52 protein-coding genes (2 of these 52 only partly in view) are annotated in these 57,671 nt (G+C 38.8%); 19 read left to right on the top strand and 33 right to left on the bottom strand.

Annotation, left to right across the window (positions count from 1 at the left end):
- From PTUN_RS08835 to ggt, 7 genes are all read right to left on the bottom strand, one after another.
- On the bottom strand, positions 1–459 hold the 5' end (the start) of the coding sequence (locus PTUN_RS08835) for a transglutaminase TgpA family protein (protein WP_009839902.1). 1,524 nt of this gene lie to the left of the window's left edge; the window shows 459 of its 1,983 coding nt (coding positions 1–459); it begins with the start codon at positions 457–459; its stop codon lies beyond the left edge, outside the window.
- 2 nt (positions 460–461) lie between these two features.
- Positions 462–1,403, bottom strand: a complete 942-nt coding sequence (locus PTUN_RS08830; RefSeq protein ID WP_009839901.1) for a DUF58 domain-containing protein — start codon at positions 1,401–1,403, stop codon at positions 462–464.
- A 9-nt stretch (positions 1,404–1,412) separates the two neighbouring features.
- A complete protein-coding gene (locus PTUN_RS08825; protein ID WP_009839900.1) occupies positions 1,413–2,312 on the bottom strand; it encodes an AAA family ATPase in 900 nt (299 codons plus the stop codon).
- A gap of 1,276 nt (positions 2,313–3,588) precedes the next feature.
- Entirely contained in the window at positions 3,589–4,368 is a 780-nt protein-coding gene (locus PTUN_RS08820) for a DUF2189 domain-containing protein (protein ID WP_009839898.1), read from the bottom strand.
- Positions 4,369–4,469: 101 nt separating this feature from the next.
- Positions 4,470–4,874 (bottom strand): hypothetical protein, encoded by a 405-nt coding sequence (locus PTUN_RS08815; RefSeq protein WP_009839897.1) that lies wholly within the window; start codon positions 4,872–4,874, stop codon positions 4,470–4,472.
- Between the two features lie 96 nt (positions 4,875–4,970).
- Complete coding sequence (locus PTUN_RS08810) at positions 4,971–6,665, bottom strand: NAD-dependent malic enzyme (RefSeq protein WP_009839896.1); 1,695 nt, start codon at positions 6,663–6,665, stop codon at positions 4,971–4,973.
- 200 nt (positions 6,666–6,865) lie between these two features.
- A complete protein-coding gene (ggt, locus tag PTUN_RS08805; protein ID WP_040644139.1) occupies positions 6,866–8,620 on the bottom strand; it encodes a gamma-glutamyltransferase in 1,755 nt (584 codons plus the stop codon).
- 66 nt (positions 8,621–8,686) lie between these two features.
- Between ggt and rrtA the strand changes: the two genes are divergently transcribed.
- Complete coding sequence (gene rrtA / locus PTUN_RS08800) at positions 8,687–9,289, top strand: rhombosortase (RefSeq protein WP_232285026.1); 603 nt, start codon at positions 8,687–8,689, stop codon at positions 9,287–9,289.
- 37 nt (positions 9,290–9,326) lie between these two features.
- Here the strand turns inward: rrtA and PTUN_RS08795 are convergent, their stop codons facing one another.
- The 6 genes from PTUN_RS08795 to PTUN_RS08770 form a co-directional block, all read right to left on the bottom strand.
- Positions 9,327–11,813 (bottom strand): S9 family peptidase, encoded by a 2,487-nt coding sequence (locus PTUN_RS08795; RefSeq protein ID WP_198138446.1) that lies wholly within the window; start codon positions 11,811–11,813, stop codon positions 9,327–9,329.
- A gap of 220 nt (positions 11,814–12,033) precedes the next feature.
- The gene (locus tag PTUN_RS08790) at positions 12,034–12,540 is read right to left on the bottom strand and encodes a hypothetical protein (RefSeq protein ID WP_009839892.1); all 507 of its coding nucleotides are present in this window, start codon (positions 12,538–12,540) and stop codon (positions 12,034–12,036) included.
- Between the two features lie 13 nt (positions 12,541–12,553).
- Positions 12,554–13,489 (bottom strand): YeiH family protein, encoded by a 936-nt coding sequence (locus PTUN_RS08785; protein WP_009839891.1) that lies wholly within the window; start codon positions 13,487–13,489, stop codon positions 12,554–12,556.
- A 43-nt stretch (positions 13,490–13,532) separates the two neighbouring features.
- Positions 13,533–14,681 carry a 5-(carboxyamino)imidazole ribonucleotide synthase gene (locus PTUN_RS08780; RefSeq protein WP_009839890.1) on the bottom strand — a complete coding sequence of 383 codons (1,149 nt, stop codon included), beginning with the start codon at positions 14,679–14,681 and terminating at the stop codon, positions 13,533–13,535.
- A gap of 1 nt (position 14,682) precedes the next feature.
- Positions 14,683–15,165, bottom strand: a complete 483-nt coding sequence (gene purE / locus PTUN_RS08775) for a 5-(carboxyamino)imidazole ribonucleotide mutase (RefSeq protein ID WP_009839889.1) — start codon at positions 15,163–15,165, stop codon at positions 14,683–14,685.
- Between the two features lie 136 nt (positions 15,166–15,301).
- Entirely contained in the window at positions 15,302–16,888 is a 1,587-nt protein-coding gene (locus PTUN_RS08770; protein ID WP_040644138.1) for an ABC-F family ATPase, read from the bottom strand.
- A 279-nt stretch (positions 16,889–17,167) separates the two neighbouring features.
- Between PTUN_RS08770 and PTUN_RS08765 the strand changes: the two genes are divergently transcribed.
- Entirely contained in the window at positions 17,168–18,259 is a 1,092-nt protein-coding gene (locus PTUN_RS08765; protein WP_040644137.1) for a branched-chain amino acid aminotransferase, read from the top strand.
- A gap of 125 nt (positions 18,260–18,384) precedes the next feature.
- Here PTUN_RS08765 and PTUN_RS08760 read toward each other — a convergent pair whose 3' ends face one another.
- Positions 18,385–18,843 (bottom strand): GNAT family N-acetyltransferase, encoded by a 459-nt coding sequence (locus tag PTUN_RS08760; RefSeq protein WP_269725758.1) that lies wholly within the window; start codon positions 18,841–18,843, stop codon positions 18,385–18,387.
- Positions 18,844–19,000: 157 nt separating this feature from the next.
- On the opposite strand from PTUN_RS08760, the gene PTUN_RS08755 reads away from it, so the two are divergent.
- Positions 19,001–19,207, top strand: coding sequence for a hypothetical protein (locus PTUN_RS08755; protein ID WP_009839884.1), 207 nt, complete (start codon positions 19,001–19,003; stop codon positions 19,205–19,207).
- 147 nt (positions 19,208–19,354) lie between these two features.
- Here the strand turns inward: PTUN_RS08755 and htpX are convergent, their stop codons facing one another.
- The 5 genes from htpX to bioB form a co-directional block, all read right to left on the bottom strand.
- Positions 19,355–20,221: a protease HtpX gene (gene htpX, locus PTUN_RS08750; protein WP_040644136.1), complete on the bottom strand. Its 867-nt coding sequence runs from the start codon at positions 20,219–20,221 to the stop codon at positions 19,355–19,357.
- 273 nt (positions 20,222–20,494) lie between these two features.
- Positions 20,495–21,178 (bottom strand): dethiobiotin synthase, encoded by a 684-nt coding sequence (gene bioD, locus PTUN_RS08745; RefSeq protein WP_009839882.1) that lies wholly within the window; start codon positions 21,176–21,178, stop codon positions 20,495–20,497.
- Positions 21,175–21,951: a methyltransferase domain-containing protein gene (locus tag PTUN_RS08740; RefSeq protein ID WP_009839881.1), complete on the bottom strand. Its 777-nt coding sequence runs from the start codon at positions 21,949–21,951 to the stop codon at positions 21,175–21,177. Before PTUN_RS08740 ends, bioD begins: the two co-directional genes overlap by 4 nt.
- Complete coding sequence (locus PTUN_RS08735; RefSeq protein ID WP_009839880.1) at positions 21,948–23,084, bottom strand: aminotransferase class I/II-fold pyridoxal phosphate-dependent enzyme; 1,137 nt, start codon at positions 23,082–23,084, stop codon at positions 21,948–21,950. Before PTUN_RS08735 ends, PTUN_RS08740 begins: the two co-directional genes overlap by 4 nt.
- Complete coding sequence (bioB, locus tag PTUN_RS08730) at positions 23,084–24,127, bottom strand: biotin synthase BioB (protein WP_009839879.1); 1,044 nt, start codon at positions 24,125–24,127, stop codon at positions 23,084–23,086. Before bioB ends, PTUN_RS08735 begins: the two co-directional genes overlap by 1 nt.
- Positions 24,128–24,222: 95 nt before the next feature.
- Here bioB and bioA point away from each other — a divergent pair, with 95 nt between their 5' ends.
- A complete protein-coding gene (gene bioA / locus PTUN_RS08725) occupies positions 24,223–25,530 on the top strand; it encodes an adenosylmethionine--8-amino-7-oxononanoate transaminase (protein WP_009839878.1) in 1,308 nt (435 codons plus the stop codon).
- Between the two features lie 78 nt (positions 25,531–25,608).
- Here bioA and PTUN_RS08720 read toward each other — a convergent pair whose 3' ends face one another.
- Both PTUN_RS08720 and PTUN_RS08715 read right to left on the bottom strand, forming a co-directional pair.
- Positions 25,609–26,040, bottom strand: a complete 432-nt coding sequence (locus PTUN_RS08720) for an AAA family ATPase (protein WP_009839877.1) — start codon at positions 26,038–26,040, stop codon at positions 25,609–25,611.
- Position 26,041: 1 nt separating this feature from the next.
- Complete coding sequence (locus PTUN_RS08715; RefSeq protein WP_040644246.1) at positions 26,042–26,383, bottom strand: hypothetical protein; 342 nt, start codon at positions 26,381–26,383, stop codon at positions 26,042–26,044.
- A gap of 223 nt (positions 26,384–26,606) precedes the next feature.
- On the opposite strand from PTUN_RS08715, the gene asnS reads away from it, so the two are divergent.
- Together asnS and PTUN_RS08705 are read left to right on the top strand one after the other, a co-directional pair.
- Entirely contained in the window at positions 26,607–28,004 is a 1,398-nt protein-coding gene (gene asnS, locus PTUN_RS08710) for an asparagine--tRNA ligase (RefSeq protein WP_009839875.1), read from the top strand.
- A 146-nt stretch (positions 28,005–28,150) separates the two neighbouring features.
- Positions 28,151–28,531: a SpoIIAA family protein gene (locus tag PTUN_RS08705; protein WP_040644135.1), complete on the top strand. Its 381-nt coding sequence runs from the start codon at positions 28,151–28,153 to the stop codon at positions 28,529–28,531.
- Between the two features lie 108 nt (positions 28,532–28,639).
- On the opposite strand, the gene PTUN_RS08700 is transcribed toward PTUN_RS08705, so the two are convergent.
- Complete coding sequence (locus PTUN_RS08700; protein ID WP_009839873.1) at positions 28,640–28,927, bottom strand: hypothetical protein; 288 nt, start codon at positions 28,925–28,927, stop codon at positions 28,640–28,642.
- 218 nt (positions 28,928–29,145) lie between these two features.
- A complete protein-coding gene (locus PTUN_RS08695; RefSeq protein WP_009839872.1) occupies positions 29,146–29,385 on the bottom strand; it encodes a DUF2798 domain-containing protein in 240 nt (79 codons plus the stop codon).
- A 1,136-nt stretch (positions 29,386–30,521) separates the two neighbouring features.
- Between PTUN_RS08695 and PTUN_RS08690 the strand changes: the two genes are divergently transcribed.
- The 6 genes from PTUN_RS08690 (at position 30,522) to vioE (ending at position 39,669) form a co-directional block, all read left to right on the top strand.
- Positions 30,522–31,910, top strand: coding sequence for an MATE family efflux transporter (locus PTUN_RS08690; protein WP_009839870.1), 1,389 nt, complete (start codon positions 30,522–30,524; stop codon positions 31,908–31,910).
- A gap of 379 nt (positions 31,911–32,289) precedes the next feature.
- On the top strand, positions 32,290–33,576 hold the full coding sequence (gene vioA / locus PTUN_RS08685) for a flavin-dependent violacein biosynthesis tryptophan-2 monooxygenase VioA (RefSeq protein ID WP_009839869.1): 1,287 nt from the start codon (positions 32,290–32,292) through the stop codon (positions 33,574–33,576).
- 38 nt (positions 33,577–33,614) lie between these two features.
- Positions 33,615–36,644 (top strand): iminophenyl-pyruvate dimer synthase VioB, encoded by a 3,030-nt coding sequence (gene vioB / locus PTUN_RS08680; RefSeq protein WP_009839868.1) that lies wholly within the window; start codon positions 33,615–33,617, stop codon positions 36,642–36,644.
- A 2-nt stretch (positions 36,645–36,646) separates the two neighbouring features.
- Positions 36,647–37,936: an NADP-dependent violacein biosynthesis oxygenase VioC gene (gene vioC, locus PTUN_RS08675; protein ID WP_009839867.1), complete on the top strand. Its 1,290-nt coding sequence runs from the start codon at positions 36,647–36,649 to the stop codon at positions 37,934–37,936.
- Entirely contained in the window at positions 37,936–39,069 is a 1,134-nt protein-coding gene (gene vioD / locus PTUN_RS08670) for a flavin-dependent violacein biosynthesis monooxygenase VioD (protein ID WP_009839866.1), read from the top strand. Before vioC ends, vioD begins: the two co-directional genes overlap by 1 nt.
- The gene (gene vioE / locus PTUN_RS08665) at positions 39,070–39,669 is read left to right on the top strand and encodes a violacein biosynthesis enzyme VioE (RefSeq protein ID WP_009839865.1); all 600 of its coding nucleotides are present in this window, start codon (positions 39,070–39,072) and stop codon (positions 39,667–39,669) included.
- A gap of 76 nt (positions 39,670–39,745) precedes the next feature.
- Here the strand turns inward: vioE and trpS are convergent, their stop codons facing one another.
- The 5 genes from trpS to PTUN_RS08635 all read right to left on the bottom strand — a co-directional run bounded on the left by trpS (position 39,746) and on the right by PTUN_RS08635 (position 44,792).
- Positions 39,746–40,744 (bottom strand): tryptophan--tRNA ligase, encoded by a 999-nt coding sequence (gene trpS, locus PTUN_RS08660; protein ID WP_009839864.1) that lies wholly within the window; start codon positions 40,742–40,744, stop codon positions 39,746–39,748.
- A 696-nt stretch (positions 40,745–41,440) separates the two neighbouring features.
- Positions 41,441–41,881, bottom strand: coding sequence for a SirB2 family protein (locus PTUN_RS08650; protein WP_040644134.1), 441 nt, complete (start codon positions 41,879–41,881; stop codon positions 41,441–41,443).
- A gap of 206 nt (positions 41,882–42,087) precedes the next feature.
- Positions 42,088–42,996 carry a histone deacetylase family protein gene (locus PTUN_RS08645; protein WP_009839861.1) on the bottom strand — a complete coding sequence of 303 codons (909 nt, stop codon included), beginning with the start codon at positions 42,994–42,996 and terminating at the stop codon, positions 42,088–42,090.
- 120 nt (positions 42,997–43,116) lie between these two features.
- On the bottom strand, positions 43,117–44,043 hold the full coding sequence (locus PTUN_RS08640; protein WP_009839860.1) for an electron transfer flavoprotein subunit alpha/FixB family protein: 927 nt from the start codon (positions 44,041–44,043) through the stop codon (positions 43,117–43,119).
- A complete protein-coding gene (locus PTUN_RS08635) occupies positions 44,040–44,792 on the bottom strand; it encodes an electron transfer flavoprotein subunit beta/FixA family protein (protein WP_096035245.1) in 753 nt (250 codons plus the stop codon). Before PTUN_RS08635 ends, PTUN_RS08640 begins: the two co-directional genes overlap by 4 nt.
- Before the next feature lie 190 nt (positions 44,793–44,982).
- Between PTUN_RS08635 and PTUN_RS08630 the strand changes: the two genes are divergently transcribed.
- The 4 genes from PTUN_RS08630 to PTUN_RS08615 all read left to right on the top strand — a co-directional run bounded on the left by PTUN_RS08630 (position 44,983) and on the right by PTUN_RS08615 (position 49,838).
- Positions 44,983–46,629, top strand: a complete 1,647-nt coding sequence (locus PTUN_RS08630; RefSeq protein ID WP_009839858.1) for an electron transfer flavoprotein-ubiquinone oxidoreductase — start codon at positions 44,983–44,985, stop codon at positions 46,627–46,629.
- Positions 46,630–46,780: 151 nt separating this feature from the next.
- On the top strand, positions 46,781–47,245 hold the full coding sequence (locus PTUN_RS08625; RefSeq protein ID WP_009839857.1) for an acyl-CoA thioesterase: 465 nt from the start codon (positions 46,781–46,783) through the stop codon (positions 47,243–47,245).
- 72 nt (positions 47,246–47,317) lie between these two features.
- Positions 47,318–48,031 carry a tRNA (N6-threonylcarbamoyladenosine(37)-N6)-methyltransferase TrmO gene (gene tsaA, locus PTUN_RS08620; RefSeq protein WP_009839856.1) on the top strand — a complete coding sequence of 238 codons (714 nt, stop codon included), beginning with the start codon at positions 47,318–47,320 and terminating at the stop codon, positions 48,029–48,031.
- 85 nt (positions 48,032–48,116) lie between these two features.
- Positions 48,117–49,838, top strand: a complete 1,722-nt coding sequence (locus PTUN_RS08615; protein ID WP_009839855.1) for a proline--tRNA ligase — start codon at positions 48,117–48,119, stop codon at positions 49,836–49,838.
- A gap of 161 nt (positions 49,839–49,999) precedes the next feature.
- Here PTUN_RS08615 and PTUN_RS08610 read toward each other — a convergent pair whose 3' ends face one another.
- The 4 genes from PTUN_RS08610 to PTUN_RS08595 all read right to left on the bottom strand — a co-directional run bounded on the left by PTUN_RS08610 (position 50,000) and on the right by PTUN_RS08595 (position 53,194).
- Positions 50,000–50,281 (bottom strand): hypothetical protein, encoded by a 282-nt coding sequence (locus tag PTUN_RS08610; protein ID WP_009839854.1) that lies wholly within the window; start codon positions 50,279–50,281, stop codon positions 50,000–50,002.
- Positions 50,282–50,359: 78 nt separating this feature from the next.
- A complete protein-coding gene (locus PTUN_RS08605; protein ID WP_009839853.1) occupies positions 50,360–51,562 on the bottom strand; it encodes an ABC transporter permease in 1,203 nt (400 codons plus the stop codon).
- A complete protein-coding gene (locus PTUN_RS08600; protein ID WP_040644133.1) occupies positions 51,555–52,343 on the bottom strand; it encodes an ABC transporter ATP-binding protein in 789 nt (262 codons plus the stop codon). The genes PTUN_RS08605 and PTUN_RS08600 overlap by 8 nt, the downstream gene beginning before the upstream one ends.
- Entirely contained in the window at positions 52,343–53,194 is an 852-nt protein-coding gene (locus PTUN_RS08595; protein WP_009839851.1) for a DUF3025 domain-containing protein, read from the bottom strand. The genes PTUN_RS08600 and PTUN_RS08595 overlap by 1 nt, the downstream gene beginning before the upstream one ends.
- Positions 53,195–53,312: 118 nt before the next feature.
- Between PTUN_RS08595 and PTUN_RS08590 the strand changes: the two genes are divergently transcribed.
- The 3 genes from PTUN_RS08590 to PTUN_RS08580 all read left to right on the top strand — a co-directional run bounded on the left by PTUN_RS08590 (position 53,313) and on the right by PTUN_RS08580 (position 56,515).
- Positions 53,313–54,941 (top strand): M28 family metallopeptidase, encoded by a 1,629-nt coding sequence (locus PTUN_RS08590; RefSeq protein WP_040644132.1) that lies wholly within the window; start codon positions 53,313–53,315, stop codon positions 54,939–54,941.
- Between the two features lie 60 nt (positions 54,942–55,001).
- On the top strand, positions 55,002–56,159 hold the full coding sequence (locus PTUN_RS08585) for a putative manganese transporter (RefSeq protein ID WP_009839848.1): 1,158 nt from the start codon (positions 55,002–55,004) through the stop codon (positions 56,157–56,159).
- 170 nt (positions 56,160–56,329) lie between these two features.
- Positions 56,330–56,515: a hypothetical protein gene (locus PTUN_RS08580; RefSeq protein ID WP_009839847.1), complete on the top strand. Its 186-nt coding sequence runs from the start codon at positions 56,330–56,332 to the stop codon at positions 56,513–56,515.
- A gap of 69 nt (positions 56,516–56,584) precedes the next feature.
- On the opposite strand, the gene PTUN_RS08575 is transcribed toward PTUN_RS08580, so the two are convergent.
- On the bottom strand, positions 56,585–57,671 hold the 3' portion of the coding sequence (locus tag PTUN_RS08575) for a dihydrolipoyllysine-residue acetyltransferase (protein WP_009839846.1). Its footprint extends 449 nt past the window's final position; only the last 1,087 of its 1,536 coding nucleotides appear in the window; its start codon lies beyond the right edge, outside the window — the gene reads right to left on this strand; its stop codon occupies positions 56,585–56,587.

Below are 57,671 nucleotides of genomic sequence, written 5' to 3'. Positions count from 1 at the left end.
GGCCCTAAACCAAAATGACTGAGCAGGATCGGCTAACAAATTTAAAGCAAGTAAATTGAGTATTAATAGTAGCAAACTAATTAATGTGAACATTAAATTCTGCTGATAAAGAAAAATGCTCGCAATCAAAAAGGTTTGAGTCACCGCAATTAACTTAATATGTCGTGGCTGGATGGCTATTAACTGTTTTAATGCAATTGCACTTAGCAACATACTTACAAACAAATTGACGGTATCTGAAAAACCAACATCAATCACTAATGTGAACATCACAGCTAGCGCTAAAATATTACCAATGAAGGTCGAAGGCCTCGCTAGTTGCTCAAGGGCGCACATTAAACTCCATAAAATGATTAATAAAACAATTGCAATAAAGCTTAATGAGATATAACTCGATAAAGATAAGGTGATCAGTAATAAAATAACGGCTTGGCAACTTTGAGCATTTATTTTTCCCATTTTTAAGCCTCACTTATCTTTTCTAAGCAATGAGTCAAATGGGCAAAACCTTGGTTAGGCTCTATGATGGTTTTTGGCAGTTTAATACCAAACCGGACCTCTTCTTGATGTGCTTGTGTGACTAAAAAACTTAAGTATTGTAATTTAGTTTCAAAGTTATCAGGCAGTAACTGCAAATCAAACATTACATCCTTTCGAACTAAATTATTAAATTGTTTGGCCATAAGTTCATGTTGCTTTGCATAGTGTTTCCATGAAATACGGGCAAAATTATCACCTTTTTGAAATGTTTTTACTCCTTCAAAATCATCATTGCCTTTTGTAATAGCAAGATCACCCTCACCAGTGTCATTCGTTTGATTACTTCGATGAAACGAGATTGCAATGGGGTCGGGATAAACAAATACATTTTGGTCATACAATACATAGCTCCACACAGTGACAAAACCAAATGGAAAACGTGAGTAGAGTTTGATGCGTGGTAAAGGGTATTTTCCTCTTTGAGCGGGCTTAACGGTTAACGTCAGCACGGTTTTGTTTTGATCAATTACAGGACAAAGAATAGGGTAGGAGTCTTCACTTTCTATCACTAAATTATGTAATTTATGTGGATTGCTTAAGGCCAAATTAACTTGGTAGCCCGCACTCAAATAATTATTTTGTTTTGAAACAAACTCAATTTTAGTGTCACTCAGATTTAAATAACCTTGAACTACCGAAACCAATACAATCGATAATAAAATATAACTCGTTAAAATTATGAGATTATTTTGATAATTACTCCCCAAAAGAAAAATCAAAATAGAAAATAAAATAAATAACCAACCTAACTTTGAAGGTAATACATATAAATTTTGGTGTTTTAAGGTCAACAACAACTTATCGTGCTTGCGCTTAATAAGTTGTAAGTTAATTTTACGATTAATAAAACTTTTGATTCTCATATCAATAACTTACAAAGGTACAGGTACAGCTATGAGTAATTGCCTAATCACATCGGAATCAGCAGTATTACTGTTGAGATTTAATCTGTGTTCAATCACGCTTGGTAAAATTGCTTGCACATCATCAGGCGTAACAAAATCACGATTTTCTATAAACGCCCATGCTTTAGCGGCATTGATAAGTGCCAAACTTGCTCGAGGTGAAAGCGGCATCATGTAGCGTCCCGGTTCACGAGTGTAAGTTACTATCGCTAAAACATAATCAATAACAGCATGAGCAACGTTAACGTGATGAACCTGAGACTGCATGTTAATAAAGTCACCAAAACTAAGAACAGGCGATAGGGCATCAATAGATAAATTTTTCCCCAATAAAATTTCTTTTTCCGCTGTTTGTGACGGATATCCCAAGGATAATTTCATTAAAAACCGATCTAACTGAGATTCAGGCAATGGAAATGTACCGGCTTGATAAATCGGGTTTTGCGTTGCGATCACAAAAAAAGGGCTTGGTAAATCATAGGTATGGCCATCAATACTGACTTGATGTTCTTCCATAGCTTCTAATAATGCGCTTTGAGTTTTTGGACCTGCACGGTTAATTTCATCGGCTAAAATCACTTGATTAAATAAAGGGCCTTGATGAAAACTAAAGCTTTTATCATGCAAATCGAAAATCGAGGTACCAATAATATCTGCCGGTAATAAATCGCTGGTAAATTGAATCCGCTGATAACTTAATCCTAATGAAACAGCCAATGCATGTGACAATGTGGTTTTACCCATGCCAGGTAAATCCTCAATCAACAGGTGGCCGCGAGCAAGCAAACATGCCAAGGCTAATTTGATTTGTTTTTCTTTTCCTAAAATAACTTGGCTTAAATTGTTAATAACAGCATGAATTGACATGAGATACGAATTCCTAATTCTATATTTTATTCCAACTTGTTAGAGAATAAAGAGATCTCACAATAAAGCCAACCCTGAATAAATTTAAAACATGGAGATGGCAGAGAATATAATTTAGAGGTTAGATAACGACCCCGCAATGTCCGATACCGTCTAGTATTGGACATTGTGATTAATAAGCTAATTCACAGTAAAATACAGGGTTTGGATCTATACATATATAACAACCGATAATTAATGTTATGTTAAACTGACTATTTATGGCTTTAAGCATGACTAAGGGATTGGTTCTTTAGCTTGTATTCTCCTTCTCTGGGGTAATATTTTCAAAATATCAACTAGATGAGCTATGCAAGCAATGCTATTAGTCAGCTCACCGCAAAGTTAACTTCTAATGTAATTGACTCTTCATTGCCACCTTTAAAAATCCCTTGCTCGAAATTAATAACGTTTACCTTCATTTTGTCACTCAAAGTATCATCTAAAGGTCTTGTTAGTTAATTGCTTGGGTTAATATTAATTTACTAGCGGGCGTTATAAATCTCAGATTCTATTTGTCTTGCGGAGCTAAATTTTCATGCCATTTAACCACTGTTCTGGATAATCGATTTTCAAGGCCGATTGGCGCGTAAACAACGAGCCTAATGTACGTTAATCCCGGCAGAGATAGATTTATTGTTAAGAATTAAGATTATTAGGTTTCAAGCGCTAGATTTCAATTCGGAGATTAGCCTGTTTAGAAATATCATCAAAGTAATTAATTGTTTTTAGCAAATACATTTAAACATTTATTATGGTTAAAATAGTTTTGATTCATTTTAGTTATTTAAAAATAATCAAATTTACTTCATCCCTTACTGTTCGGTTTTTACATCTAAAATTATTGCTATGAAAATATAATTACGTGTTTTTCTAGGCTCAATTTATTGTATTGCTTATAGCGATATCCTTCATTATGTTAATTTGTAATGTCGCTATCAGATGCCCAAAATAAAAATTAAAAGGAATTAAAAAATCTAAATATCGACCATCAATTGATTCATGAAAGTATGCAACAGTAATTCAAGTATCATTTATTTAGATAATTTCAACTGTCTTAATGGTTACGATGCGTTCTTATTTAGTTTTTGTTTAAAACAATAACCCACCTCAGATTTCATCTGCTACTAGGTTTGTATCTGATAAGTTATCTACAACACCAATTTAACATAACGCGAATATCGGCTAAAAAAAGGCCAATACTCTATTGGCCTTTAAGCATTCGTTTCAACAAAGTTTATTCATAACCGCGCGGTTTTTTGGTCTTGATAATGGCGATATACGCGTGCCAGCTTGCGTAACTTAAAAGTGGCATTATTACAATAAAACCAGCGGCTCCAGTTAGAAAGCCCAGTGCCACCAAACAAAAAATACAGATTGACCATACGATCATTGCAGCAAAGTTTTCTTTTACTGCATGAATTGATGAAACCACAGCTGTCATAATATCAACTCGACGCTCCATCATAATTTGTGGTGTAAATGCAGAAATAGCAAAGACCGTAATAAGCAAAATAGCGCCGATAATTGAACCTAAGGTTAAAAAAGCAGACAATTCCTCAAAAGTAGGATTGGCATAACTTGGATACAAAGCATGAACAAGTGCCGCTAGCCTCATCCATACAATCATTATCACCATTAGTAAAATTGCGAAGCCCCACTCTCCTACTGGATTTCTAAACATCGATTTTAAACTGTGACTGAGAGTTGGTACGTGTCCTTTTTCAAGTTCCCAAGCAACGTCATATAATCCAACAGCAAACGCAGGGCCTATTAAAGCAAATGCGACAGTTGCCGGTAAAATAACCAAATAAGTACCAGTAAAAACCACGGAATATATAATGGCGATAGGAATAAGCGTGAAGATAAGGCCATAAATTAAACTTAAAATTGGTGCACGTGTCATGTCTTTAAACGCAAGCGCTAACCAATGAAAAGCAGCAAAGGTAGAGACTTTATTACATTCTAAACAACGGGCAAATTCGTTATTTTTATCAATTGTATGTGTTGTTGGCATAGTTGCCTCCTTGTCTGGGTTCTCTTTAAGTTTTAGAACACTTTATGCACTGTTGCAATGGAGACAACCAATACGATAATAAATAAAAAGGTCGGTTATGCTTATTTAGCAGGTTGCATATAAATCACTTTATCTTGTCCTGTCCATTCGAGTTGTAATTGAGTCACAAAGATATGCTCAATTTTAGATGAAATCAGCGGATTAGAACCAAGCCCTGCTTTTAGCTTGTTTTTAAAGGTAGTTATACCATTATTATCTTTTAGTTCATTGATAGATAAAGTTTTTAATGTCATTGCTATTTCTTCATTACACGCTAAAGAGTTCACTTGTGATGTTTCGTTGTTAGCCCAATTAATATGCACTGATGCTGTAACTTTAAAACTTGATTGGTCAGCAGGATTAACTTGAATATTGCGAAAGCTTTCGATGTTTTGCGAAAAAGTATGACTTGAAAAAATCAATAAACCCAGTAGCGTTAATGTTTTTAAGTGTTGAGATGCTAGCAATGTTAAGTCCCTATAATTAATATGCAATGCCTTAAAATAACGACTTTTTTAAGTTGCTGCAAATAAAAACGCCGCAATTTTGCGGCGTTAAAGTCTTTAGATACTCACTCGTTTATAATCACGATATTGTGGTAGCCAGTAGTTTTTATCAATTGCTGAGCGCAGAGCATCATCAGATATTTCTAAAGCAACGCCCTGCTCAATCGCTTTTTTAGCGACAGCAAAGGCAATTTCTTTGCTTAAAGCTTCAATTTGCGTCAGTGCAGGAAGTAAACTTCCTTTACCCGTATTGGCAAGTGGTGAAGAAGCTGCAAGGGTTTCACTCGAAACCATGAGCATTTCATCGGTAATGGTTTTTGCTTTGGCAGCAATTACGCCCAAACCAATGCCTGGAAAAATATAACTGTTGTTACATTGTGGAATTGGGAAGGTTTTACCATCATATTCAACCGGGGAAAATGGGCTACCGGTTGCTACAATTGCTTGGCCTTCTGTCCAATGGATCACATCATGTGGCACAGCTTCTACTTGTTTTGACGGATTACTTAAAGGGAAAATAATTGGTCTTTCACAACCTTGATACATAGCACGAATAACTTGCTCGGTGAACAAACCTGGCTGACCCGATACACCAATTAAAATATGTGGTTTTGCGCAGTGCATCACATCAAGTAACGAAGCGTATTCACCACTGAATGTCCAATCTGCAAGTGTAGTATCATTTTGTACTAGTGCTTGTTGGAAATCACGTAAGTCGGCCATGCCATCAGTGAGTAAGCCAAAACGGTCAACCATGAAAATTTGACTACGAGCTTGGGCATCTGAAATACCTTCAAATACCATTTGACTAATAATTTGCTCTGCAATACCACAACCTGCTGAACCGGCACCTACAAAAGCAACCGTTTGATCTGATAGCTTTTCACCTTTTACACGACATGCAGCTAACAAAGATCCAACCGTGATTGCCGCAGTACCTTGAATATCATCATTAAAACTACAAATTTCATTGCGGTAACGTTTTAATAGTGGCATTGCATTTGGCTGAGCGAAATCTTCAAATTGCAGTAATACATTTGGCCAACGGCGTTTAACAGCATTGATGAATAAATCTAAAAATTCATCGTACTCTTCTTGGCCAATACGCTTATGACGAGCACCCATATACATAGGATCATTAAGCAGTTTTTCGTTATTAGTACCAACATCTAGCATTACAGGTAAAGTATAGGCAGGGCTAATACCGCCACATGCCGTATACAACGACAATTTACCTATTGGGATCCCCATACCGCCAATACCTTGGTCGCCTAGGCCTAAAATACGTTCACCGTCTGTGACAACAATTACTTTTACTTTACCTTTGGTGGCATTACGCAAAATATCATCGATTTGATGACGATCTTCATAAGAAATAAATAAGCCACGAGCGCTGCGATAAATATCAGAGAACTGCTCACACGCATCACCCACTGTTGGGGTGTAAATAATAGGCATCATTTCTTCTAAATGATCACGTACTAAACGGTAATAAAGCGTTTCGTTATTATCTTGGATTGCACGTAAATAAATATGTTTGTTGAGGTTATCAGTAAAGCTTGAATATTGCTGATAACAGCGTTTAACTTGCTCTTCAATCGATTCAAATCGTGGTGGTAATAAGCCCATTAAGTTGAAGCTTTCACGTTCGCGCTTGGTAAACGCACTCCCTTTATTTAATAAAGGCGTTTCTATGAGTTTTGGACCCGAATGTGGGATGTAAAGAAAGTTTTTAGTGTCTTTATTAGTCATTAGTTCTCAGGCAGTGTTCAATTTACAAAAAGAATGTATAACCGCCAATTATTGCTTCAAAACATAAAATTACAAGTACTATTCGTCTAAGCTGACCACTAATAAGATGAATATTTTGTCATTTAACAGTTTTGCTACAAACATAACGGCATATTAAAAAAGCTGATAAAATGAAGTACTTAATTTTATCAGCTACTAGATTAGTGGGTTGTCAAATCAGATAAAACGATACCCTCTCTTCGAGGATCCGCTCCACCATAATATTTGCCATTAATAACTTCGATACCATGTAAACCAGAGTTCAAATCAACCATTTGTACAGTATGACCAAGTTGCTCAAACGTTGTTTTTGCATCAACAAGAGCTGTGTCTTTTTCAAGAGAAGTGATTTTGTTTCTATTGGTGATTTTGGGTAAATCAATCGCTTGCTGAAGGCTTAATTGCCAATCGAGTACCCCTATAATGGTTTGTGCAACGTAATTAATAATACGACTGCCGCCTGGAGAACCGACAATTAACCGAAGCGAACCATCGGCATTAAACACCATCATCGGTGACATCGAACTACGTGGTCGTTTATTTCCTTCAACACGATTAATCAGAGGTTTACCATTTTTATGTGGTGAAAGCGCAAAATCGGTTAATTGATTATTTAATAAATAACCATTGGTCATCAAGGCCGAACCAAACGCCATTTCAATTGAAGTGGTCATCGAAATAGCATTGCCTTTTGCATCAATGATTGACATATGACTTGTGGATGGCATTTCATACGCATCATCTTTGGCAAAGGCCAGTTTAATATTAGGCTCACCTACCGAAGCTTCACCCATGTCTTTGTCAGTAATTAATTTTGCTCGGGTATTAATATACTCTTTATCAAGTAATCGCATGACATCAAGCGAGACAAAATCTGGATCTCCCAGATAGACATCGCGATCGGCAAAAGCAAGGCGCGATGCTTGAGTAAAATAATGTAATGCCATTACATCATTAGGTTGATATTGCTTTAAGTTTTTTTGCTCAAGAAGACTTAACATTTCAAGCACGGCAATGCCACCGGAACTCGGCGGCCCCATAGAGCATACTTTATACTGATGATATGGCGCACAAACTGGTTCACGCAGTTTTGCTTGGTAGTTATTAACGTCTTGTTCGGTTAATAAACCAGGAGCGACTGCTGAATTCTGAACAGTTTCGGCTAACTTTTTAGCATTATCACCTTGGTAAAAAGCACTGATACCTTCTTTGGCAAGTGTACGATAAAAAGCGGCTAACTCAGGGTTTTTCTTAATTGTGCCCGCTTTTAAGGCTTCTCCATTAGGAAAAAAATAGTCTTTTGTAACAGCTAGCTGATGAACACCTGGGTTAAACTGCTTTTTCAACAACAAAGCTAGTCGAGGTGATACAACAAAACCTTGTTCTGCTAATTCAATGGCAGGTTTAAATAAACTAGCCCATGGCAGTTTTCCATCTTTAGCATGTGCTTTTGCAAGTGCGGCAAGTACACCCGGCACTCCTACAGAGCGCCCACCAACAACCGCTTTTATCCAAGGCACCGCTTTGCCATTATTATCTAAAAATAATTCAGGGGTTGCAGTTGCGGGTGCCGTTTCACGACCATCGTAAGTGATCAGCGTATTTTTTTGCTGATCATAATGGAGAATAAACGCCCCACCACCAATGCCAGATGATTGTGGTTCCACTAAAGTCAGTACTAATTGCACCGCAATTGCTGCATCGACCGCACTACCGCCTTGCTCAAGCATGGCTTGTCCGGCTTTTACTGCATAAGGGTTTGCAGCCGCGACCATGTATTTTTGTCCAATCACAGTTTTTTTAATTTCAAAACCAGTTTTTGCTTCGGGTTCACGATCTTCGCGGACAGGTGTTTGGCTTAATACACTTAGTGGCAGTAACGCGCATAATAAATAAGAACTTAATTTATACATAATAGCGATTCTTGTTGATTGTTAATTGGCATATTAATGCTAAGCAGGCACAATAAGCAAAAAAATTATATGCATATAATAAAAATGTTTAATTTACCTCTTCAAGCTCGATTTGTGGCTGCACCATTGATACTCATCGCATTTTGTTTTGCTATCCAATACTTCAATTTGATTGCATTATTTGAGTACGACCGGGCGCTTATTCTGCAAGGCGAACTCTGGCGCTTAGTGACAGGCCATTTTGCACATTCTAATATTAACCACCTATTACTCAACTGCGCCGGTGTATTTTTAATTTGGGCACTGCATGGTGAATACCGTGAAACCCTTGGTTATTTCACCCAACTGATTATCTTGTCTATTTTATGTAGTATTGGCTTATTTTTGTTTTATCCCGATACCCATCGTTATGTCGGTTTAAGCGGCATTTTACATGGCGTTATTATTTTAGGCGCAATAAAAGATTGTCAGTTAGGTATGCGTTCAGGCTTTGTTTTGTTTTTTGGGGTTTGGCTTAAAATTGCATTTGAGCAGTTTCAAGGCCCAGATGCTGATATTGGACATTTAATAAATGCCCGCGTTGCTATTGAGGCACATTTGCTCGGTGCCCTTGCGGGCTCGTTTTATTTAGCGGTGTGGCTTATACAGTACTTAAAAAAACGCCGTATTTAAAAAATACGGCGGGTTTATTAGCGCTTAATTTAGTTGTTTAAAGCGTTTCTTTAAACAACTTATAAATGCGGCGATATTCATCTAACCAGCTTGAAGGCTGGCGAAAGCCATGCGGTTCAACCGGATAAATTGCCGTCTCGAAGTTTTCTTTTTCAAGTTCAATAAAACGTTGTACCAAACGCACCACATCTTGGAAAAATACATTGTCATCAACCATAGGTGCGTTGATTAATAATCTATCTTCTAACCCTTGGGCAAAATAAATTGGTGAGCTGCGCTCGTATGCAATTGGGTCAACATCTGGGTGATTTAATATGTTTGACGTATAAGGACCATTGTAATGTGCCCAATCACTGACTGGACGAAGTGCCGCACCTGATTGGAATAATTCAGGGCGTGTCATCAATGCCATAAATGTCATAAAACCACCGTAAGAACCACCATAGGTTCCAACCGCGTCCTTATTTACATTCACATTGTCGGCCATCCAATTAATGCCATCGGCTAAATCTTCAATTTCTGGTTTACCCATATGGCGATAAATTGCGGTACGCCAATCACGGCCATACCCTTTTGATGCACGGTAATCCATATCCATCACCACATACCCTTCACTGGCTAATAATGAATGGAACATAAATTCACGGAAATACCCTGACCAACCCAAATGGGAATTTTGTAAATAACCAGCACCGTGGTTAAAAATAACCGCTTTACGGTTTTTACCCGTTTCACCTTCTTTATAATCGGCTGGATAATACACTTTAGCATAAACAGGCTGTGCACCATGGCTTGATGGCACGGCAACTATCTGAGGCGCGATTAATTTAGTTTGTTTAAATTGCTCAGTTACCGTATGCGTTAATTGCATCAGAGGAGATGGTTTTGATGCATCACTAATAAACAACTCTGGTGGATTTAACAGTGTTGAATGCGTGAGTAATAATTTGCTGGCATCTGGGCTTAACTGATAATCAGTCATGCCATTTAAGTCAGTTAAGGCGCTTGATTGGCCAGTTGTTAAATCTAATTGATAGACCTCATAAATACCTGGGTGTTTTTGATTCGCTTTATATAAAATACGATTGTTTTTTGTATCTAAAGTTAAATCAGAGACTACAAACTGCCCTTTTGTTTGCTGCTGTGCTTTTTTTCCGAGTTCTTTAGTGTAGATGTGGCTATAACCCGACTCTTCCGATAAATAATACAGGCTATTGCTGTTCGCTAACCAACCAAAATCATTATAGGTGTAATTAACCCAAGCAGTGTCGTGTAGACGGTGCTGTGAAACGAGTTTATTTTTGTCAAAATCAATCGTGGCAATCCAGCGGTCTTTATTATCCCAGGCTTCAAGCATAATCGCGACATTTTGGCCATTTGATTGCCATTGAATCGCGGTTTGCTCCCAGCCCCAATCACTCATTAAATTAATTTCACGCGGTTTTTTCTCGCTGACATATTTTTTACCCTCACGAGCATAATTTTCAGCTTTTACTGATGCCAGCACATCTTCATCAAAACCAGGTAAGGTTTCATAACTTAGGCTTGTTTGTGACCCAGTGGTTAAATCCAGTAATAGTACGGTTGAGTTGACAGGCTTTTCATCAGCAACACGGCGACGAGCAGGCACGGCATCAATGCCAGCATCACTCGTAATATAGTTAGGCATAATGTCGCTATCATCACGCCATGATTTCTCAGGTGTGATCACTGCTATCATGTATGTGCCAGCTGGAGATAAAGACACTTCAACGAGCTCCATTCCTTTACCTAAATAAAAATCGGCATTAAATGTTGCAGCATTGTTTTGTTTAATTTGCGCTTGGCGATCAGCACGTTGTTTTTTGTTTTCGTGTGTTAATGCGACATAGTTAATTAACTTGTGTTGCTCTTTGGCGATATAACTTGATGGCTCTTCAATGCCTTTTGGCTTATCAGCAAGGTTAAGCTGGGCAAGTTGCTCAGTTAAACCTGTGGTTAAACTCACTTTATAAAAGCCATTACCCTCACGATAAGCAAGTTCACCTGAATTTAAAAATTGTAAGCTGCTGGCTTTAGCTTTACTGCGAGTGACCTGTTTAATTGAATTATTCTTGATGTCTTTAACAAAAATATTGCCTTCAAATACATAGGCATTAAGCTGTTTATCTTCACTAAATACGCTGTTTGCAGCGCCAATTTCATGCAGTTTTGAAAGCTCAACAGGAAGGTTTTGCGCAGTAATTGATAGTTGACGTGAAAAAGTATCGCGTAACTCAGAGCCTAATTGCTTTTGTTGAAAATAAACACTGGCAGAATCTGCGCTCCAGAAACTGCGCTCAGGAGAACGTGCAAACCAATCTGGATGAGCCATAGCTTGCTCAAGCGTTAAACCTGCGCCTGAGGTAGTATTGTTTACAATCACAGGGGCGATAGTAGTTGTTTCTTTGGTGTCTTTCTGAATTACGGTTGTCTGACAGGCCGTCAAGGTCGAAAGGATAGCAAGCGCTATGAGAGACTGTTTTATCATCGGATTACTTATCATCTGTTTAAATTGGTTTTATTAAACAAAACATAGCGATAAATAGCAATTGGATTGAGCACAGATATTTGTTTGTTGGTCTCGTGGGAATAAAAAATGGCCAGTTATAAACTGGCCGAATACTCTGCACTAACAAATGTTGGAGAAATGAACATCAAATAACGGGTTCAAATTAATAGACATTGAGTATTAAGGTTAAGTTCAATTTTTATACTAAAATTTTTTAAAATAATTGCACCAATCCAGATTCACCATGAAAATCACCTACTAACCAAATTTGTTCAAAGGGATGATGCTCAGGAATACGTAAATGATTTTTGATTGCTACAATATCCTCTGCTTGCCAAAGTAGACTCGCGTTACGGATCACCAACCAAACATTGTCACTTTGATAGCGTTTATGCGCTTTATTATGCAATAACCGTTGTAACGCATTTTGCAGACGATTTTCGCTTGGCTCTTGCATCATTTGAGCTATTTCTCGCTGCATTTCAAGTGAAATATCACGACCTAAAATAGCCATGGCTTCAGTTTCTGAGCCATATAAGTGGGCAATCTCCAAATCGAGTTTTTTATCGGCCCGATAGCAACTAACATCGGGTTTACTCGGTTCATTATGCCAAATATGGCGCATTGTTATGTTGGTATCTCGCTCATAGAGCTTCATAAAAAGCGCTGCGGCCTGATGTTCTAATTGAATTTTCTCTTGATGGCTCGTTGCATTTATCATAAGAATTTTTTCGTTAAATTAACCCGTCTAAAATCATAAATAAAATCAGACTACTGACGATACACCATAAAATCAATGCCATTAAAAACGGTTTCGGGCCTACTTGTTTCAGTATGCTAAGGGTCATACCTGAACCAATTAAAAATAACGTCATTACTAAGATTTGTTTGGCACCGCTGCTGAGTATTTGCCAAATACTTTGATACTCTGGAAATAAGCTATTAATGAGTGCAGCAAGTACAAAACCAACAATAAATAAAGGAATACTGGCTTTTTCTTCAGATTTCCAAAATACTCCTGCCAATGCAGTGTAAGGGATGATCCACATCGCTCGTGTCAATTTGATGGTGGTTGCAAGCGTAACCGCCGCTGCACCAAAACTTGCCGATGCTGCAACAACCGAACTGGTATCATGAATAGCAAGAGCGGCCCAATAAGCAAATTGTTGCTCAGTTAAATTTAAATAATGACCAACAGCAGGAAAGATAAACAAAGCCAGCGCATTAAGTGAAAACACAATGGCTAATGCAACAGCAATCTCTTCATCTTTGGCTTTAATCACTGGTGCCATCGCTGCAATGGCAGAGCCGCCACAAATAGCGGTACCAAAAGAAATAAGCAAACCTGTATTTCGCGCTACTTTAAACCACTGCGCAAGAATTTCGCCAAGTCCTATAATTGCAGTAATGCTAACTAACGTGAGAACGATTGAGCTTTTACCAACTTCGAGCACTTGGTTAATATCAACTGAAAAACCCAAACCAATAACCGCGATTTTTAAAGTCCATTTACTTAGCAAGCTTGCTTGTTTTTCAAAGGGATTACCAATTAAAACACTAAATAAAAAACCAAGAATTAGCGCTGTCCCTGAGCCAATCAGTGGCACCAAGCAAAGCAACATAAGGCTCAGATAAGCAGTTTTTTGAACCGTGTTACGATTTAATTGCATATTATTTTAACCATAAAAAAGCCGAGCTAAGCTCGGCTAATTTTTACTGATTTAGCAAGCGCTCAGCAGTTGCTTTAACCCCAGGGTAATCTTCATCAGGCAATATAGCAGCTAAACGTTCAAGCTTGTTAGCAAGTTCATTAGCGCTCGTTGCTGATACATTAATATGACCCATTTTACGACCAGGTTTTTGGCTTTTACCATACCAATGGCTTTTCACATCTGCAATGCGTAAAACCTCAGAGTTGATTTGAGCCTGACCCAGCACATTAATCATTACACTTGGCTTTTGTAATTGCGTATCACCTAACGGTAAGCCCGCAACAGCACGAAGATGGTTCTCAAATTGGCTACATGCTGTCCCTTGCTGCGTCCAATGACCTGAATTATGAACACGTGGCGCAATTTCATTAACCATTAACTGGCCCGCAACATCAAAAAACTCAATCGCCATAACACCGACATAATCCATTTCATTGGTGAGTTTTTTAAACGCATCAATGGCTTGATTTTGCACTGCTGCATCAACAAAACCGGCTAATGAAAGTGTGAGTACACCATTAGTATGTTGATTTTCAGTAACAGGGTAAATTGCAAACTCACCTTGTTTATTTCGCGCACCAATTACCGAGACCTCACGATCAAAGGGGATCATTTTTTCAGCAATAATAGTATGCGGAAAATCCGCAGTACCGCGAGCTAAAAATTCAGCCATTTCCAGCCAAATCTCATCAAGTTGGTTTAATGATTTTAAGCGCCATTGACCTTTGCCATCATAGCCTGCTTGGCACGTTTTAATCACTAGAGGTAAACCGAGTGACTCGGCAGCAGCCACAAAATGCGCTTTTTCAGTAATTAACTGATATGGCGCAGAAGGGACACTGGCTTTATCAAGTAAGGCTTTTTCGATATTGCGATCGCCACCTGCTTTTATTGCAGCTTTGCCGGGATAAAACTTACCGCTCGCGCAGCAAAGTGCTAAGACATCATCAGGAATGTGTTCAAATTCAGCCGTGATCACATCAACAAACGCAATACACTGTTCAAGAGTTTGCGTAAAAGTTGTGAGAGTGAGCGGATGAACAATGGTTTTTGTTCCAACATCATAAGCGCGCACATTTAAATCAAGGGGGGCGCCTTCTAAACTCATCATGCGTGCAAGTTGACCCGCACCTAATACTAATATGTTCATATTAAATCGCTGGATCTGGGTTTGCTAATACTGAATCAGTTTGTTCTTTACGAAATGCTTCGATTTTTGCGAAAATTTCAGGTTGTTGACAACCTAGAATTTGAGCCGCTAATAAACCAGCGTTTGCCGCACCCGGCTCACCAATTGCAAGAGTACCAACCGCTACACCTTTTGGCATTTGGCAAATTGATAATAGCGAATCGATGCCATTAAGTGCTTTTGATTTAACTGGTACGCCAAGCACAGGTAAGCTAGTAAATGCTGCAGCCATGCCTGGTAAATGTGCCGCGCCGCCAGCGCCTGCGATAATCACTTTGATACCACGTTCCGCTGCGCTTGATGCGTACTCAGCTAATAAATGAGGAGTGCGATGTGCAGAAACGACTTTAGTTTCGTATGCTATGCCAAAACGTTCTAACATTTGCGCCGCATGTTCCATGGTAGGCCAGTCAGATTTTGATCCCATGATTATGCCAACAGTCATAAATACTCCTCAGATTTTTGGGGTTAAGATTTCGATACTTAGGGTTAATCGCATATTATACATTGCAATAGATGTTAGTCTAAGTATTGCAACAAAAAAGCCATGCAATGCATGGCTTTTATTAATTTAGAATGGCTTAGACTACTTGAGAGGCTAAATATTCTTCATAAGTGCCTTGGAAATCGATAATGTTGCCATCTTTGATTTCCCAAACACGGGTTGCTATTGATGATACAAATTGACGGTCATGTGATACGAAAAATAACGTGCCTTCAAAATGCTCAAGTGCTGTATTAAGTGACTCGATTGATTCCATATCCATGTGGTTAGTCGGCTCATCCATTAGTAAGATATTATGCTTGTGCATCATTAACTTACCAAACAGCATGCGGCCTTGCTCACCACCAGAAATTACTTTTACAGATTTAGTAATATCGTTTTGTGAAAACAGTAAACGACCTAAGAAACCACGAACAACTTGCTCGTCATCGCCCGGTTGTTGCCATTGTTCCATCCACTGAAATAAAGTTTGATCTTTTTCAAAATCAGCGGCATGGTCTTGCGCATAATAACCAATGTTGGCATTTTCAGACCATTTAAATGAACCGGCTTTTGGTGCTAATTTGCCCGCTAAGGTATTAAGTAATGTGGTTTTACCCGCACCATTCTCACCGATAATGGCAATACGCTCGCCTACTTCAACTAAGCCATTTAAATTACTAAACAAAGTAGTATCAAAACCTTGGCTTAAATTTTCAAGCTCTAAGGCATTACGGAATAATTGTTTTTCTTGGACAAAACGAATAAACGGATTTTGGCGGCTAGATGCTTTTACTTCGTTTAATTGAATTTTATCAATTTGTTTTGCACGTGATGTTGCTTGTTTAGCTTTTGATGCATTAGCAGAGAAACGCGACACGAATTGCTGTAATTCAGTGATTTGTGCTTTTTTCTTAGCATTATCAGATATTAAACGCTCACGTGCTTGTGTGGCTGCAGTCATGTATTCGTCGTAATTACCTGGGTATAATCGCAGATCGTTATAATCGATATCTGCCATGTGAGTACACACAGAATTTAAGAAATGACGGTCATGGGAAATAATTATCATGGTGCAATTACGTTGGTTAAGAATGTCTTCTAACCACTTAATGGCGTAAATGTCCAAGTTATTGGTCGGCTCATCGAGCAGCATGATGTCTGGTTCTGCGAATAAAACTTGTGCAAGCAAAACACGGAGTTTCCAGCCCGGTGCAATTTCAGACATTAAGCCATAATGCTGGGCAACATCGATACCTACGCCAATTAATAACTCACCCGCTTTTGCTTCAGCAGAATAGCCATCCATTTCCGCAAATTCACTTTCAAGATCGGCAACACGCATGCCATCTTCTTCACTCATTTCTGGTAAAGAGTAAATGCGATCACGTTCTTGTTTAACTTGCCATAGTTCTTTATGACCCATGATCACAGTATCAATAACCGTATATTGCTCATACGCAAACTGATCTTGGTTTAGTTTTGCCACACGCTCGTTAGGATCAGTACTGACATTGCCTTGTGATGGCTCAAGCTCGCCGCTTAAAATCTTCATGAAAGTAGATTTACCACATCCATTTGCGCCGATTAAACCATAACGGTTACCTTCACCAAATTTAACTGAAATATTTTCAAATAAAGGCTTAGCACCAAATTGCATGGTGATATTAGCTGTACTAATGATAAGAGTATCCTCCGTCCAATTACGAATTGTGACTTAATCTATAAAAATGGGCTCAATTTTACCGTAAGTCGCGAGCCATTGCTAATGCTAATAGCGGCTTTGATATAAATGAGTTAAGCGTGACTTTAAGATATTTTTATGTGTGATAATTGCAATTAACCCAAAAGGAATTCATTATGCTCGCTATTATTAATCGCTGCTTACATTGTGTTTTGCCCTTTTTTGCATTGGGCACCACTCATCTTAACATTGTGTAACATTCATATCGGGCAAGTCGCTGTGGAAATTAAATACCAACTAAAATCGCTGTCACAAAGACGAAGTGAACCTTTTACCCCAGAAGATAATATTGGCTTTGGGCGTATTCGTACCGACCACATGTTTTTAATGGATTATGATAATGGCCAGTGGTTAAACCCACGTATTATTCCTTATGGCCCATTACCAATTTCACCTGGAGCCATGGCTCTGCATTATGGCCAAGCCATTTTTGAAGGGGCTAAAGCTTTTTTGCATAGCGATGAAGAAATTTATACGTTTCGGTTAGATAAAAATACTGAACGCTTAAATGAATCAGCAAAAATAATGTGTATGCCAGAAGTACCAAAAGAGATGCAGATGCAAGCAATTGAAGCATTGATTGATGTTGAGCGTTTGTGGTTTCCACGCCAAACTGGCGCATGTTTATATATCCGCCCTTTTTTGTTTGCAACAGAAGATAATATCTCGGTTCGCAGCAGCCAAAACTATACCTTTTGTGTGATGTTAAGCCCAAGTGGAGCTTATTACCCAGAAGGTAACAACAATGCGATTTCATTATTAATTTCAAAAACCTATCATCGTGCTGTTTCAGGTGGTACTGGCAGTGCAAAAGCCGCTGGTAATTACGCAGCGTCTTTGCGTGCTGGTATTGCCGCAAAAGAAAAAGGCGCAGCGCAAGTGCTGTATCTTGATTCAACCAATCAGCGTATTGAAGAAGCTGGCGCAATGAATCACTTTCACGTATTAAAAGATGGCAGCATCATTATCCCAGAATTTACCGATACAATTTTAAAATCAATCACATCTCAGTCTGTATTAGCGTTAGGTGAATTGCTTGGTTGTAATATTCGCCAAGAAACGGTTTACCTTGATAAGTTTATTGCTGATATTGAATCAGGTGACATTGTTGAAGCGGGCGGTTTTGGCACTGCTGCTGTAGTTTCGGCTGTGGGTCACTATATTTTTGAAGATGGCACTAAGCTAAAAGTGGGTAATGGTGAAGTGGGCCCGACAACACACAAGTTATATGCTTTATATTCTGCTATTCAAACAGGACAACACCCCGATGAACTTGCTTGGTTAAAACAAGTGCCCCATCGCCTTGCATAATCATTCTTTAAAAGGTTGCTAAATCAGCAACCTTTTTTATTTGTTGATCCTGTTTTATTAGATATCCACAGCTTTTTCGATTTATTACCTGCAACACATTGGTATGATGTGTTCTTTGCATGTGATTACAATTTAAGGTTGTATGTTATTTCTTCATTGTCTATTTTTGTAAATTTAAATTTTTCTAATAAGGTCAGACTTGCAATATTCTCACTGTCACAACGGGCAATTATATTTGTAACAAGAGGAATTGCAGCTTGTGAACGATAATAATCAAGCACTGCTACAAGCGCCTCATTCATAAAACCTAAGTGCCAATAGTCAGGATGTAATTCAAATCCAATCTCGGCTTGTTTCAGTTGATTATTGTAATTATACACACCACAAGAGCCTATAATGGTTTTGTTATATTCAATACACCAACGCCCCCCCTCTTGTTGATACCAAAGCGCTAAATCATTTTGTAAATACGCGCGAAAATCAGCTAAATCATTGAAGGTTGGAATGTCATTGTATTTGCAAACTAATGGGTGTGATAATATGGCCATTAATGCACTGCCATGGCGATGGCTAAGCGGCTTAATATGAAGTCGTTTAGTTACAAAACTAGGTTGGTTTTGAGAGTTAATACAAAACTCCTGATGAATAACATTATTTGTTGTGATGGTAACAGTTCAAGGTATATTTGAGTAGTCTCAAGCCCAAAAGTCCCCCACTACGTTTAGATAATTGGAGAAATAAATGTCTGATAGTTTTAAAGTAATCCCTCCGACGACCACTGTATATTGTCAAGAACGTGGCGAAGGTTGGACACTCACCGGGATCACCAGTATTAATGAGCGAACATCTGTGATGTTTGATGGCACCCGATATACACTCGATGCCAAAGAAGTAATAGAAGTATTACTACCCAACGCCTTGGCCCGGGCTCAACAAAATCAAATATAAATAAATTGTAGAATTAACTGGAACAAAACCTAACTTCCACTATAAATAATGGGTAGGTGATCACCTATTCCAAATGGATCTGTTTCTGAAACTAAAAAAGCGCTGTAATCACAGCGCTTTTCTTTTGGTTTTAATTTAACAATAAGCTTAGCGTAGCGCGTTAATACGCTCTTCAAGTGGCGGATGTGATGAAAAGAAATCAGCCAAACCTTTACCTGAGGCAATACCAAACGCCATCATTGAACCTTGTAATTGTGACGGATGATTAGCTTGTAAACGCTCAAGCGCCGCACGCATCTTATGGGCACCAACTAAATCTGCAGCGCCTTTATCTGCTGCAAACTCACGTTTACGGCTAAAGTATGCAACCACCACAGAAGCTAAAATACCAAACACAATTTGGAAAATCATATCAAAGATAAAATACGTCCACGATGGGCCGCTATTTTCTTCTTCAGAATTACTGTTTAAGAAGTTATCAACAATCCCAGCAAGTACCTTAGAGATAAAGATAACAAAGGTATTCACCACGCCTTGAATAAGCGTTAAGGTTACCATGTCACCATTAGCAATATGTGAAACCTCATGAGCGAGAACCGCTTCGGCTTCATCTGCACTCATACTACGCAATAAACCAGTACTAACAGCAACTAATGAATTATTTTTACTTGGGCCTGTGGCAAATGCATTCATTTCTGGGCTGTCGTAAATTGCGACTTCAGGCATCTTGATATTCGCTTTTTTTGCTTGCGCAGCCACGGTATCAACTAACCATTTTTCAGTTTCGTTACGAGGTTGCTCAATCACATGTGCACCAGTTGATTTTTTGGCCATCCATTTGGACATATATAATGAAATAAATGAGCCACCAAAACCAAATACAGTAGCCACCATTAAGATACCACCCAGACTACGATTATCGATGCCAAACACGCTCATCAAAATCGACAATACAATACCTAGCACAAGCATTACGGCTAAGTTGGTAATTAAAAACAATACAATACGTTTCATATAAACCTCATTAAAATACATTAACTGTTACAACCTACAGTCACAGGCTTTTATTAAAAACTACACTTGAACTTAAATATTGGGATGTTCAGTAAACAAACAAGTGTTTTATACACGATTAATTGTTACAAAATGTCATTCGCTACCACGGTACTCCAATACAGTTATCATATGAGAAGTGTGCAACAGCACGTTGCACGACTCAAGAGAAATAATCACCGAAGAATGAAAATAAATTTTATATAAACAATAGCTTAAAGCTGTTTAAAATCATTAGCTTTTTAAAGCTAACTGCGTAATTAAACTGTCATGAATTTGTAAGGTTGGTTTTTCTTTATTAAAAGGCGCAATTGCCAACAAAGGCATTGGCAAACGCTGTTTTAGGCTTTGAATGTTTTCTTGCTGCATCAACATAGTCGAATCAACATGATTGGCAATCCAACCAATGCAATTGACGCCCAGTTGCTGCATATGAGCGGCAGTTAACAACGCATGATTTAAGCAACCCAATTTCATTCCAACCACTAAAATAACGGGTAAATTTTCTTTAACAACAAAATCATATAAATATTCTTCATCGTTAATAGGCAGCGCCCAGCCACCAGCGCCTTCCACCAATAAATAATCAGCTTCGACAGCTTTAATCGCTCGATATGCGGCACTTAAGCCCAATACATTTAAAGCAGCATGATTAAGTTTTGCCGCGATGTGCGGGGCTATTGGCTCGGCAAATACAAACGGATTCACTAAGGCATACGGTACATTAACGTTGCTACTTTCAATTAATGTCAAAGCATCTTCATTAACCAGCTGATCAAACGCTAATTCCGCACCTGCTGCAATCGGTTTAAAACCTAATGCTCTGTGCTTATATTGGCCAATTAATTTGAGTAATAAACTGCTGATATGGGTTTTACCGACCTCAGTATCGGTGCCTGTGATAAAAAAAGATTTCATTTTTCTAGTACCATGTAACCAACATAATAGCTGACATAAAATTCGCCTTGTTGGTGTGGATAAGCAGATAAAACCGTTTGAAAGGCTTTTTTGCCTAATAAACCGGTCGGTTGATGGGCCATTTTTGTATTAGCACCAATGGCTTTAATTGATTTAAATGCCTCTAAAGCAGTTGCAAAACCTTGTTGATGAAGTTTACTGTGTAGCTCAATTACTTTAAAACTACTGTGATCGGCAATATCTTTAAACTCGTCATATGAAATAAAACTATTAATATGTTTTTGATTATCAATTGCTTGCCATGCTTGTGCAATCTCAGCTAACGAACCTGCCAAAACATTAGTCAAATACACCCGACCGCCTGGTTTTAGCATTTGATGTAATTGAGACAATAAAGTAGCAAAATCTTGCGACCATTGGCTGGCAAAATTACTAAACACCGCATCAAAACTATTTGGCTGAAAAGGTAATGCATCCATATCAGCACAACATTTAAAATCCACCAGCGAAGCAGGTATTTGAGCCAACATGTGTTCACTTAAGTCTAAGGCGATAACGCGAGTAAATAATTTTTTTAATGCGCGGCTATTTACGCCAGGGCCTGCACCGAGATCAAGACAGATCGCATTTGATCTTGGGCTGATCTGTGAAATTAAATAATCTGCGCTTTGCTGTTGAACTAATGCAAACTCTTGATATTGCAACGCCGCTTTTGAAAATTTATCGGCAGTTAAACGTTTAAAATGCGTAGTGTGTTCTAAATTAGCAGTCATAACGTTCTTTTTAATTGATCTACCAGTGCAACAATTTGCTCATCTGAATGGGCTGCGGTCAGTGTAATGCGAAGGCGAGCGGTATTAACAGGCACTGTAGGTGGTCGTATCGCGCCAACCCAAAAGCCTGCCGTTTTAAGTTGTTGGCTCACTAATAGCGTGGTATCAGCATCCCCAATGATCAAAGGTTGAATCGCGGTATCAGAATTCATTAACGCGAGTTTAGCCTCAGAAGCTAGGTGTCGAAACAAGGCTATATTATGAGCAAGCTTTTCTCTTGCAGCATTAGCAGCAACCAAACTTTGCACTGCAATCAAAGTCGAATGCGCAACCATAGGCGACATTGACGTTGAGTAGATGTAATCTCGATTAAACTGCAGCATAAAATCTTTAACCGCAGTTGAGCATAATAACGCAGCGCCAGATGATCCCACCGCCTTACCAAAAGTAATAATCAATAGTTCTGGTCGAATCGCATTGCCATCAACAAAACAACTTCCTAAGCCATTTTTGCCAAGGACACCAAAACCATGGGCATCATCAATCATCAGCCAAGCATCGTGACTTTTTGCAAGTTCTGCCAGTGCATCAATAGGCGCTAAGTCGCCATCCATCGAAAACACCCCTTCACTGACAATTAACTTATTGTTCGCTTTTGATTTTTCTAACTTAGCACGTAAATGATTCATATCATTATGATGAAAGCGTGTCATGGCGGCTTTGGCAGCTAAGCCACCGTCAATCAAGCTTGCATGATTTAGTTTGTCTTGAAAGATTTCACTGTCTGGTGCTGACATGAGGGTTTTAAGTACACTACTATTGGCGCTAAAACCACTGGTAAACAGCAAACAAGCATCATAACCGAGTGTTTGGCATAAAAAACGTTCTAGTTCAGCATGACTGGCATGATAGCCCGTAACTAACGCAGAGCTTTTACTGCCAAGCGTAGCCGATGAATGAGCTAATGTTGAAGTAGCTGCAAGACCCAAATAATCATTACTGGCAAAATTGATATATTCACGCCCTGCCACTGTCATGGTGCTGGGCGTCGATGAGGTGATTAAAACGCGCTCGCGAAGGAGCGCCTCTTTTTTTCGCAGAGCCAAAGCACACGCAATATAGTCAAAAGCCATTAGCGTGCTTCGTAAAAAAGCCCTGCCGTTTCTTTATCGGCAATTGCAGAAGATAACGACGCTTCATAGGCTTCATCTGAATAATCTTGATGGGTTTCTGGCTTCATGCCTAATTTTTTCAGCAATTGCATATCAGCATCTGCTTCAGGATTTTCAGTAGTGAGTAATTTATCACCGTAAAAAATCGAATTTGCACCAGCAAAGAAACACATAGATTGCATCTGTTCATTCATTGCAGTTCGACCTGCAGAAAGACGTACATAACTTTTTGGCATCATAATACGCGCAACAGCAATGGTGCGAATAAACTCAAAATGATCAAGATCATCAACATTCTCAAGCGGCGTACCTTTTACTTTAACTAGCATGTTAATTGGCACACTTTCTGGTTGTTGCGGTAAATTCGCAAGACTCATTAATAAACCAAAACGATCTTTAGCTTCTTCGCCCATCCCCACAATACCACCAGAACATACTTTCATTCCTGCATCACGTACGTGATCAATGGTATCTAAACGGTCTTGATAGGTACGCGTAGTAATGATTTGCTCATAATATTCTGCTGAGGTATCAAGGTTGTGATTATAATAGTCAAGGCCTGCACTTTTAAGTGCATGCGCTTTGTGATTATCGAGCATGCCAAGCGTCATGCAGGTTTCAAGGCCTAACTCTTTGACCCCTTTCACCATTTGTTCGATATAAGGCATATCACGATCTTTTGGATCAGACCATGCAGCGCCCATACAAAAACGGGTTGCACCTTTGTCTTTAGCTAATTTAGCTTGCTCAATCACCTTTTCTACTTCCATTAAACGCTCACGTTCAAGATCAGTCTTGTAATGGCCTGATTGCGGGCAATATTTACAGTCTTCAGGGCATGCACCGGTTTTAATCGACAACAATGTCGAAATTTGCACTTCATTTGGTTTAAAGTTTTGGCGGTGTACTGAGGCAGCTTGAAATAATAAATCGTTGAATGGTTGTTCGAATAATTCTTTAACTTGGCTAAGTGTCCAATCATGACGGACGATGGCGTGTTGCATAGTGTTCTCTTTTAGTTTGTCTCTATCGCACTTATTGGGTAGTCTACGGAGCAAACTATAATTGTCAACATAGCCAGCGCACCTTAAGTTTACATATGAACAATAAACAACCAATTGATATTGAATTTGATAAAAATCACATTTGGCACCCATATACCTCAATGACAAAGCCCTTGCCGGTGTACCCCGTTAGCCATGCAGAAGAAAATTTTATTTACCTCCAAAGCGGTGAAAAACTCACAGATGGTATGGCCTCATGGTGGAGCGCAATCCATGGCTATAATCACCCTCGTTTAAATGAAGCGGTAACCAAGCAACTGGCTAAAATGAGCCATATCATGTTTGGTGGTTTAACCCACGAGCCCGCTGTTGAACTTTGCAAATTGCTGGTTGCCATGACACCTGAGCCATTACAAAAAGTATTTTTAGCTGATAGTGGCTCTGTTAGTGTTGAAGTAGCGATAAAAATGGCGTTGCAGTATTGGCTCAGCCAAGGGGTAAAAGGCAAAAGTAAACTGATGACTCCAAATAAGGGCTATCATGGCGATACGTTTGCAGCAATGAGCGTATGCGACCCAGTAAACTCAATGCACAGTATGTATCAAGGCTTTTTACCTCAGCATGTGTTTGTGCCCGCACCACAAAGTGGCTTTTTTGAACACTTTGATGAAAATGAAGCGCACACTTTGCGTGACTACTTTGTTCGCCATCATCATGAAGTCGCTGCGTTTATTGTAGAGCCTATTGTACAAAACGCAGGGGGAATGAATTTCTATCACCCTGATTATTTAAAAACTGTCAGAACGCTCTGTGATGAGTTTAATATTTTATTGATTTGTGATGAAATTGCCACTGGCTTTGGCCGTACCGGCACGTTGTTTGCGGTTGAGCATGCCAATATTAACCCAGATATTATGTGCATTGGCAAAGCGTTAACCGGTGGTTACATGACGCTTTCTGCCACTCTGACCACCAACAAAATTGCCATAGGGATCAGTGAAGGCGAAGCTGGCGTATTGATGCATGGCCCAACTTTTATGGGCAATCCCCTAGCCTGTGCCGTAGCGTGCGCCAGTATTGAATTATTACAAGCGAACAATTGGCAAAACCAAGTGGCCGTGTTAAATAAAACATTAAATGACTCATTATTACCATGCCAAGCCCTTGAAAGTGTGATTAATGTAAGAGTATTGGGCGCTATTGGGGTCGTAGAAGTTAGCCATTGTGTGGATGTTGCGCTAATACAACAACGCTTTATTGAATATGGTGTTTGGATCAGGCCTTTTGGCCGTTTAATTTACCTTATGCCGCCGTATATCAGTACCCCTGACGACATAAAACAATTAGGACAAGCCATTTTTGACGTGTTGACACAATATCCTGAGGTCTTAAAACGCGAATAATTACACAGCTGTATGTGTAGTAAACAATTAAAGAACTTAGAAACAATAAACAAAAAAGAGTGAGGATTGCTCACTCTTTTACCATTCAAACATATAAGCCATTTTACTAATGGTTTTAAGCGCTACATTGTGACTATTGCGCTGGCTGTACAAATGCTGCATGGACTTGTCTTTAATATCGCCAACAATCACTTCTTTCACTTGGTAACCTAAAGCATGGGCTACTTCAAGATAAGGTAAAAACTCCCATTTTTTAATATTGGTATTATCAACAATCACCAAAGGGACTTCTTGACCAAGGGCTCTAACAAAGCGTGATAAATTTAAACTGTGGTATTCAGGCAATTTAAACTTATCAAAATGATAGCCATCATCTTGATAGAAATAATCATCGGTAGAACAAATCAAAAATTGGTCTTCGTCACCATTAACCAGCTCTTGGCACAATTGCTGTGCATAATAGCTCTTACCACTGCCAGGTAAGCCTCGTAATATAAAAACTTGTTTCATGTTATAAACTGACAACTAAAAGAAAAGAAAGAGAGATAATCAACAAAGTGATTAAATTAACTTTAAGACTATCACTTTGTCGCCTTGCACGAAAGCGATTCAATACAATGGTTAACAATGATAAGCCTGCGCACACGTATAATAATGCAATCAACACTTCTTTTGGAGTATGAAGCCACCCTTCTCGTACTGATAAATTAAAATAGCGAATAATCCCGTATTCTATTTCAGGCCGAGCGTAATGAAACATCACTAATGCCGCTAAAAAAGTAAGCCAACACGCAATATTTAATCCCATTAGGATTTTATTAAATAAATCAGAATGTTTTCTACGTTCAACCAAGTTATCAACTTCCTTTGAGTTGCTTGTTTTAGCAATCATAAAAACGTAGAACTGTCTAAAATACAAGCATTAATGTTTGAAAAGCGTTTAAAGTGTTTTTTTCTGGTAAATTCAAAGGTAAGATAGCTCTCCCATCGCTTAGGTACGCCTAAGCTAATATTCTTTAATTTGCACATTCGTATTGTTGTAAATAGTACAGGCAACGTTAATCATTGGAGTGAAAATGAGCCATTCAGCAATAGCACAGCTATTAAAAGGCGCAGTTGCAGTCGATAGTCAGGTTACAGTTAAAGGCTGGATCCGCACGCGTCGCGACTCAAAAGCAGGTATTTCTTTCTTAGCCGTTCATGACGGTTCTTGTTTTGATCCTATTCAAGCTGTAGTGCCTAATTCACTTAATAATTATAATGACGTTACCACGTTAACTGCGGGTTGTTCAGTCGAAGTAACTGGCAAACTTGTTCGTTCTGAAGGTCAAGGTCAATCCTTTGAAATCCAAGCTGACGAAGTAAACATCGTTGGTATGGTTGAAAATCCAGATACCTACCCAATGGCTGCAAAACGTCATAGCATTGAATATTTACGTGAGCACGCCCATTTACGCCCACGCACAAACATGATTGGTGCCGTAACCCGTGTACGTAACTGTTTAGCACAAGCAATTCACCGTTTTTATCATGAGCGTGGTTTTTTATGGATCAGCACCCCCATCATCACAGCCAGTGACTGTGAAGGTGCCGGTGAAATGTTCCGCGTATCAACCTTAGATATGCAAAACTTACCACGCGACGATAAAGGTAATGTTGATTACAGTGAAGATTTTTTCGGTAAAGAAGCATTTTTAACGGTATCAGGTCAGTTAAATGGCGAAACGTACTGTTCTGCGATGTCGAACATTTATACTTTTGGCCCAACATTCCGTGCCGAGAACTCAAATACTTCTCGTCACCTTGCTGAGTTTTGGATGGTTGAACCTGAAGTTGCTTTTGCAGACTTAAACGATATCGCAAAATTAGCCGAAGACATGCTGAAATACGTTTTCTCTGCCGTGCTTGCTGAGCGCCGTGATGACATGGAGTTTTTTGCTGAGCGCGTTGAAAAAACAGCTATATCACGTTTAGAAAGCTTTGTTGAAAAAGACTTTGCACAAGTAGATTACACCGATGCTATCGAAATCCTTAAAAACTGCGGTAAGAAATTTGAATTCGCTGTTGAATGGGGTGTCGATTTACAATCTGAGCACGAACGTTACTTAGCAGAAGTGCACTTTGAAGCACCTGTAGTCATTAAAAACTATCCAAAAGACATCAAAGCATTTTACATGCGTCAAAATGAAGATGGAAAAACAGTCGCGGCAATGGATGTTGTTGCACCTGGCATTGGTGAAATCATTGGTGGTTCACAACGCGAAGAACGTTTAGATATTCTAGATGCGCGTTTAGAAGAAATGGGCTTAAACAAAGACGATTATTCTTGGTATCGTGATTTGCGTAAATACGGCACAGTACCGCATTCAGGTTTTGGCCTAGGATTTGAGCGTTTAGTCGCCTATGTAACCGGTATGGGTAACGTACGAGATGTAATTGCGTTTCCTCGCACCAAAGGCAGCGCAACGTACTAATCTAATCGCGTCTGTTTATTGATAAAAATCGGCTTACTAGCCGATTTTTTTGTTTTTAATTAAATCTGTTGTGTGTACCTAAAATCAAACAATACTTGCAATACTGTGTTACGCTTACTTCATCTTAGCAATCACAAGGGATGGACATGGCTAAACTTACACACGGATTAAATATCGGCTTAGAACGCCACGGCGAAACAATTTTTTTATCATTAAAAATTATTGGCACTCTTAGCCACGAAGATTACACCCGCATTATTCCCATTATCGAAAGCGCAATTTGTAATTTAAAGCACCCTCAGGTCAATGTACTGATTGATGCCGATGAACTCACAGGTTTGGAACTACGTGCTGCCTGGGACGATTTAAAGATTGGGCTTAAACATAATAATGATTTTGGTAAAATTGCGATTTACGGTCATAAAAAATTGCAAGCAATCATGGTCAAAATGACTAGTTGGTTTATTAGTGGCGAAGCAAAATACTTTGAAGACAAAACGGCCGCTCTTAATTGGCTGTTTGATTAGCCATTTAATTAGCAACAGTAATAAAATCAATCATATTGTAATAAAAAAGGGGTAATATACAGTATTGCCCCTTTATACATCAACGTAACAAGAATTAACTTAAATGGGTTATAAACTGTTGACCATTTGATTGAAAATAATTGCCAGAATATTAAAGATAACGGTAGAAAACGCACCATACAACATACCTTTGTTAAACTTTTCTTTCTCAATCGAAAAACGTTTAGTTTTCTGGGCGCTTAGCATAAAACATAACATTGACATCATTAACAGCCCAAGTAGACTCACCGGGGCTTTGCCATACGTAATAGCAAACATCAGCATCAAAACAAAAAGTCCGAGCGTAAACCACATAATGGCAAAATATTGATCCAACGATAGTTTTAATAGTTTCACGTTCAACGATCCCTAATGTTCTAACAAGCTGTTATCAACTAATTTAAATAATGTGTAAGCTCATTTTGGCATGGTATTTTTTCGAGCAGTTGAAGGTTGCATACCAAAACTTTAATTTAGGGTGAGTTTAGCTTTATTTGCTAATAATAACCTTTAATAAACCGTTTAACCTATTTGATCCACTTTGGAAAGTAAGAATGACCCAGCCTAGATTGAGACTAAGCATGATTGTTATCTTCTTTAAGCACTAAACTAACTAGCTTATGCACCAATGGTGACACAAGTAAAATGGTTGAAAATGCCACGGTGAACGCAAATGCCCACGCTTTTAGCCAAATAAAAATAATATTACTGACTAAGCCCACATTAAAGATACTGATAACCAGCGACATAATGCATGACATAAGTAACGACATAAAAAACGAAAATACAATTTTATGATGCTTGCGGTCTATCATGTATAAAAATCCTTAAATTAATAAAATAAAACAACTACATGCGAGTTATCAGTTTACTTCAGGCTGTACTAAATAAAACCATAATCGCTAAGCTAACCCAATAGTTTCAATTAACAGCTACTATTGGAGCTCTTTTCATAAAACAAATTCCTAACAAGTAAACTTATCTCATAAAAAGCCTGTAACAAAAAACCCCATACATCATCTGAATTGATGGCAAGTTTGGATGACGAAAAACTACAGGTGCGCGCAACCGCTGTAAAATGTTAGCTTGCGACTTGTGCGATGTACGCTCATTATACGTGTATATTGATAATTACAGCTGGTCGGTGATCAAAGTTTTGGCCTTAAAAGTTATCAAACCAGCTAAAAAAGCACGCCGAACACATTAGCTAATACATGTTCTTTTTATAAAAGAAAGGTGTGGAATCTAAAGCGATTAACGAACGTCTTGCTTGTGCACCTATTTTGCAAAAGCAGTCCCCAATACAGGAAATACTTAACTACCTTGCCTCTCTAAAGGACTACCTTCTTTGTATTAAAAATACATAAAAATCGTTGTCAAATATAGTCAAAAACACACCCGATCACGACGTGAAACCCTTGCTACTAAAAACTTTCACAGATACCAATTCCCCTGTGACCGCGGCCTAAATATAAACAATTGGTGAGTCATGTATTTCATGGATGAAATGTAAGATGAAGCTTGGTCATGGATCGCCTATCTTCGCCGTTGACGTTCACATCTATTGGTTATTTGCCGGAGTAAACGTTATGTTGGTGGCGTTAAGGTGACAAAAGAGCAAGGCACCGCTTTGCAGCTTGAGGAAGTCCACGCATGGATGCTGTTTCTGGGATGTGTTCAAACAATAGTGTTTATTTGACAAGCGCTTTCCAATTTAAAACAGTTGTTTATTTATAAATCGTTAAGTTATAAACAGCTGACGAGTAGAAGGTCTACCAATTAGTAAACTAATTCAATCACGACACACAACCATTGTAACAAAGGAGTGTTTAAATGATAGCGATCGCCATTAACAAGCTAGCTATATTTTCACTCATTTTGAATAGAATTTTACACAATAAAAATTTATGAGTACACTTGCGCCTAAAATTACTCATTTTAGGTACAAACAATGACAACAAATACACTTGAGTTAGCGGTATTATCGGACAATAAAAGCTCGCCTTTAATAACTAGTTCTATTTTCAAGCAATTCGGATTTCTTGCATTACCAGCTATTTTAGGCATGTTAATAAATGGTATGTATAGTTTTGTAGATGCTTTGTTTATTTCTCAAGGCATTGGCGCTAATGCTATGGCAGCTGTTTCATCAGTCTTTCCCATTCAAATGTTTTTAATCTCAATAAGTACCATGCTTGGAAGTGGTATGGCTTCGCTGATTGCTCGTTATCTTGGCGCTAAAAGGCAACGCGATGCTGATATTGTATTTTCAACTTCATTCTTATTATCAATTATTTGTGCATTCATATTTTGTCTTTTTACTTTTTTAGCTTTAGATCATATCTATGAATTACTCGCTGTACCATTAACCTTGCGCGACCAAGCTAGTAGCTACATTACCCCGATCATCATTTTTTGGGTTATTGGCTTTATTAGTAATCAAATTACCGAAGGCTTTAGGGCATCAGGTAATCCAAAAGCCATGATGCAAGTGCTTTCAACAGCATCTATTTTAAATATTATTTTAGATGCACTCTTTATATTCGTATTTGAATGGGATGTAGCCGGTGCAGCATGGGCTACAATTATTGCAGTAAGTTTGGGTTTAATGATGGCTATAGCACTACAAAAAAAGGGAGAAAGTGCCGTTTCTTTTTCATTCAAAAACTTAACTAGCCCAATAAAGATTCACTTTAAAATTTTAAGCCTTGGTTTACCTGTTTTACTTTCTCATGGTGGCTTTTCTATTACAATTGCTGTGACTGTTTATTCAATATCGACCGTTTTTATTGATGTATCAGAGCCTTTAATCGCAGCTCATGGCATATTAGTTAGGTGTTTCATGTTTTTATTTTTACCTATAATTGGCATGATGGTCGCTTTACAAACGCTATCTGGATATAACTTCGGAGCGAAACAATATCAAAGAGTAAAACAAGCCTATCTTGTTGCAATCGCCATGAGTGCCACTTGGGGAGTCGTGGTGACAGGGATACTGTGTTTCTATTCAGATACATTATTAGCAATGTTTACAAGCAACGCTAATATCATAAAACTCGGAGCTAATATTGCACCTATTTGCTTTTCAGGCTTCATAACAGCGAGCTTTTGTATGATGTCTAGCGGATTATTTCAAGGCTTAGGAAAAGCTTTACCTGCTACATTATTAGACGCAGCAAGAACGTATGTTTTACTTTTACCGCTCATGTACTTTTTACCCAGCCTCATTGGCCCTGAAGGGCTATGGTTTGCATTTCCAATCGCTGATATCACTGGTGGGCTATTTGCGTTCATTTATTCCCTTATTTACCTAAATAGGTTAATCAAACACTCAACTTAATAAAATATTCATATTGGATAATTAAACAATAACGTAATAGCGCTTACTATTATCGTGATGAAGTTACGTTATTAAAATTTATTAATTAGCAGCGAAGATAAATATTTAAAAACAATAACTTGAAAATAAAGTTAACAACGATTTATACATCAAAAACGCATAGATCACTCAAATAAACAGGTTTTTTTTCAACAGGCCGTTAACACTCCTATAAAAAAGCACCCGCTTCCCACGATAAAAGTAAGACTAAATATCTTTTTCCAATTCCCTATTACAGGAACGTATGTTAATTTACATTTGTTTACGTAGTACCTAATTGGGGTTCAGGTGAGTATAAGTAAACATTAGGCCATTTATTATTTTCCAGGGAATATGAAAGATGTCGAATCAAGAAAATATTATATCCATTGTAGGGGCTGGAGTTTCGGGAATTATATGTGCACTCACGCTCGCTAATTTTCATTTAGGTAGCAAAAAGACAATTCGTGTTTTTGAACATAAAAGGCGTGTTGGTGGTAGAGCCCATGCAATAAAAATTCAAGAACAATTTATCGATCTTGGGGCAGGTCGGTTTTCACCACAACTTCATAAAAATATTAATGAACTAGTTGCACATTTTAATATTGAAAATGAAAGCTTTCCTTTTACGCAATTAACCAGACCACAAGAGCTACATAGTCAATTAAAAGAAATTTTAAACAAATTAAAGCCCATGTGTGACGAACATAAAGATGACTCATTCATCAACTTTTTAACGGCTTATTTAGGTGAAGATCAAAGTAAAGACATCATTAACGCGCTTGGATATGATTCTTTAGCCCTGCCCTTTATAACCCCTAATATTGCATACGACATAATAGAAAAACATCCAGAGATCCAAGGGTTTTCTGATAATGCAGGCTATACCTGGCGAAACCTTAAAGAAGGGTTTTGTACTCTTCCACAAATATTGTATGACCGCGCAGTCGAATTAGGCGTTGAATTCCATTTTGATTATGAACTCATCACTATCGATAACCATGAAAAAACGCCCGCTTTAACTTTAAAAACCAGTAATGATGATATTGTACGCATCACTCAAGGTGACATGATAGTCACATTACCTCCTACAGCCATGAGCAGGCTTAATTGTAATTTCCCACAAGATTGGACCCACTACACATATGGCTCAATTCCACTTTTTAAAGGCTTTCTTTTTTATGAAAAGCCTTGGTGGCAAGATTTATCTTTAACAGATCATGTGATTATTACCAATAACCCAATCAGAAAACTCTACTTTAAAGATAATCGATATATCTTTTTTTACACAGATAGTGATTTCGCTAATTACTGGCAAGAAACGAGTCAACATGGCGAAGCCCATTATTTAAAAACAATAAAAGAATTTATGGCTGATGCAATTCAATGCGATGTTGATCACATACCCGACCCGATAGAGCATACACATAAATATTGGATACATGGCGTTGAGTTTTCTAAAGAGTGTAGCCCTACTCACCCACTAAGTTTTGTCCATAAGAAAAGTAAAATCATCTCTGCTTCAGATGCTTATACACCACACTGTGGCTGGATGGAAGGCGGTGTTATGGCAGGAAAGAGTGCAGCGTTAAAGTTACTCAAACGTCTTGAGGCTGAAGAAGAAAGCCAAACAGATAATCACAAATAAAAATATCAAGCAATAATCAATATAGGAAATGACATAAAATGAGTATTCTCGATTTACCCCGAGTTCATTTTAAAGGAGCGGCACGTGTTAACGTGCCCACTGCAAACAGAAATATCAATAATACGCTTGATATCGCCACTAATACGGTTTTACAAAATGGTTCTGGGTTTGATTTAAAACAACACCCCAGCAAATGCCATGAATATTTAAAATCTTTTACACCCAAATTTAATCATTTAGGCCTAGAAGATCCTGAAGGCGACTTTAATCAAGTTGCGGGATATAACATGATAGGTAATAACCATTTTTCTTGGGAAAATACCTATATTACATCAGTACAACTGCATTATGGGCAATATCAAACCACCGATCCTATCGTAGGCAGCAAACTAGGGTTATGGGGGCACTACAACGAATATTTAAGAACATCTTTTAACCGCGCTCGTTGGGTTGATAATGATCCAACACGGCGTGATTCGGCTTTAATATATGCAGGCCAACTCACAATTAGTGATGCTAATGCGTCAGCAAATACGGCACATATATTTTCTTCAGATATAGATTGCACCCATGGTGTTCGTTGGCTAAATCCTAGATATATAATCGATCAACCCACTCATTTTTTATCTAACGAGATGGCTGAAGCAAGGTTGTTTCAATTTTCTGTTTGTAAAAAGAATCAAAACTTTTTATTTAACCAGTTGAATATCGATTCTCCTTTTTTAGCTCAACTGAAAATAGCGCTTGAAGACCCTGATGTGCTTGGCTTAACAGTTCAATATTGTGTATCAAATCTATCTCCACCTCAACAACCTGATACACCTGTTTTTTGTGATTTACATGGCACCATCGGCTTATGGCGTAAACATGATATGGCTACAAACCCAACAGGCCGTATTTTACAACCAGATAACCCATTACAGTTCTCACCAATTACAGTGACAATTCAAGACGGTTGGGCAAGCTTAAATATGCCTATCAGTATTCCACATAAAGCGTATTTAGAGACGTTACCTGTAAAAAATGGCATGCCTCCAAAACTAGCAGATAAAGTATCTTTGGGAGATTTAGTTTTAAAATCAAATAATGGTGAAATTATTGCGATTTTACCTGAGTCAATTTATCAAAACTCAGACAACAATCATGTTTTTGATATTCCTTTAAAAATAAGCAATACATCACTTGATGATCAATCTCTTAGATTAGAGTCAAACCAACATACTTGGCACGAGTTGGATTGGCATATTCAAGCTGAACAACACATTATCGCGATTGAATCATCCAACCCTAACGACGACAGTAAAAGTACTCAAGAAATAGATATCTTCAGCTACTTTAGAGGTCAACCTCAAGCCATTAAGAACCTAATTCCCTTTATAGCAACACCGAAAACAATTAATTGTGATGCATATATTGAAACTGACCACCAAGGTAGAGGGAAACTAATAATTGAGAGCTTAGCAGCAGGCAGTGGAACGCTTTTTTTAGGCGAGCACCATAATCCCATTCAAGTACGAATTCTCAGTGATGATTGGCACTTGCTCGACGTGGCAGACGAAAAGGTCGATTATGATTTTCTTTATCATAATGTGATGGGTTATTACGAACTACTCTACCCCTTTATGGCAGACAAAGTATTTAGTATGGCCGATAAATGTAAATGCGAAACTTACGCGCGCTTAATGTGGCAGATGTGTGATCCAAATAATCGCAATAAAAGTTATTACATGCCCAGCACTAGGGAGATGTCGTCTGTAAAATCGCACCTCTTTCTTAAATATTTAAGTAATGTAGAACAATCGGCAATTCCTAAACCCCTCCCCGATTTACAACAACCAATCACAATAAAAGGTGATATAAAAAATAAAGCACAATTAATAGCAAAGCTTCGTGATGCAGTCGATCTCGAACTATCTATTATGCTGCAATATCTTTACAGCGCATATTCTTTACCAACTTATGCAGCAGGAGAGCAACTTGTCAATTCTGGCCGTTGGACTCAAGAACAATTAACTTTAGTTAATGGGACAAAAGACAGGCGAAAAGAAAGTGGTTGGCGCGGCGCTATTTTAGAAATCGCGCATGAAGAAATGATTCATTATTTAGTAATTAATAATATTTTAATGTCTTTAGATGAACCTTTTTATCCTGGAGAGCCTATTTTTGGGCAAGCAGCAAAAGATAAATTTGGTTTAGATACTGAGTTTTCTTTTGAACCATTCTCAGAACATATTATTGCTAAATTTGTTCGTTTTGAATGGCCACATTTCTTTACTTCAGTCGGAAAATCAATTGCTGATTTTTATAATGAAATTCGCGTGGCGGTCAATGAAATTCCTGATTTATACAGCAGTGAAATAAGCAAAAAAGGCGGTGAGCATCATTTATTTTTAAATGAAATCATAAATCGTGCGTATCCCCATTATCAATTTGAAGTGTATGATAAAGCAACAGCATTATTCGCTATCGATTTTGTTACGGAACAAGGCGAAGGTGCCAGTGCCGATTCACCTCAATTCGAATTAAGCCATTTCAATCGTTTACGAGCAATTTCTAAAAAACTCACATTAAGTGACATTCCGTTTGAACCCGCATATCCAGTATTGAAAAACCCTGTTATTAGCGAACGCAAGGGATGCCATGTCGTCACCGATACTGATAGCAAAGCTTTGATGACTTTATATCAAGGTTGCCATGAACTTATGTTCAAAATGATGATGCAACACTTTGCGCAAACAACCAAAGGTAGCATGAGACGATCTCGCTTAATGAATGCAGCCATTGATTTAATGACTGGTATTTTAAGACCTTTATCAGTGCATTTAATGACTTTACCTTCGGGTATTGCGGGTCGAAATGCAGGGCCTCCTTTACCGCGAGCACTTAATTTTAAAGCGATGGATGATTATTACCAAGGTTGTTTTGCACTCGCCAAAGAATGTAAAAGTCTCGCAAAAATGGCAAAAACAGTCTGCGCAACACCGACAGAAACACAAATAGAACTACTCGAATTTTATCATAACCAAATGATCGAACTCGCAACCGGAAAATTATCAAGGGAAGGTTAGTAATGAAAAAAATAATCATTGTTGGTGGTGGCCTAGCAGGCAGCCTAACAGCTATTTTTTTAGCTAATAAAGGTCTTGAAGTACATGTCATTGAAAAACGGTGTAACCCGTTACTCGATCAAAGTGATTACATAGATCAAGTTAGTTCAAGAGCTATCGGTGTCAGTATGACTGTGCGTGGTATTGAGGCTGTTGTTAATGCAGGCATTCCACTTAATGAGTTGCAAGATTGTGGTATCGAAGTATCTGGCATGTCTTTGTTTGTTGCCGGTAAAAATAAAATACGAAAGTTGCCTCCATTAGATAAATTAAAGCCGCTATCCCTTAGTCGCAGTGATTTTCAGTTATTACTCAACAAATATGCAGAAAAAGCAGGTGTCAATTACCATTTCAACCAACGCTGCATTGAAGTTAACTTAGATAAATGCCACTTATTAACTAAAGATCTGAATAATAACTTTATTGATCACTATGGTGAGTTATTAATTGGTGCTGATGGTGCGCGTTCTTGTGTCAGAGATGCCATGCAAACCCATTGTCGCCGCTTTGAATTTGAGCAGTCATTTTTCAAACATGGTTATAAAACATTAGTGATCCCTGATGCAAAAACCGTTGGTTTAGCACCTGATTTATTGCATTTTTTCGGCATGGATTCTAATGGTCAATTTGCAGGACGAGCAGCCACAATTCCTGATGGGAGCATAAGTTTTGCTGTGTGTTTACCCTTTAATGGCAAAGTTAGTCTGCATACAGATGATAAAGAAGCAATGCATGAATTTTTTGAGCGTTATTACAGCATGCTGCCTCAAGAAATACGCACTGAATTACTTGAACAATTTATGGTTAAGCCCAGTAACGACTTAATCAATGTCAGGTCGTCTACCTTCCATTACAAAGATAAAGCATTATTGATCGGCGACTCTGCTCATGCAACCGCACCATTTTTAGGCCAAGGTATGAATATGGCATTAGAGGATGCCTATGTTTTAGCGGGGCTATTTGATAAATACGATGGTAATTTAGCTGATATTTTACCTGAGTTTACAAGCTTGCGAAAAGTAGAAGCAGATGCCATGCAAGATATGGCACGAGCCAACTATCAAGTATTAAGTTGCTCAAATCCTATTTTCTTTTTAAGAGCTCGCTATTTACGCTACATGGGAAAAAAATTTCCAACGCTCTATCCCCCTGATATGGCTGAGAAATTATATTTCACCACAATGAAGTACAGCACAATTAGACACCTTCAACAAAAGCAAAATGTTTGGTACAAAATAGGAAGATTAAACTAATGAATATTCTTGTGATCGGAGCAGGACCTGCTGGATTGATGTTTTCTAGTCAAATAAAAAAATTAAATCCTGATTGGAACATCAATATTATAGAAAAAAACAACCAAGAAGAAAGTGTTGGTTGGGGGGTGGTGCTACCAGGGAGAGCACAACAGCACCCTGCAAATCCACTTTCATATTTATCAAATCATGAGTCATTAGATGCGCAATATTTAGAGCAATTTAAACTCACTCACCACAATGAATCAGCTTTAACTGAAACTGGCGTTACATTATGTGGTGCAGAACGTAAATCAATGGTGCGTGAACTTAGACAATTATGTATTGGCTTGGGCATAAACATCCAATATGAAAAACCAGCATTAGAATTAAATGATTTAGAGTGCGATAACTATGATTTAGTTGTGGTGTCTAACGGCATTAATCAAACATCAACATATTATAAAGACGCATTAAAACCGACGGTTGAATTCGGTAAAAATCGTTATATGTGGTACGGAACAACCCAAAAATTTGATGAAATGAATTTAATTTTCAAAACGAAAGCTAAAGGTAATTTTGTTGCTCACTGTTATAAATACTCCAGCAATATGAGTACTTTTGTTGTTGAATGTAGTGAAGAAACGTATCGAAACTCAGGTTTAGATGAAATGTCGACTCAAGATGCAGAAACCTTTATCGCATCAGTCTTCCATGATGAACTCAATGGACATGAAGTTATCTCTCCTAAAGGATTAAAATGGCGTCACTTTATGACCTTGAGACATGAAAAAGCATATAACGGTAATATTGTATTAATTGGCGATGCATTACAATCTGGGCATTTTTCTATAGGTCATGGCACAACCATGGCGGTTGTTGGCGCACAACTATTAGTTAAATCAGTGCATTACCATGCAAAAAACATCAATAAGGCATTAGCAGACTTCGACAAACATGTCATGCCACTGATGCAGTTATTTGATCAGCATGCAAGTACGAGCCGATTATGGTTTGAAACAGTTGAAGATCGCATGCATTTATCAACTCCTGAGTTAGCAAAGAGTTTTGCTACACGAAGAGACAAGTTACCACCTTTGCCACCTGCCCTCGGGCAAGCACTCGAAAAAGCGTTATCTAGAGGAGCGCAATAAATGCAACTGAGTAAAATAACAAAAAAGCCACCTTTATTACCTGCTCAATGGAGCAGTAGCTACATATCATACTGGATGCCAATGCAACCTGACGATGATATTACTTCAGGTTATTGTTGGTTCGATTATACAAAAAATGTATGTCGCATTGATGGGATATTCAATCCTTGGCCAGAAATAAAGATGGGTAACAGATTATGGATGTCAGAAATTATGTATCCTAATACCGACGAATCTTTTAAATCGAAAGTGGCTTATGCACGTGAAGATATGAAAAGCATATCAGAATTTTCAGCACAAGTCTTAGATGATGAAATCGATCCGTGTCATGAATTAATACTCACACAAAAAGTATTAATTGAATGTAATGCGCAATATATGGGCATTGAAACGGTGTTAGGGCATCAGGCTGAAAAATGGCTTTTCCAACGCCCTGATAACAAAGGTCCTGCTACATATTACTTTATTAATGGCACTAATCACCTGGTACGTATGATCACCGGAGATCCAAAAATATGTGCATCAGTACGAGATTTTCCTAATTTTAATACCTATAAAATAGATAACGAAATATTCAAACCAGAGCCATTAAAAAAATAACACTCCCTGTAAGAATGAGGGTTAACAGCCATTAATCGTAAAACATATTTTATGGCTGTTATTTCCATCCTCCCATTCAAAATAAATTTAATCCAAAAGCTGATTTAACACGCTGTGCAACTGTTTGAGTTTGTTGATTTGCCAATTCAGTGCCTGATTTTAAAATAGCAATAAGCTCACCTCGATCTGCTAAAAAAAGCGCTCGTTTAGCCCTTATCGGGGTAATTAAATTAATTAAACAATCAGCAAGAATGCCTTTTAATTTAGTGTCTCCCAATCCACCGGCTGCATAATGGTTTTTCAATTGTGTTATAAAAGCTTTGTCTTCATGAAAGGCGTCTAAATAAGTAAATACAACATTACCTTCAACTTGCCCAGGATCATCAACTCTCAAATGATTTGGGTCCGTATACATCGCTCGAACAGCCTTTACTATAAAGTCATCACTACTACCAAAAGTAATAACGTTCCCTAATGATTTTGACATTTTAGCTTTACCATCCACTCCTGGTAACCTTGGCGTATCACTTAATAATGGCTTCGCTTGAGTTAAGATAGTTTTTTGCGCAATGTTATTTAATTTTCTAACAATTTCATTAGTAATTTCGATCATCGGTAGTTGGTCATCACCAACGGGCACTAAAGTCGCATCAAATGCAGTAATATCAGCAGCCTGACTGATTGGATAGCTAAAAAAGCCTACAGGAATTGAGCTGCCAAACTCTTTACTCGCAATCTCTGCTTTAACAGTTGGATTACGCTCTAAACGAGACACTGAGACTAAGTTTGCATAAAACATGGTCAGTTCCGATAAAGCAGGCAATGCAGACTGTAAACAAATTGTCGTTTTAGTTGGGCAAATACCGACAGCCAGATAGTCAGCTAACACATTTAAAATGTTACTAGAAACCTTTTCCGGGTTATGACTATTATCAGTTAATCCTTGTAAATCAGCTATTAAGATAGTTTGGGAATAATGGTTTTGTAATTCGATTCTATTTTTTAATGAGCCAACATAATGACCTAAATGCAGTGGCCCTGTAGGTCTATCGCCGGTTAAAATTTTGTGGTTCATGTGTATTTCCTTCAATTTAAGTAGCGACCGAAAGAAATAGTGTGATATTCAACTGTTACCTTTCGGCAGCCGTTGAACAATTAGATTCAAGTGCCGCTCAAAATAGAGCGCCACCAGCAAATTTGTGAGATAAAACATAAGATTTTCATAGCCATAAACTAGCACTTAATTTGTGAATAAACAATCTTATCGTACCTTTTTTGTTGTTTTTTTAATTCAACTAAAAAACAAAATACATAACATTATTTTAAGGTTAGCTCGACTGCTTTTATTTTGAAGTTAACTGGGTAAAACCATGTGTTTCTGAGTTGAATATATTTAGGCATATTGGCCTCCTCAACGTTTTGAAGAGGTGTCCACTAAAACGGGGGAAGATCACAACTGTACTACTGTACAGCCCACGCCTAACACGTTCCCCACGCCCGCTGTTGCACCGGATGTTAACCCTGAAGCTAATGCATTTTTCAATGAAAATGAATTAAACGCACCAATTGCGCCTGCGGTATTTATTGTTGCCACTACCGCAATCGCGACCTGATAAACCTTGATAACAACAAAAGTAACGTATCAAACAATGGTTTTATAAAGAATCACTTCAATTATTTTTTTGCAATAAAAAAGGCTCATAAGATAACTTGATGAGCCTATCAACAAGCGCGTTTTCGCAACTTGCTAACTAATATGATAAAAAACTGCTTAACACATAGCTGTTAGTACTGTTTGGCCATATTGAATGAGTGCACTTGCTGTATCTTCAGCACCTTTTACTTTTAAGTGGTGTGCAAAAGCTAAACGCCCTGTCATCGCAAGCCAGAAAATCGCACTAATAAACCCGACAATGCGCCAAAGGGTCTTTTTCGATTTTAATGCCAAGGTAATAGAAAGCACATAAAATACAAAGCCCGCTAATTTTGACGTCGCCCATCCATTAGTAAACGGATATAAGTTAAGTGGATTAACTGCAACTAAATAAATAAATGTACAAACAAACAAGGTATATAAAATGTGAGGCCCAATTTTAAGGAGTTTGTTATTTACCTTGTCAGAACCTTTCATCGTTAACGCAAAATTAATAATAAATAGGATAAACGTCAGGGCGATGATCGTAAGATGTGCGTGTTTAACTATAAGATACATATGTGTTTTCCATTAAATGACGGTACTTGCTTAAATTCAATTAAATGTTGTTTAACACCAGCAGTATATAGTGAGGCACAGGGATAAAAAATGTTAATTACCATATTAATTTGATACTTGAGCTCAATTTAAGCAAAGCATTAGGCTTTTACTGCAAAAAGCATTGCTTTAATTTTAGCTAAAATAGGCAAGACTTAGTCGAATAATTAAAACTGCGCTGCTTGTTGTACCACAATACTATGTCGTTGCGCTAAGCGTTGTGGGTCTTTATCGTAGCCACCGCCAATTACAGTGGCGACAGGTACGCCAATACGCTGGCAAACAGACAATACCGTGTGGTCTCGCTTTTCTATCCCTTGCCATGAAATATCGAGTTTGCCTAAGCTATCATGCTGCCAAATATCAACTCCCGCATCGTATAAAACAAGACTTGGATTTAAATCAGCAATTAAGCTTCGAAGCGTTGATTCGATGAGCGCTAAGTAGGCATCATCTTGCATGCCAATAGCCAAGCCAATATCTAAATCACTTTGACTTTTACGAAAGGGAAAGTTTTTTTCGCAGTGAATTGAGCAAGTAAAAATATAAGGGTGATGTTGCAAAATGGCCGCAGTGCCATCGCCTTGATGCACATCTAAGTCAAAAATAAGTACATTAGTGACATCGCCCGAATCAATTAAGCTGGCTGCGGTATAGGCTAAATCATTGACCATACAAAAGCCTGAGCCAAAATCATAGTGGGCATGATGGGTACCGCCCGCTAAATGGCAGGCAATGCCGTTTTTTAAGGCTAATTGAGCAGTCAGTAAGGTACCTTGTGCTTCAATAAAAGTGCGCGCCATTAATTGCTCTGACCAGGGTAAGCCTATTCTGCGACTTGCTTTTTGATCGAGTGTATTTTGGTTTAATTGATGGAGGTAACGCGAGCAATGCACTTTTTCAAGCTCAGATATGCTGGCTCTTAGTGGTTTAAATATGTTGTGATTAACATACCCCGTTTGCACTAAGTGTTGGTATAAATCAGCAAATTTACTCATTACAAAGCGATGATTTGGGTCAAATTCGAACGAATAATTTGGATGATACACTAAGGGTAAATGTGGGTTAATTGACATTATAAATCACGAAACAAACAGCTATGGGGCTTAGTTTACTCAACTTATTATCCGCCTGATATAAAAAAGCCGCGAACATTGCTGAAACGCGGCTTTACAACCAGAAATTGAGACTATTTTCTATAAGGCTTTTTCAAGTGCAGGCAAGACATCAAATAAGTCTGCCACTAAGCCGTAATCGGCAACTTGAAAAATTGGCGCGTCAGGATCTTTATTGATTGCGACAATCACTTTTGAGTCTTTCATACCTGCAAGATGCTGAATTGCACCGCTAATGCCGACGGCAATATACAGATTTGGCGCAACAATTTTGCCTGTTTGGCCTACTTGCATATCGTTTGGTACAAAGCCTGCGTCGACCGCAGCGCGTGAAGCGCCAATGGCTGCACCTAGTTTGTCAGCAATGCCTTCAAGTAAGCTAAAGTTTTCACCATTTTGCATGCCTCGACCACCCGAGATAATGACCTCTGCTGCCGTAAGCTCTGGGCGAACTGATTCAGTTTGGCTTACCGATACAAACGAGCTTGAATTTGAAGCATCACCCTGTGATAAAGCGGTAATTGCACATGGTGCTTGTTGCGCAGGCAAATCAAACGCACTTGACCGTACTGTGATCACTTTTTGGCTTTCTAGTGATTTTACAGTTGCAATGCCATTACCCGCATAAATTGGACGCTTGAAAGTCTCAGCATCAACGACCGCTGTAATTTCAGAGATTTGGCTTTTATCGAGTAATGCCGCAATGCGAGGCAATACATTTTTACCTGACGTTGTTGCAGGTGCAAAAATATGGCTGTAATCATTGGCAAGTCCACAGACTAAATCAGCAACATTTTCAGCAAGTTGGTGTTCAAATACTGCATTATCAGCCACAAGTACATTGTTAACCCCTGCAATGGTTGCAATAGTTGCAGCTGCATCTGTGACATTATGACCAACTAATAATACGTCAATCTCTGCGCCTACTTGGTTTGCAGCATTCACTACTTTTGCAGTATCTGCTTTTAATACACCGTATTCATGTTCGGCAATAACTAAACTTCTCATGCGATCACCTTGGCTTCATTTCTTAATTTTTCAACGAGTTGTGCAACATCACTCACAATCACACCACTGGCACGTTGCGCAGGCTCTTCAACTAAAAGCACTTCAACTCGCGGTGATAAATCAACACCAAAACTCTGGGCGTCAACGACATCAAGCGGTTTACGCTTTGCTTTCATAATGTTTGGCAATGACGCATAACGGGGCTCATTTAAGCGTAAATCTGTGGTGACTATCGCAGGCAGTGATAATTCAACTGTTTGCAGGCCACCATCCACTTCGCGAGTAACCTGTAATTTACCCGAATCAACGGCTACTACTGACGCAAAAGTCCCTTGTGGACGTTTTGTGAGTGCCGCAAGCATTTGGCCAGTTTGGTTATTATCCGAATCAATAGATTGTTTACCTAAAATAACAAGCTCAGGTGCTTCTTGTTCAACTAATTTTGCAAGTAGTTTGGCAATGTGAAGTGATTCTAGATTTAAAGCGGTCTCGATATGAATGGCACGATCTGCGCCAAGTGCAAGTGCTGTACGTAATTGTTCATGGCAGGCTTTATCGCCAATTGAAACGACTACAACTTCGGTTGCTTTTCCTGCTTCTTTGATGCGGATAGCTTCTTCAACTGCGATTTCACAAAAAGGATTCATTGCCATTTTAACATTGGCTAAATCAATGCCTGTTTTATCTGCTTTTACTCTTGCTTTGACGTTGTAATCAATAACTCGTTTAATTGGCACGAGGATTTTCATAGACGCTCCCTTGTCTGTAACGCAGGCAATGCAGCGCTACAGTTATAAAGTTGTTAACATTTTTTTATGTGATTAGCGTACTTCCTGTTGACGTAAACGTCAACCTAAAATAGTCTTATAGCATAATTTACTATTTAACTATTCTGTTGCTAGTTATTTACGTCACCGTCACTGTTATTTAGAGGTAAGTATGGTTGAGCGCGAAACCATGGAGTTTGATGTTGTTATCGTTGGTGCAGGCCCTGCGGGCTTAAGTGCAGCAATCCGTTTAGCACAACAAGCACAAAAAAATGAACAAGAATTAATGATTTGTGTTGTTGAAAAAGGCTCTGAAGTCGGTGCACACATTTTATCTGGGGCGGTGTTTGAAACGCGCGCCCTCGATGAACTTCTGCCAGATTGGCAAGCTATGGGTGCACCTATTAGCACAGCTGTCAGCCATGATGATATCTACTGGTTTAATAATGAAAGCAAAGCCACAGCTATTCCCCACTTTGCTGTGCCAAAAACCTTTCATAATACGGGCAATTATATTGTCTCAATGGGCAATGTCTGCCGTTGGCTTGCCACTCAGGCCGAGCAACTCGGGGTTGAAATTTTCCCGGGCTTTTCGGCACATTCTCTGATCATTGAAGAAGGTACCGTTAAAGGCATTATTACCGGTGATATGGGCCTAGATAAAGAAGGTCAACAAAAAGACAGTTTTATGCCTGGCATGGAGCTTCGCGCCAAATACACCCTGTTTGCCGAAGGATGCCGTGGTCATTTAGGAAAAGAACTTATTCGCACTTTTAACCTTGATAATGGTAAATCTCCACAGCATTATGGCTTGGGTATTAAAGAAATCTGGCAAGTAGAGAGCGATGTCCACCAACAAGGTAAAGTGGTACATGGCACGGGTTGGCCACTTGATGCAACTACACAAGGCGGTGCATTTATGTACCACAGCGAAGATAATCAAGTAGTTGTCGGTTTAATTGTTGATTTGAACTACACAAACCCGCATTTGAGCCCGTTTGACGAGTTTCAGCGCATGAAACACCACCCCGTATTTGCACAAGTTTTGACTAAAGGCAAACGCATAGCATACGGTGCCCGTGCAATTGCTAAAGGTGGGTTAAACTCACTGCCGACCATGCATTTTCCAGGTGGTCTATTAATTGGTTGTGATGCTGGTACGCTTAACTTTGCCAAAATAAAAGGCAACCACACTGCAATGAAATCAGGCATGATTGCCGCCGATGTCGTGTGTCAGGCGCTCAAATCGGGGGCTGCCAATACTGATTTATTTGAATTTGCAACCGCATTTAAAACCTCATGGTTATTTGAAGAGCTTCACAGCTCACGCAATTTTGGCCCAGCAATGCATAAGTTTGGTAAAGTGCTAGGTGGTGCTTATAACATGGTTGACCAAAACCTGTTTGGCGGCAAACTGCCTTTTAATTTACGTGATGATATCGCTGATCACACAACCTTAGTACACAAAGATAAGGCGGCTAAAAAAGAGTATTCCAAACCTGATGGCAAATTAAGTTTTGATAAGCTCTCGTCGGTTTTTTTATCTAATACCAATCATGAAGAGTCACAACCGTGCCATTTAACACTCAAAGACCAGCACATTCCAATTAGTGTTAATTTAGCGCTGTATGATGAGCCAGCGCAGCGCTACTGCCCTGCGGGCGTGTATGAAATTCAGACCATTGAGCAGCAAGATACATTAGTAATCAATGCTCAAAACTGTATTCACTGTAAAACCTGTGATATCAAAGATCCAAAACAAAATATTACTTGGGTGACCCCTGAGGGTGCTGGCGGGCCAAATTACCCTAATATGTAATAATAATTGGTCATACTAAATCCTAAATTGCAGGGGGCGAAAGCCCCTTTTTTGCAAATTAAATAGAATGATCAATACTCTAGTGATATTTCACTATCTGTTTTTATAAAAATGGTTAAACTGACCACCTATAAAAAATGGGGCTCTCACAATGAAACAATCTTCGATGGTATTTCGCTTTTTGGCAGAACCGACCGATGTAAACTTTGGCGGCAAAGTGCACGGTGGTGTGGTAATGAAATGGATTGATCAGGCCGGTTACGCCTGCGCAGCAGGTTGGAGCGGTCATTATTGTGTCACAATATCAACTGGGACAATTCGCTTTCATCGCCCTATTTTAGTAGGTCAAATTGTTGAAGTATCAGCAAAAATTGCTCATACAGGTAAAACAAGTATGCAGATTTTCATTAGCGTCAAATGCGGTGACCCTAAAACGCAGGCGATGAATGAAACCAATCACTGCATCATTAATTTTGTCGCGACCGACCAAGCTGGCTACCCAGTTGAAGTTCCCACCTTTGTGGCCACCACAGAAGAAGAAAAACGCCTCGAAATCTATGCTATTAAAATGAAAGAAATTTCAATTCAAGCCGAATCTTTATTGCAAACTCCCTAAGCGCAGTTTGTTCTAGCCTTTAGCTAAGCGAATGATTAAAATGCTCGACCTCTTTGGTTACAAGGTCGAGTAATGCAGCACTATCAAATCGAACCGATTGGTTATATCCAATCTCCCTACAAACAAAAGTTTGCTATTCCTCGCCAACCGAGACTGATCCCCGAAGCAAAAGCAAAACTGATTTTTAATCCTACTTTTAATCGTGAAGAGTTTGTTCGTGGTTTAGATGAATTTAGCCATGTTTGGCTGTTATTTCGGTTTCATGAAACTGCTGATAAAGGCTGGTCAGCACTGGTGCGCCCACCCCGTTTAGGTGGCAATGAAAAAAAAGGCGTCTTTGCTACGCGCGCAACCTTTAGACCGAACGCCATTGGCATGAGTGCTGTAAAACTAGACGGCATAAACTACAAAAATGGTCAATTATCGCTTGAGCTATCAGGGATTGACCTGCTTGATGGCACGCCAATCATCGATATTAAGCCTTATTTACCTTACTCAGACAGTTTACCTGATGCACTCGGTGGCTTTGCCGATGATCGTCCTGAAACAGAACTTACGGTTGAATTTACGCCACAAGCCATTGCTTTTTGTCAAGCGCAAAGCGCGTTTCCCGAATTACAGGGCTTTATTAGCAGTGTCTTAAAACAAGATCCTCGCCCTGCGTATAAAAAAACCAAAGAAGGCATTCAACAATACGGTATGACGCTGCATTGCTTCAACATAAAATGGCAAATTGAAGGCAATTGCAATATCGTATTAGAAATTACCAAGCAAAGCGCTCGTTAAGCTTTTTTGCAAGCAAAAGCACTGCTACACTAGCGACTTAAACATTTAATAGATTGTTAATCTGCAATAAGAATACGGAACAATAATGCGTACAAGCCAATATATTCTCGCAACACTAAAAGAAGTCCCTTCAGATGCTGAAATTATCAGCCATCAACTGATGTTACGCGCTGGGATGATCCGCCGTTTAGCATCAGGATTATATACCTGGTTACCCTCAGGTTTACGTGTATTACGTAAAGTTGAAGCGATTGTGCGTGATGAAATGGAAAAAGCCGGCGCAATTGAAATGCTGATGCCTGTGATCCAACCTGCAGATCTGTGGATTGAGTCTGGTCGTTGGGAACAATTTGGCCCAGAATTATTACGAATTAAAGACCGTCATAATCGTGAATTTGCCCTTGGCCCAACACACGAAGAAGTGATCACTGAGTTTGTACGTAAAGAAGTATCAAGTTACAAGCAGTTACCTTTAAACTTATTCCAAATTCAAACCAAAGTACGTGATGAAGTTCGCCCACGTTTTGGTGTTATGCGTGCTCGTGAGTTCACGATGAAAGATGCCTATTCTTTCCATTTAAGTGATGAGTGTTTGGCCAATACATATGCAATCATGCACCAAGCATATTGCAATGTGTTTGAACGCATTGGTTTAGAGTACCGCCCTGTTATTGCAGACACCGGTTCGATTGGTGGCAGTGTGTCACACGAGTTCCATGTACTTGCCGAATCAGGTGAAGATGCCATTGCATTTAGCTCTGGCAGTGATTACGCGGCAAATATTGAAAAAGCAGAAGCTGTGATGCCATCAGAGCCTCGCCCTGCGGCAACAAAAGAATTAAATACGTTTGCTACCCCTGATGCTAAAACCATTGAAGATTTAAAAACATTACACGGTGTTAAACCACATCGTTGTGTTAAAACCTTGATTGTTTATGGTGCACCCGATGAAGAAGGTAAACGTGGCCTAGTGGCATTAGTGGTTCGTGGCGACCACGAACTCAATGAACTTAAAGCTGAAAAACACCCACTGTGTGACAGCCCGCTCGAATTTGCTAAAGATCACGACATTATTGCAGCAATTGGTGCAGCCCCAGGTTCTCTTGGCCCAGTCGGTTTATCAATTCCTGTAATCGTCGACCGCTCAGCGAGCATTCTTGCTGATTTTGTTGCCGGTGCGAATAAAGATGGTGAACATTATTCAGGTATCAATTTTGACCGGGATGTGGCCAATTATGAAATTGCTGATTTACGCAATGTGGTTGAAGGTGATGTGAGTCCATGCGGTAACGGTACACTTTCAATTAAACGTGGTATTGAAGTGGGTCACATTTTCCAACTGGGTACTAAATACTCCGATGCGATGAAAGCAGGTGTATTAAATGAAACCGGTAAAAACCAAATCATGACCATGGGTTGTTATGGTATTGGTGTATCTCGGATCGTAGCGGCTGCTATTGAGCAAAACTTTGATGCTAAAGGCATAGTATGGCCAAAAGCGATTGCACCATTTCAAATTGCCATTGTGCCAATGAATATGCACAAGTCGCACCGTATTCCTGCGGTGGCTGAGCGTATTTATCAAGAGCTTAAAGCTGCAGGCATTGAAGTATTATTTGATGACCGTAAAGAGCGCCCAGGTGTGATGTTTAACGATATGGAACTTATCGGTATTCCACACACTCTTGTGATTGGCGAGCGCAACCTTGATGACAATTGTGTTGAATATAAGAGCCGTAGTGGTGAAAACGCCATGTATAACTTGGACACGGTTGTTGCTGAGTTAATTGCTAAAATTCGTGGTTAATTAATTCATATTGTTAGTCTGAAAAACCGTAGCATTACACTACGGTTTTTTTATGGTTAAATTTTAATGAATACACAAAAACAGTATTACCCTAAGCTAGCCAATTACTTAAATACTGATATAACCCCATAGAAATATTAACAATGGTAATATCTGCTGTATTACTCAATTAACCACTTTATCTCTTTTTCATTCACAGTGAGCCCTGTAGGTAGCAGTAGCGACTGAATTAAGGCCACTATTTCACCCTTTTTAAGTTGCGCCGCGTCTTTGTTTTCTGGGGTATCAAAATACAATAAAACGGTAATAGCGTATTGAGTCGACTTAGCTTCAAGAGTATGACTGACATAGCGAAAGCCCGTCAGGGTAAACGTTAGTTCATCACATAATGCATTAAGCTGTTTGATTACCGCAGTATTCATTTTTTTATCTGTTTTTTTCATAACAATAGAGAGGTCTTTTAGAAAATAAAAAAGCTCGTAATCATTACGAGCTTAAAAGATGCCTAAGGTTAACTGGTTTTAGCGAAAAAGTACCGACTCTTTCTTAAACCAATGAACGCAAAAGGCCATTAAAACACCTGCTAATACCACAGTTGCACAAAAAATCATGCCAACTAATGAATAATCTACCGTACCTTTAAGTAAATCTTTAATCGCAAGGGCCACGTTAGTAATTGGGATCATTGCAGTTTTATAGGTCAGTTCCATATTAGGCATCATAGCAACTAATAACGGCATAAATGCTAACATGGTCAATGGGCCCATATAATTTTGCGCTTCTTTAAACGTCCGAGCATAAATTGAGATAGCCAATACAACAGATGAAAACACAGCAGCAAGGGGGATAAGCATCAACAGAATTAAACTTAAATCCAATATACCTATGGTTCCTACCGCTTCTTTGAGCGCTTTTAGCTCAACAAAATGGCTGATCAAGCTCATCCACACGCCCATACTCACCACAGTTATCAGTGCAGTGGCCAAAGAGCTGGTTAATACGGTTAAAAACTTACCTAAAACAAGCTCAGTACGAGTAACAGGTGTCAGTAATAATGTCTCTAAGGTGCCTCGTTCTTTTTCGCCTGCACCTAAATCAATCGCAGGATAAGTAGCACCTGCAAGCACCAAAGGAATAAGTAAATAAGGGATAAGCGCACCGAGCTTTTCGCCCAAGTTTTCACGCTTATTTGCAGTATCAACTTTTTCAATCTCAATCGGTTTCAATAATGCAGCTTGAGCCGTTTGTTCAACGCCCAGTAAGGAAAAGCGTTCTGCTTGTAATACCCCAGAGAAATTCTCAATAGCTTCTTTTACGCGACTGAAGATAAAGTTGATTGACGATGCATCGTTATACACCACTTGCCATTTACTTTGTTCACCGGCTGCCAGTTTGTCGCGTGGTTCGGTTGGAATAATAATACCAACATCAATTTTGCCATCTCGCACCGCTTGTTTCATTTCCTCTACAGTGGTGTAAACCGCTTCAGTCTGTTTAAAGCTTTTGTGATAAAACATCTCTTGAGCAAAAGAAGGAGCAAATGCTTCATTAGCAATCGCGTAGGTATGCACTTTTTGCTCAGCTTCTAACGTTGCTTGGCTCATCAAAAAACCAATTAAACCAAAAATAATGGGAAACACTAAAATCGGCATAGCCACAACAAACAATAAGGTTTTTTTATCGCGCAATAGTTCGCGCAATTCCTTGAGAAAAACTTCAAACATGGCTTGGCTCCTGCAAAAGATTTAAAAATGCTTGGTTTAAAGTATCACTTTGACCTTGTTGCTTAAATTCGCTCAAAGTGCCATTAAAACAGCTAATACCTTGGTTAATAACAGTGACGCGCTCACACAATAAAGCAATTTCATCAAGATGATGAGTCGAGAAAATCACTGGCGTGCCCTGCTCTTTGAGGCCTTGAATAAACTTAATCACCGTTTGTGTCGTCATAATATCAAGCCCTGTAGTAGGTTCATCGAGCACCACAACTTCAGGGAAATGCACTACAGCACGGGCAATATTAGTTTTTTGTTTCATGCCCGTTGATAAATGCTCGGCTCGTTTATCAACAAAACTGTGCATATCAAGCATATCAAATAGTTCTTCACAGCGATTCTTTACCGATAATTTACTCATACCATGTAAACGAGCAAAATATTCAATATTTTCTTTGGCAGTTAAACGGCCATATAACCCGGTAGAACCCGATAAAAAACCAATTTTTTTACGTGCTTCAAGAGGCGATTTAATCACATCGACACCGTTAATCACTATGTTGCCAGCATCCGGTTGTAAAGCAGTTGACAGCATACGAAGTGTGGTTGTTTTTCCCGCGCCATTTGGGCCTAATAACCCGAGTACTTCGCCTTTGCCGCATGAAAAGCTGACATCTCGCACGGAGTGGAAATAATCGGCATCTTCGCGGGGATCAACAAATTCTTGTTTGTTTTTTTTATGATCTTTGGTGAGCTTAAATTTCTTTTTGAGCCCGAGTACTTCAATCATCATGTATTCCTTCGTTTAGGCCTAAAGTAATCCGTATTGTGATAAAACTGCGGATCTTGATTGTCATCATACCAATTAGGAATGCCTAGAAATGGCATGGGTGATAACTGTTTATTATTTATAAGTACCTGATTATCACTAATATGATTACAAAGTGCATCATCTAATTCCTGGTACTGCTTTTTTAGTGATAAAAGGTTAAATTCACTGATAAGCGGTAAAAATAATACTTTACCAGTGAGCCCTAAATACGGTTTTGTTGCCATTTCGTAATTGGCATGACCAAACATAAAAGCGTTAATTTGATTGCCCCACAAAGCTCGATGAGTAACAAACGCATCTGACCATTGATGCGTTTGCAACAAGACAGGTATTTGCGAAGCCAATAGATCTGTGGGGTCGTAGGTGACTATCACACCACATTCGTCAAATAAGGTAATGGCATTGCGAGCGGTTGAACGCTCAACTAAGCCAAACTCATTGATCTCATTTATATGAAGTTGATTAAGTAAACTTTTAGTTTTTGGAAACAATAACCAAATAAATGCCCCAAATAAGTCATGCCAATTTTCTAACCGAGTTGGCACTTGCCCTGTTTCATAAATAATTTGCTCGTAATAACGGGTTTCGTTGGCTAAATCATCATTGGCAACAAATTTTAACTTTTGCCCGCTAGCAAGCACAATCCCATCTGAGAGTTGATTAAACCACTCAACCGAGGGCCATTCACTGTGAGATGAAAGAGAAAATAATGCGTCAAGATGAGCAAAAAGTGGCACATCAAGAAACGCTACACTCCAATGGGTATCTGCAACAAAGCGCTTGTTAGCGCTGTGTGTTTTGTCAGTCATTGTCAAACCTTGGCTTTTGAGCCATTAATCTAAAAACCGCGCTACTTTACCGCAAAAACTGGTTTGATTTAACTGAAGTTCATATACTAAAGCCAACTTTTTAAGGAAAGTAATTATAATGAAAAAAATATTTGCCTTATCTTTAGTCTCCATGGCGGTTTTAACGGGCTGCCAGAGCACTGGGATTTCAACAGAACAACAAAACATTGCTTATCAAAGCATTAACAGCTCAGAACTAGCTAACCATATAAAAGTGCTTGCCTCTGATGAGTTTGGCGGCCGTGCGCCTTCAAGTGAAGGTGAAACGCTAACACTAAACTATTTAACAGAGCAATTTAAAGCCCTTGGCTTTAAACCAGGTAATGGCGACAGCTTTTTACAAGAAGTGCCATTAGTTTCGCTGGAAGCTGACCCAAATATGACCCTCACGTTAGGTAGCAAGTCTTACCAATATAAACAAGATATGGTAATGGGTTCTAGCCGAATTAGCGCAGGTGAAGCAATTGAAAACTCACAACTGGTTTTTGTCGGTTATGGGATCAATGCACCTGAATATAATTGGAATGATTATCAGGGTGTTGATGTAAAGGGCAAAACCGTAGTGATGCTGGTTAATGACCCGGGTTTTATCAATAAAGATCCTGCCCAGTTTACGGGCGAAGCTATGACATATTATGGCCGTTGGACTTACAAGTTTGAAGAGGCAAGTCGCCAAGGTGCAGTCGGTGCCATTATCATTCATGAAACAGCACCAGCCTCGTATCCTTGGTCGGTAGTTGAAAACTCGTGGAGTGGCCCACAATTTGGTTTTCAAAAAGAAAACAACAATATGGACCGCGTTGCGGTAGAAGGCTGGATCACGGTAGAAACAGCAAAAGCAGTATTTGCCGAAGCCAACATTGATTTTGAACAAGCAAAAACAAACGCGGCGCAAGGCAGCTATCATGTGCCTTTGGGTGATTTAACTGCGTCTGTCAGTGTTAAAAATACCATCAAAAAATCAGTATCGAATAACTTTATTGCCACATTACCTGGCAGCACAAAAAGTGATGAGCACATTATTTATTCAGCGCACTGGGACCATTTAGGCACTGATAAAAACCGTAAAGGTGACCAAATTTATAATGGTGCACACGATAACGCGACCGGTACTGCTGGCTTAATTGAAGTTGCACAAGCATTTACCATGTTAGGCCAACAGCCTGAACGTTCCGTCACTTTTTTAGCCGTCACTGCTGAAGAGCAAGGTTTATTAGGCTCTAAGTTTTATGCTGCTAATCCAATTATCGCACCTAACAAAACTGTTGCTAACATCAACATGGATAGCCTCAATTTACTCGGTCGCGTAAAAGATATTAGTGTTGTTGGCTTAGGTAAATCGGACCTTGATGCACGTTTAGCGGTTGCCGCAAAAGCACAAAACCGCACGATATCAGGCGATCCAAAACCTGCAGCAGGTGGCTATTACCGCTCAGATCATTTTGCATTTGCTAATATGGGTGTGCCTGCTATGTACGCTGGTGGTGGTACACAAGCGCTTGATGATAGTACAGAAAACTACCGTAAACGTATGAGTTTAGTGCTAAAAGGCTGCTATCATCAGCCGTGCGATCGCTTTCGAGATGAATGGGATTTAACTGGCGCTGTGGAAGATTTACAACTGTTTTATCAAGTAGGTTTTAGCTTGTCGCAAGATGGCAGCTGGCCTGCTTGGAATAAAAATTCAGAATTTCAACGCAACAAATGATATTGATTATCATTTAGATCTAAATTATAGTGCACTGAATAATTTAATTCGGTGCACTTTATGGACAGCTCAGTCTCTTATCCCATCCTCACAAATCAACTTTACCAAAAGGCACGAATAAAACGTTCAATTGTTGTTATTGCCGTCTTAATTTTATTTGCCCACCCCGCGACTCATTTATTAATCAAACAAGCTTTAGTTGATGCCTTTTATCAAGTCGCTGTATTTGTTGCTGGCACATTATTTTTATTCCATCAATTTAGCCGTTATATTCCGCAAAAAATAAAACAAAGCTATTGTGATCATCCTTATCTCAGTATCCCATTTGCAGCATTCATGGGTGCACTACCAGGATGTGGTGGCGCAATCGTTATTGTGACGCAATATACCCAACAAAAAGCAAGCTTTGCCGCTTTGGTGACCGTACTTATTGCAACGATGGGCGATGCCGCATTTTTGTTATTAGCAACAGAACCAAAAACCGCGTTGCTGGTTTTATCGGTTTCAATTTGCACCGCGATTGCCACGGGGTTTTTTATCCGTTTATTCCATGAGGATAATTTTTTAATACCAAAACAAACAAACACTTCATTTATAGTAAAGTCTCCCCCTTCTAGCGTAAAACAGCATTATGCGGCTATTTTTTGGCAGTTTGTGCTTATACCTAGTTTACTTATTGGGTTATTAAGTGCGCTACAAATTGATATCGCTGCTTATAGTGAAACGATTTCTTTTATTACACAGTGGTTTGCAGTATTTGCATGTGGTTTTATCTTAATCAATTGGTCATTTAGCAATAACAATGAACCGCTAATTAATACCTCGCCATTAAATGCACCAAAACAAGTTTGGCCAAAAGTCGTTGCAGACACACATTTTGTCACCACTTGGGTCATTGTTGCTTTTATTAGTTATGAATTGATGGTGAATTTTCTTGGACTAGACTTGGCTAATTGGTTACAGCACGGTGTTTTATTTGTTCCGCTTATTTGTGCAATTATTGGTTTATTACCCGGTTGCGGACCACAAATATTAGTCACCAGTCTTTATTTACAAGGTATCATTCCAATCAGTGGTTTAATCAGTAATGCTATTTCTAATGATGGTGATGCGTTATTTCCTGCCATTGCACTTGCACCTAAAGCAGCTTTAGTTGCCTCTATTTACTCAACGGTACCAGCGCTATTTATTGGGTATGGATTTTATTTCTTCTATTAATGATGGTCTTGGGTTTGTTAAATTTTTTTAAACCAAATTTCCTTGCTGCCTTTAATAATTTAACCATACCAAAGCTGGCAAGTTTCAAAATAATGGTCATAGTTTAAAACGTAAATAGTATGTTTTTTAATCACAACTATTGCTTATCGGTAGGAAAAAAGGATGTTTATATGGAATATATTAATTTTGAAAACATCAACGACATCACACTCAAGCTGATTAATCATCAAGCCTCAAATGAGCAAATTGAAGAATACGCAAATTTGTGTCGTAGTTTGTTGCAACAAGCGCGCGTAGAAACGGATAACGCCGTTGAAAGTATCGCAAGGTGGAATAAAATTCGGCCAAATAGATAGGCTGTTTGATGTTAATTATCTAGACAATAAAAAACCCAGTTTCCACTGGGTTTTTTATTGCTGTTTAAATTAGCGCATTGCCATTAACATTTTAGCTGGATTTTCTAAGTACTCTTTCCATAAATTATTAAAGCGCGCAATCGTACCACCATCAATCACTCGATGATCGCCCGACCAACTTACTTGCATAATCGCACGAGAAACCACACTACCATTGACATCAAAACGAGGTAAATGCTGCACTTTGCCAAGCGCGACAATCGCAACCTCTGGCTTATTAATGATAGGCGTAGCGGTTGTACCACCAATTGCACCAATATTTGAAATTGAAATAGTTCCCCCTTTCAGATCATCTGGAGCAACACGTCCTTCGCGGGCGGAATCAGTTAAGCGGCTAATTTCTTGTGCTATATCTATAATACTTTTTTGCTGACACTGCTTGATATTCGGTACTAATAAACCAATTTTCGAGTCGACTGCCATACCGATATTATGATCAGTAAAATAAGTCAATTCGGTACATTCATCGTTAACTTGACTATTAAGTACCGGGAACTCAGTGATCGCAAGCGATAATGCTTTTACAAAAAAAGGCATCATGGTTAATTTAACGCCTTGATCTTGGTATTGCTGTTTAAGCTGCAATCTTAAATCAATAATTTGTGTTAAATCAATTTCATCACTGAAGGTAAAATGTGGAATAGTGGTAACAGAGGCCATCATTTGTTTCGCCATAGCCGCTTTAATACCGCGAATTGGCTCAACTCGTGTTGCATTGCTTGAAACTACTGCTGGAACTTTAGTCTCGACTGATAGCACTGACTGGTCTGGTTTTGGTAAAGAAAGATAGCGTTCGATGTCTTCTTTGAAAACACGGCCATTTTTGCCGGTGCCAGGTACTTCAGATAAATCGACATCTAGTTCACGCGCACGTCGCCTTACGGCTGGCGATGCTAATGCTTTTCCTTGAGCAGCCTTAGTCACCTGTGCCATGGTATTTGGATTGCCGGCGACCACAACTGGCGTAATCTCAGTGACAATTTCACTTGGTTTACTTTGGCTTAAGCGCATTTGAAAGATTGGACTGTGCACTTTCGCTATTTCACCTTTTTGGTAATACAGCTTTTCGACAATACCACTGTATTTGGCTGGAATT

This window comes from Pseudoalteromonas tunicata (assembly GCF_002310815.1).
Taxonomy (GTDB): Bacteria; Pseudomonadota; Gammaproteobacteria; order Enterobacterales; family Alteromonadaceae; genus Pseudoalteromonas; species Pseudoalteromonas tunicata.
This window is presented reverse-complemented; position numbering and strand designations above follow the sequence as displayed.

Coding starts and splice junctions, on each gene's coding strand:
- purE (WP_009839889.1), bottom strand. CDS start 15,165: ATGACTGTTGGCATAATCATGGGATCAAAATCTGACTGGCCTACCATG.
- vioC (WP_009839867.1), top strand. CDS start 36,647: ATGAAAAAAATAATCATTGTTGGTGGTGGCCTAGCAGGCAGCCTAACA.
- asnS (WP_009839875.1), top strand. CDS start 26,607: ATGAGCCATTCAGCAATAGCACAGCTATTAAAAGGCGCAGTTGCAGTC.
- PTUN_RS08695 (WP_009839872.1), bottom strand. CDS start 29,385: ATGATAGACCGCAAGCATCATAAAATTGTATTTTCGTTTTTTATGTCG.
- PTUN_RS08795 (WP_198138446.1), bottom strand. CDS start 11,813: ATGATAAGTAATCCGATGATAAAACAGTCTCTCATAGCGCTTGCTATC.
- rrtA (WP_232285026.1), top strand. CDS start 8,687: ATGCATATAATAAAAATGTTTAATTTACCTCTTCAAGCTCGATTTGTG.
- PTUN_RS08635 (WP_096035245.1), bottom strand. CDS start 44,792: ATGAAAATCCTCGTGCCAATTAAACGAGTTATTGATTACAACGTCAAA.
- vioE (WP_009839865.1), top strand. CDS start 39,070: ATGCAACTGAGTAAAATAACAAAAAAGCCACCTTTATTACCTGCTCAA.
- PTUN_RS08720 (WP_009839877.1), bottom strand. CDS start 26,040: ATGAAACAAGTTTTTATATTACGAGGCTTACCTGGCAGTGGTAAGAGC.
- vioD (WP_009839866.1), top strand. CDS start 37,936: ATGAATATTCTTGTGATCGGAGCAGGACCTGCTGGATTGATGTTTTCT.
- PTUN_RS08645 (WP_009839861.1), bottom strand. CDS start 42,996: ATGTCAATTAACCCACATTTACCCTTAGTGTATCATCCAAATTATTCG.
- PTUN_RS08810 (WP_009839896.1), bottom strand. CDS start 6,665: ATGACTAATAAAGACACTAAAAACTTTCTTTACATCCCACATTCGGGT.
- PTUN_RS08625 (WP_009839857.1), top strand. CDS start 46,781: ATGAAACAATCTTCGATGGTATTTCGCTTTTTGGCAGAACCGACCGAT.
- htpX (WP_040644136.1), bottom strand. CDS start 20,221: ATGAAACGTATTGTATTGTTTTTAATTACCAACTTAGCCGTAATGCTT.
- PTUN_RS08585 (WP_009839848.1), top strand. CDS start 55,002: ATGGACAGCTCAGTCTCTTATCCCATCCTCACAAATCAACTTTACCAA.
- PTUN_RS08605 (WP_009839853.1), bottom strand. CDS start 51,562: ATGTTTGAAGTTTTTCTCAAGGAATTGCGCGAACTATTGCGCGATAAA.
- PTUN_RS08610 (WP_009839854.1), bottom strand. CDS start 50,281: ATGAAAAAAACAGATAAAAAAATGAATACTGCGGTAATCAAACAGCTT.
- PTUN_RS08650 (WP_040644134.1), bottom strand. CDS start 41,881: ATGTATCTTATAGTTAAACACGCACATCTTACGATCATCGCCCTGACG.
- PTUN_RS08600 (WP_040644133.1), bottom strand. CDS start 52,343: ATGATTGAAGTACTCGGGCTCAAAAAGAAATTTAAGCTCACCAAAGAT.
- PTUN_RS08595 (WP_009839851.1), bottom strand. CDS start 53,194: ATGACTGACAAAACACACAGCGCTAACAAGCGCTTTGTTGCAGATACC.
- bioD (WP_009839882.1), bottom strand. CDS start 21,178: ATGAAATCTTTTTTTATCACAGGCACCGATACTGAGGTCGGTAAAACC.
- PTUN_RS08820 (WP_009839898.1), bottom strand. CDS start 4,368: ATGCCAACAACACATACAATTGATAAAAATAACGAATTTGCCCGTTGT.
- vioB (WP_009839868.1), top strand. CDS start 33,615: ATGAGTATTCTCGATTTACCCCGAGTTCATTTTAAAGGAGCGGCACGT.
- PTUN_RS08590 (WP_040644132.1), top strand. CDS start 53,313: ATGAAAAAAATATTTGCCTTATCTTTAGTCTCCATGGCGGTTTTAACG.
- PTUN_RS08615 (WP_009839855.1), top strand. CDS start 48,117: ATGCGTACAAGCCAATATATTCTCGCAACACTAAAAGAAGTCCCTTCA.
- PTUN_RS08640 (WP_009839860.1), bottom strand. CDS start 44,043: ATGAGAAGTTTAGTTATTGCCGAACATGAATACGGTGTATTAAAAGCA.
- PTUN_RS08735 (WP_009839880.1), bottom strand. CDS start 23,084: ATGGCTTTTGACTATATTGCGTGTGCTTTGGCTCTGCGAAAAAAAGAG.
- PTUN_RS08630 (WP_009839858.1), top strand. CDS start 44,983: ATGGTTGAGCGCGAAACCATGGAGTTTGATGTTGTTATCGTTGGTGCA.
- PTUN_RS08785 (WP_009839891.1), bottom strand. CDS start 13,489: ATGCAATTAAATCGTAACACGGTTCAAAAAACTGCTTATCTGAGCCTT.
- PTUN_RS08690 (WP_009839870.1), top strand. CDS start 30,522: ATGACAACAAATACACTTGAGTTAGCGGTATTATCGGACAATAAAAGC.
- PTUN_RS08755 (WP_009839884.1), top strand. CDS start 19,001: ATGTCTGATAGTTTTAAAGTAATCCCTCCGACGACCACTGTATATTGT.
- PTUN_RS08825 (WP_009839900.1), bottom strand. CDS start 2,312: ATGTCAATTCATGCTGTTATTAACAATTTAAGCCAAGTTATTTTAGGA.
- tsaA (WP_009839856.1), top strand. CDS start 47,318: ATGCAGCACTATCAAATCGAACCGATTGGTTATATCCAATCTCCCTAC.
- PTUN_RS08830 (WP_009839901.1), bottom strand. CDS start 1,403: ATGAGAATCAAAAGTTTTATTAATCGTAAAATTAACTTACAACTTATT.
- PTUN_RS08780 (WP_009839890.1), bottom strand. CDS start 14,681: ATGAACATATTAGTATTAGGTGCGGGTCAACTTGCACGCATGATGAGT.
- PTUN_RS08740 (WP_009839881.1), bottom strand. CDS start 21,951: ATGACTGCTAATTTAGAACACACTACGCATTTTAAACGTTTAACTGCC.
- bioA (WP_009839878.1), top strand. CDS start 24,223: ATGAACAATAAACAACCAATTGATATTGAATTTGATAAAAATCACATT.
- PTUN_RS08790 (WP_009839892.1), bottom strand. CDS start 12,540: ATGATAAATGCAACGAGCCATCAAGAGAAAATTCAATTAGAACATCAG.
- vioA (WP_009839869.1), top strand. CDS start 32,290: ATGTCGAATCAAGAAAATATTATATCCATTGTAGGGGCTGGAGTTTCG.
- PTUN_RS08580 (WP_009839847.1), top strand. CDS start 56,330: ATGGAATATATTAATTTTGAAAACATCAACGACATCACACTCAAGCTG.
- trpS (WP_009839864.1), bottom strand. CDS start 40,744: ATGAACCACAAAATTTTAACCGGCGATAGACCTACAGGGCCACTGCAT.
- PTUN_RS08705 (WP_040644135.1), top strand. CDS start 28,151: ATGGCTAAACTTACACACGGATTAAATATCGGCTTAGAACGCCACGGC.
- bioB (WP_009839879.1), bottom strand. CDS start 24,127: ATGCAACACGCCATCGTCCGTCATGATTGGACACTTAGCCAAGTTAAA.